This window comes from Mameliella sp. MMSF_3455 (assembly GCF_030733205.1).
In the GTDB taxonomy this organism is placed as follows: domain Bacteria; phylum Pseudomonadota; class Alphaproteobacteria; order Rhodobacterales; family Rhodobacteraceae; genus Antarctobacter.
The window spans coordinates 1-52,431 of record NZ_JASHJL010000035.1 but is presented as its reverse complement, the minus strand read 5'-3'; the positions used below and the strand labels follow the sequence as shown (position 1 = coordinate 52,431).

The following is a 52,431-nucleotide window of genomic DNA, read 5'->3' as shown; positions in this document are numbered from 1 at the left end:
GATCTTGGGCGCCGCCGGAACCGATGGCTCTGCTCCGGTCACTTTGGGTGCCGGAGCCTTACGGGGCTGATCACCGGGGGCCGGAGCAGGCGTTGGGGCCGGGTTTCTCGGCGCCGGGCTCTTCGAGGCTGGCGCTTCGGCGGCCGTGTCTGTGGCGGCCGCCTCGGGGGGCGCCGGTTGCGCGCTCTCGACCGGTGTCGGGGCCGCGGACTGCGGAGCGGCGGGCTTCGCATCCGGCTTGTGCGCTTCGGGTTGCGCAGGTTCGGATTGCGCGGGTTCGGGGTGTGCAGGTTTGGCCGGGGGCGTCTCCGGCTTTTCTGCCTGCGGTTTCGGCGCGGCAGCGGCAAAGAGGTCGGGCTTGGGCAAGGGCTGCAACGCGGCCTCGTCGGCCTCGACGATGCGGATGGCCCGCGCCGGGCGCGAGGCGGCTTTGCTCCACCCCTTGGCCTTGCCGAAGAAAACCGCCGAGTCGAAGGCCCCCTCGGGCGCCTGTGCCATGAAGCTGACCGGGTCGAACCCGTGTTCGACCGCGAAGCTCTGCGCTTCGTCCAGTGTTTCGATCGCGACCGCGGCGATCTGCAGGCGCCCGTCGGTCACGACGTAGTCGTATTTCAGCTCGTTCACGGCATAGGGCGTCGCGCCGTCCAGCGAGGCGCGGATCGCGAGGTCGCGCGCCGTCTCGTCACCGCCCAGGTCTGGCTGGTCGAGGTAGCGGATCTGCTCGTTCGGGATGATCAGGGCCACCTGTGCGCCGCTCGGATCCAGGCTTTCGGCCCGGTCGCGCAAGGCAATCACGCGGGAATCGAAATCCGGATGATCGAGCGGAACATCGTCGATCCGGGCCCATCGGGGGCCCATGCGCCTGAGCAGGGCGATGCCTTCGAAAGAGAGCGAGAGCGCGAAATTTGGTATCATGAAGCGTGTCTTATCAGGCCATCCCTGCCTGCGGGAGTCCTAAGGCAGTGCCTAAAATATATAGGGCAACTCTTTGCCGAAGAAAAGAAAGCGGCTGTTGCCCTCTTGCCGATTTCCCCCTCTCGCGAGACAGTCAGCGCAGATTCCGGCTGATTGTGAGGTATTTTATGCGAATTTCAGCATTCTTGACGATACTGGCCCTCGCGCTGCCCTTGGGCGTGCCGCATGCGGCATCGGCGGAAGGCCGCCTGTCCGTGTCGGGAGAGGCCCGCATCGCCGCGGTGCCCGACATGGCGACGATATCGCTGGGCGCCACGGGGCGCGGCAAGACAGCTGTCGAGGCAATGAACGCAACCTCGACGGCGGTGGATGCAATCCTGTCCCGCCTCAAGGGGCTCGGGATCGAGGCGCGCGACATCCAGACCACCCAGCTGCGCGTCAACGAGCAGACCCGATGGGACCGCGATCGCAACGAGGACGTCTTTGTCGGCTACTACGCCACCAACACCGTCCGCGTGCGTATCCGTGACATGGACGGGATCGGCGCGCTGTTGTCGGCGGTCCTGGATGACGGTGCAAACCAGTTGCAAAGCCTGACCTTCGGTGTTCAGGAACCGCGCGAAGTCGAGGACGAGGCGCGCCGCCGCGCGGTCGCCGATGCCATCGCCAAGGCCGAGCTTTATGCCGATGCCGCTGGCGTGACCCTGGGCCCGGTGCTGGAACTGCGCGACACTGCCGAACCGCTGGTTCGTTCCACCGCCGGACCGGAACCGATGGTCGTGGAAGAGGCACCGGCTGCCCGCGACGTGCCGGTGGCCGCCGGAGAGATCGAGGTGCGGGCCGAGGTCACGATGGTCTTTTCCGTCAGCGAGTGAGGCGGTTTCCCGTCCCTGAAAATCAAGAGGTCGCCGCAGTTGCCCTGCGGCGGCCGTTTTTGTTCATGCCGATCCGGTTCAGGCAGAGGCCTTGTTCAGCGCCTGGTCGAGGTCGGCGATCAGGTCGTCCGCATCCTCGATCCCGATCGAGATCCGCACCACGTTCGGTGCCGCGCCCGCGGCAATCTGCTGTTCCTCGGTCAGCTGGCGATGGGTGGTCGAGGCCGAGTGGATCACCAGGCTGCGGGTATCGCCCAGGTTCGCGACGTGCGAGAAGATTTCCAGCGAGTCCACGAACTTGACGCAGGCGTCATAGCCGCCTTTCAGCGCAACGGTGAACAGGCCACCCGCGCCTTTGGGGCAGATCCGGCTGGCGCGCTCCTTGTAGGGAGAGGACTCCAGCCCGGCATAGGTCACGCCCTCGACGGCGGCGTGCCCTTCCAGCCAGGAAGCGATCTTTTCGGCGTTCTCGACATGACGCGCCATGCGCAGGCTCAGCGTCTCGATCCCCATCAGCGTGTAATGTGCCGCTTGCGGGTTCAGCGTCATGCCAAGGTCGCGCAGGCCCACGGCGATCCCGTGAAAGGTGAAGGCCAGCGGGCCGAAGGTCTCGTGGAATTTCAGCCCGTGGTAGGCCGGTTCCGGGGCGGAGAGCGAGGGGAACTTGTCGCTGGCGGACCAGTCGAAGTTGCCGGAATCCACCACGACGCCGCCGGTGACGGTGCCGTTGCCGGTCAGGAACTTGGTCATCGAATGCACCACCAGTGTCGCGCCATGTTCGATGGGGCGGCAGAGGTAGGGCGTCGCCGAGGTGTTGTCGACGATCAGCGGCAGGCCCGCCTTGTCGGCGATCTTGGCCAGCGCGTCGATGTCGGTGATGTAGCCGCCCGGGTTGGCGATCGACTCGCAGAATACCGCGCGGGTGTCGTCGTCGATGGCGGCCTCGACGGCGGCAAGGTCATCGGTATCGACGAATTTCGCTGACCAGCCAAAGCGCTTGATGGTCTGGCTGAACTGGGTGATCGAGCCGCCGTAAAGGCGCGTCGAAACCACCACGTTGCACCCCGGCGCCATCAGCGGGAACAGCGCCATGATCTGCGCCGCGTGCCCCGAGGAACAGCAGACCGCCCCGGCGCCGCCTTCCAGAACCGCGACGCGTTCCTGCAGCGCGGCAACCGTCGGGTTGGTCAGTCGCGAGTAGATGTAGCCCACTTCCTGCAGGTTGAAGAGCGCGGCGGCATGTTCGGCATCGCGGAACACATAGGCCGTGGTCTGGTAGATCGGCACCTGCCGCGCGCCGGTGGCCGGGTCGGGCCGGGCGCCGGCGTGAATCTGCAACGTGTCAAAGCCGAAGCTGGGCGCGTCTTGGGTCATTCAATGGTCTCCCTTCCATGTGTCGGGCACAGGAGTAAGCGATTGCCGGGCCGGGGGCCAGTTTCTTCGCGGCCCCGGATGCGTTCTGCGGATCTTTGATGCCATGACTGCCGCGCATGCGGGATTCGCGCATGGTTACCTTTCCTGAAGTGGATCGGGTGCAAAATCCGTAACTGTGACGCCGGATTCGCGTGAAACCCGCATCTTCTCTCCGGTATCCAGTCCGGGACAGACACAGGAGAGCCGCGCGATGACCGAACAGATGCATGTCCACCAGTCCATTGCCCGCGCCGTGGGCGATCACGGCATTACCACGATGTTCGGCCTGATGGGGGACGCCAATCTCTTCATGGTCGACAGTTTCGTGCGCGACTGCGGCGGGCGCTTTGTGCCCGCGGCGCATGAGGGCAGTTCGGTCCTGATGGCCCTGTCCTATGCCCATGTCTCGGGACAGGTGGGCGTGGCCTCTGTCACCCATGGTCCCGCGCTGACCAATTGCACCACCGCGCTGACAGAGGGGGTGCGGGGCCATATCCCGATGGTGCTGCTGGCGGGCGATACGCCGGTGTCCAACCCGCGCCACCTGCAGGGCATCGACCAGCGCGAGCTGGTCAAATCCACCGGCGCCGGTTTCGTGCAATTGCGCGCACCGGAAACCGCTGGCGCCGACGTGGCCCGCGCCTTTTACCGCGCGCAGGTGGAACGCCGTCCCATCGTACTCAACATGCCCGCCGATTTCATGTGGCAGGAGGTGGCGCATGACTGCCGCCCGCTCAGCGTCTTTACCAACCCGGGCGGCGTGGCCGAAGGTGACACGCTGGATCAGGCCATCGGCATGATCGCCTCGGCCCGCCGTCCGATCATCCTGGCCGGGGGCGGGGCCGTGGGGGCGCGCGATACCCTGATCCGGCTGGCCGACCGGCTGGAGGCACCGCTGGCCACCACGCTCAAGGCGAAGGGCCTGTTCAACGATCACCCCTACAACATGGACATTTTCGGCACACTCTCGACCCCCGCCGCCTATGACCTGATCGCGAAATCCGATTGCATCGTCTGTTTCGGCACCGGCCTGCATGAGTTTACCTCCGATCGCGGCAAGCTGATGAAGGACAAGCGCATCGTGCAGGTGGACATCGAGGCCACCGCCATCGGCGGCAGCATCCACCCCGACGCGGCGCTGGTGGCTGACGCGGGTTTGACCGCCGAAACCATACTGTATTGGCTGGACGAGGCCGAAATCCCCGGCAGCGGTTTCACCAGGGAACTGGACGGTGAGGCGCTGACCGCGCATCCGCTGGGCACCGACAGGACGGCGCCGGGATGCGTCAACTACGTCCACGCGCTCGACAGGCTGGAACAGGCTCTGCCCAAGGACCGGGTGCTGGTCACCGATGGTGGCCGCTTCATGACAGAGGTCTGGTGCCGGATTTCCGCGCCCGATCCGCGCAGCTTCGTGGTGACGGCGAATTTCGGCTCCATCGGGCTGGGCCTGCAAGAGGCCATCGGCGCGGGGCTGGCCGTGCCGGACCGGCCCGTCGTCATGTTCACCGGCGATGGCGGATTCATGATGGGCGGTATCAATGAATTCAACACCGCCGTGCGGCTGGGGCTGGATCTGATCGTGATCCTCGCCAATGACTCTGCCTATGGCGCCGAGCACATCCAGTTCCTCGACCGCAAGATGGACCCCAGCCTGACCGAGTTCGACTGGCCCTCTTTCGCAGAGGTCGCCACCGCCTTGGGCGGGCAGGGAATCGAGGTGCGCTCTGCGGATGATCTGGAACTGGCGCTTTCGACGCTCGATACCCGGACCAAGCCGGTGCTGATCGATCTGCGGCTGGACCCGAACGACGTGCCGCGCATGCGTATCTGAGGGCGATGGCCCCGGCGTTGACGGCGTTGACAGGGCAGGCCCCGGCGGGGTCTGCTTTTGATATTCCGGGGGAGAACCGACATGCCGACGCCTGATGCCATCCGCACGCCAGAGGACCGATTTGCCGATCTGCCCGATTTTCCGTGGCAGCCAAGGTATCGCGACGATCTGAAGGGGTATGAGGGGCTGCGCATGGCGCGCATCGACGAAGGTCCCGAGGATGCGTCTGTCTTTCTCTGCCTGCATGGTCAACCGGCGTGGAGCTTTCTCTACCGTCACATGATCCCCGTCTTCCTCGACACCGGCGCGCGGGTTGTCGCCCCGGACCTCTTCGGCTTTGGCCGATCCGACAAGCCGGTCGAGGATGCGGTCTACACGTTCAACTTTCATCGCCATAGCCTGATTGCCCTGATCGAGGCGCTGGACCTGCGGCGGATCACGCTAGTCGTGCAGGACTGGGGCGGCATTCTGGGCCTTACGATTCCGCCGGACATGGCCGACCGGTTCGACAGGCTGCTGGTCATGGACACGGTTCTGGGACTCGGCGGTGGCAGCACCGAGGGCTTCGACGCCTGGCGCCGCATGCATGGCGAAGATCCGGATTACGACATGGCCACGCTGTTCCAGCAGTATGTCCCCGGCATGAGCGAGCGCGTCGCCGCCGCCTATGCCGCGCCGTTTCCGGATGCCCGCTACCGCGCCGGTGCCCGCCGCTTTCCCTTCCTCGTCATGACAGAACCGCACATGGAAGGGGTCGAGATCTCGAAACGCGCCGCGCGCTGGTGGTCGTCAGAGTTCAGGGGTGACAGCTTCATGGCCGTTGGCGAACAGGACAAGCTGATCCCGCCCTGGCTGATGCAGCGGATGCACGAGATCCTCGGGATCTCGCGCCCTCCGCTGATGCTGCCTGACGCCGGGCATTTCGTGCAGGAAACCCACGGCACGCAGGTCGCGCGCGCGGCGCTTGCGGCCTGGGCCGAAGACCGCGACGGCTGACCGGTCAGGCCGCCGTCACGGTTTCCACGCAAAGCACCGTGGGCAGGTGGCGGGCGATCTCGGACCAGCTGTCCCCTTCATCGAAGGAGGCAAAGACAGAGCCCGAGTTGGTGCCGAAATAGACCCCCGGTGCCTCCGCCCGGTCGGTGGCCATCGCCTGACGCAGCACGGTGAAAAAGCAGTTTTCCGCGGGCAGCCCCTCGCGGCATGCCTCCCAGGTGTCGCCGCCGTCGCGGGAGCGCCAGACAGCCGCCTTGCCCTCGGGCGGGAACCGCCCGGCGCTGTCGCCGTTCAGGGGCAGGGTCCAGAGCGTCCGCGGCTGACCGGGATGCACCGCGATGGGAAATCCGAATGTCGACGGCAGGCCCGCCGTGATGTCGTCCCAGCTGCGTCCGCCATCCGACGACCGCCAGACCCCGTGGTGGTTCTGCTGGTACAAAAGGTCGGGGTCGCCCGGTGCGCGGACCATGTTGTGCACGCAATGCCCGGTCTCACCGTCCTTGGGGCCTGCCGGGTGATGCACATGCCCGCAGGCCTCGGCGTTGGACAGGCGATTGCGCCGTTCCCAGCTGCCGCCCGCGTCCTCTGTCGCAAAGACCCCGGCGGCGGAGATCCCCAGCCACATCTTGTCCGCGTCCTGCGGGCTGCCCACGATCGTGTGCAGCGTCAGCCCAGCACCGCCCGGCTGCCAGCTGTCGGCAGAGGGGTGATCGGTCAGGCTCTCGACTGCTACCCAGGTGTCGCCCGCGTCCTCGCTGACGAACAGCGTGGCGGGCTTGGCTCCGGCATAGAGCTTGCCGCCCACCTGGCCCAGCGACCAGATCGCCTCGACCCGGCCGGTGAACTCTGCCGGGGGCTTTGGCTCGGAGCCGAAAAAGGCGGCGGTTTCGGGGTCGTTGCGGATCCATTCGTCGACGGTTCCATCGGCCAGTTTGACCAAGTCCCAGCTTGCGCCGCCATCGACAGAGCGCCAGACCCCGGCGCCAGACCATTCGCCGCCGCCCCCGGCCCAGAGCGTGCCGGTCTCGGCGTTGCCGATGGCATGGTTGATGGCCCAGCCATCGCAAAGCGGTCCCCTGACCGACCAATCCGCTCGTGCCGCATCCGATTGCAGCAGGAACAAGCCTTTGCTGGTGCCCACCAGCACCGTGATTGCCTGTGACATGACAGCCCCTCCTGAACGCAGGGGCAGGGTAACATGGACGGCGCCATGGGAGAGCGGAATTCTGCGCTCAGCGCATCCAGAAGCCTTCGCGCTTGATGCGGTTGCGGATGGCCTGTTCCTTGCGGGGCAGGTTGCCGCGGTCGAAAAGCGTGCGCACCTTCTGGCCGCGGCCCTGGTAGATCATCCGCTTGAAGGGCTCATGCCCCTTGAGCACCTTCTTGATGCGATTCGGCGCGGCCACCTCTTCCAGCACTTCGACCACCTTGTCGCTTTCGCGGGCATAGAGCAGGGGCAATAGCCGGTAGTGACAGGTCACGTCCCCGTCCAGAAGCCCCGGCGGCAGCGTGTCGCGCCCGCCACCCAGCCCGTGGATCACCAGCGGCAGCACAACCTGGTCCAACCAGGGGTCGAGGCTCTGGCAGGCGAGTTCCGGCGGCGGATCATCCCGCACCGACAGCGCGTAGTCGCGAAACCTGTGCCCGAAGACACGGGGGCAGCGGTAAAAGAAGAAGCCGGCGTTGAAATAGAGATATCGCCGCCAGTATTCGTCCGGTTGCGTGAGGTCGAGGCTGCTGGCGAAGTCCAGCCCGAACCGGTCATAGAGCGATTTCCAGATCTGCGTGTAGCCGGGTCCGTACAGTTCGATCTGCGGCCAGGTGCCCTCGCGCCGCAGCGACGCCGTGGGGCGGTCGAAATCGAAAGGCACATGATCCAGCCGGTCGAGGATCAGCGTGTCGGTGTCGAAAAAGACGAAGGGCGTGCCCTCGGGCAGGACCTCCAGCGCCTCGATCTTGTTGCCATGGGGGTAGGTGGCGCCGAAATGCCGGCTGTCAAAGCGGCGGATCTCGGCGCCCAGATCCTCCAGCAGGGCGCGGATCTCTGGTTGGTGGATGCCGGGATCGCCGGGCCAGAGCGGGCCGGGGGCGGGTTCCGCGACGATCAGGCGAAAGCCCGGGCCGCCCCGTGCCGTGAGCGATGCGGCAAAGAGCGCGGCCTCGTAGGAGAGCCGCCCGGCCTGGGCCACGATGAGTACATTTACGGTTTGAGGCGCCGCGCCCTCGCGTGTCATGATGATCCTGCCCAATGCCTGTCGCGCGCAACTATAGGCGTGCCGGACGGGCGCCGGAAGTCGCAAGGCCCCGGGGAGTTTTTTGAAGGAAATACCTGATGTTCGATCTTGTTCTTCTTGTCATTGCCGTTGCCAGCGGGGCGCCGGGCGACACGGCCCGCCTGGAAACCGCCGAGGCCCCGCCCGCCGCCGCAATCACCGAGGCGCCGTTGGCCCCCAGGGCCGAAACCGACGAGGCGCGGCCCTTCTCCTCGGAGGCGCCGCCGCCCAGTGCCGAGGCCGACCCGGCGCCGCCGCCCGAGCTGCCCTATGCCGCCGAACAGCAGGTGCCCTCGGGCAAGTTCACCACCGCTGTCGAGGTCAAGCCGATCCTGAACGCCACCCGGTCGAACTGGATCGCGGTGCGCGAGTTCAATGGCCAGGACCTGGTCTATGTCACGCACCTCTGGTCTTGGCGCTGCGGGCTGGTGGCCGTCCACATCGGCATCAACGGCGCCGAACCCGAGCCCTGGCCGCTGCCTGACTGCAACGAGGACAGTCCCGCACCCAATGCCATGCCTGCGGACGCATTGCCCTATCGGGCCTTTCCGCTGAACTCGGTCGAGGAGATGACGGTGGAGCTGATCTACGACGACCTGAGCATCGACCGGGCGACCTTCAACCGGACGGGGGCCTTGATCCCCTGACGGGTCGGGAGCGGGACTCGCGGCCCCTTGCGGGTCCGCATCGCCCGCCCACCGACCCGTCATGGATGCGCTGACGCGCGTGTTTCCGCTCAAGGCTCACCAGGGAACAGGTTCGGGTCAGACGGTGATCGGCTGCATCACCTGCGGTTCGATGACATTCACGCCGGGCAGGCCGTCCGCAAGCACCTTTGCCGATTGCTCCAGCGCCGGGAAGGTGCGGTAATGGCCGGGGATCACCGTCTTGAAGTCGAAGTATTTCCTTGCCGCCCAGGCCGCCTGGTCCATGTCCATCGTGTAGTAGCCGCCGGCGGAGAGGATGCCGATGTCCGGCTGGAAATACTCGGCGATCCAGGCCATGTCGGCCATGATGCAGGTGTCGCCGGAAAAATAGACCGTATGGCCGTCCCCCTTGATCACCAGACCGGTTTCCATGCCGGTGTAGGTGGTCGCGCCCGCGACCTGCATCGAGGAACTGTGCGAGGCGGGCACCATCGTCACCGAGGCTTCGCCGAATTGGACGGTGCCGCCCTTGTTGAAGGCATGACCTTCGTTGGCGCCTTGGCCGGTCAGGAGCGCGGCCAGTTCGAAGATGGCCGAGACCGGCGCACCGGTTTTCCGGCTGATCTCGACGATGTCGCTGGTGTGATCGAAATGGCCGTGGGTCACGAGGATCTGTGTCGCCCCCTTCAGCGCGGCCTCCGCATCCTGGCCTTCCATCATCGGGTTGCCGTTGATCCAGGGGTCGATCAAGAGCACCTCGGTGCCGATCTCGATGCGGAAACTGCCGTGGCCGAGCCAGATGATTTGCATGTCACGCTCCGTAGATAATGCTGTGGGGCCGACCCTAGCAGGATCTGCCGGTGACGCTAGCTTTGGTCTGGCCAGGGGGCGGGGCGGATAGGAAAGGATGACAGATGGCTGGACAACACGATCACGGAGGCTGGACCCGGGCGATCGACGGGTACTGCGAGCGGATCGATCCCGGGTTCTGGGCCGAGCCGGTCAACGCGGTGACCAATGCCGCCTTCGTCATCGCCGCGGTTCTGATGTGGCGCCGGACCTTCGGCCTGGGCCGGGTGCTTTGTGCCCTTCTGGCGGCGATCGGGATCGGCTCTTTTCTGTTTCACACCTACGCGCAGCCCTGGGCCGCACTGGCCGATGTCCTGCCCATCCTGCTCTATACGCTGGTGTTCATCTATGCTGCGAACCGGGATTTCTGGGGGCTGGGCGTCTGGGTGTCGCTTGGAGTGACGGCGCTGTTCTTTCCCTATGCCGCGGCGACGGTGCCCTTGTTCCAGATGCTTCCCTGGCTGGGCGGGACGGCCAGCTATGGCCCGATCCCCTTGCTGATCGCGATCTACGCCATTCTCCTGCGCAACCGGGCGCCCGAAACGGCGCGGGGACTTGGAATCGGGGTGGCGATCCTGCTGGTGTCGATGCTGGCGCGCACGCTCGATGAACCGCTGTGCAACGTGATCCCTCTGGGCACGCATTTCCTGTGGCACCTGCTGAATGCGGTGATGCTGGGATGGATGATCGAGGTCTGGACGCGGCATGTGCTTGCGGCGCGCGGGGCGGGGCGGTAAAGCCTGCGCTGAATTCACAGTCAAAGAGGCCCCCATGTCGATCGACATCGAGACCGCGGCACGCGTGGCGCACCTGGCCCGCATCAAGGTGGAAGAAGAAGAACTGCCGGCGCTGGCCAATGCCTTCAACGACATCCTCGGCTTTATCGAGCAGCTGAACGAGGTCGACGTCGAGGGCGTGGAGCCGATGGTATCGGTCACTCCCATGCGGCTGAAACGCCGTCAGGACGGGGTGACGGATGGCGGCATGGTCGACAAGGTCCTGTCGAACGCGCCCGATGCGCGCGAAGGCTTCTTTGCGGTTCCGAAGGTGGTTGAGTGATGAGCGAACTGACCAAGCTGAAGATCGCCGAGGCCCGCGATGCGCTGCGCAAGGGCGACGTGACGAGCATCGAACTGACCGAGGCCTGCCTGGCGGCGATCGAAGGGGCCGGCGTGCTGAACGCCTTTGTCCACAAGACCCCCGAGATCGCCCACGACCAGGCCACCGCCGCGGATCAGCGGATCAAGGCAGGGGATGCTCCCTCGCTTTGCGGTATTCCGCTGGGCATCAAGGACCTGTTCTGCACCAAGGGCGTGGAAAGCCAGGCCGCCTCGAACATCCTCGGCGGTTTCAAGCCCGAGTACGAAAGCACCGTGACCAGCCAGCTGTTCGATGCGGGCGCGGTCATGCTGGGCAAGCTGAACATGGACGAATTCGCGATGGGCTCGTCGAACGAGACCTCGTGTTATGGCAACGCGGTCAACCCCTGGCGGCGCGGCAATGACGATGCGCAGCTGACCCCGGGCGGGTCCTCGGGCGGCTCGGCCTCTGCCGTGGCGGCCGATCTCTGCCTTGGCGCGACCGGGACCGATACCGGCGGCTCGATCCGCCAGCCCGCGGCCTTTACCGGCATCACGGGCATCAAGCCGACCTACGGGCGCTGCTCGCGCTGGGGGATCGTGGCCTTTGCGTCCTCGCTGGACCAGGCCGGGCCGATGGCCAAGGACGTGCGTGACAGCGCCATCATGCTGCAGGCGATGTGCGGACACGACCCCAAGGATTCGACCTCTGCCGACCTTGCCGTTCCGGATTTCGAGGCCATGCTGACCGGCGATATCAAGGGCAAGACCATCGGCATCCCGCGCGAATACCGCATGGACGGGATGCCCGAGGAGATCGATGCGCTGTGGTCCGAAGGCCGCAAGATGCTGGAGGATGCGGGCGCGAAGATTGTCGATATCAGCCTGCCGCACACGAAATACGCGCTGCCCGCCTATTACGTGATTGCCCCGGCCGAGGCGTCGTCGAACCTCGCGCGTTATGACGGCGTGCGCTACGGCCACCGGGCCAAGCTGAGCCAGGGTGACGGCATCGTCGAGATGTACAAAAAGACCCGCGCCGAAGGCTTTGGTGATGAGGTCAAGCGCCGTGTCATGGTCGGCACCTACGTCCTGTCGGCGGGCTTCTACGACGCCTACTACAACCGCGCGCGGAAAGTGCGGACGCTGATCAAGAAGGACTTCGAGGATGTCTTTGCCCAGGGCGTCGACGCGATCCTGACGCCGGCGACTCCTTCGGCCGCCTTCGGCCTGGGCGAGATGACGGAGGCCGATCCGGTCGCCATGTATCTCAACGACGTCTTCACCGTGACGGTCAACCTTGCCGGTTTGCCGGGCATCAGCGTGCCCGCCGGTCTTAGCAAGGAGGGCCTGCCGCTGGGCCTGCAACTGATCGGCCGACCCTGGGAAGAAGGCGACTTGCTGAATACCGCTTACGCGCTCGAACAGGCCGCGGGATTTGTGGCAAAACCGGCGAAATGGTGGTAAGGCCCGCGTCAAAAGCACAGGCAGGACAGACGATGCGGAACTATCTACTGGTTGTGGCGGCCTTGGCCGTGGCAGCTTGCGAACCCAGTGTTCCCGACAGCGGTGCCGGGGCGGCTGACCCGGGCACCGGGGTCGGCTTTGGCAACTATGACGACTATGCGGCTCGCCGCGAGGCGCAGCTGAACGGCGCCACCGGGCCCATCCCCGTGGCGCCGGATGTCCAGTCCGGCCCCATCGACGCGGACGAGGCCCGCGCGGCGGCAGCCGCGCGTCAGGCCAATTCCGGTGTCGATCCGGTCGAGGCCGACCCGTCGAACCCGCCGCCGCAGATCGTGTCGAACGCGCGCGGCATCTCGGGGGAGAACGACTTTACCGCCGTGTCGCGGACCCGCGACATTGACGCCGACGCCCGCCTGATCGAACGCAACCGCGCGCAATACACCGTGGTTCAACCCGAGGCGCTGCCCAAACGCCCCGGCACGGACGCGCCAAATATCGTCGAATACGCCCTGCGCACGACCAACCCGGTCGGCACGGCGCTGTACAAACGGTCGAGCTTCAACGCGCAGGCGCGGTATCAGCGGGCCTGTTCGACCTATACCTCGGCCGACCTCGCGCAGGAGGATTTCCTGCGGATGGGCGGACCGGAGAAGGACCGCAAGGGCATGGATCCGGATGGCGACGGCTTTGCCTGCACCTGGAATCCTGCACCTTTCCGCGCGGTGCGCGGCGGCTGACCCCCGCGGTGACGCTAAGGCCTGAATGGTATCCGTCGCCGAATTTCGGTGAACGTCGCGTTGTCTCCGTGCCGGACATGGTGGTGTTGCACTACACCGCCATGACATCCGCCGAGGCGGCGCGCGACTGGCTGTGCAATCCCGAAAGCGAGGTCTCCTGTCACTATGTCCTCGCCGAGGACGGGTGTTGCTGGCAGTTGGTCCGAGAGGACGATCGCGCCTGGCACGCCGGACGCGGGTGCTGGGGGGACGTGGCGGATGTGAACTCGCATTCCATCGGGATCGAACTGGCAAACACCGGCTTTCATCCATTCCCCGAGCCGCAGATGGCGGCGCTGGAGGACGTGCTGCGCGGCATCTGTTCCCGCTGGTCTGTGCCACCGGAACGCGTCGTGGGCCATTCCGACACCGCGCTTGGCCGCAAGACCGACCCCGGCGGGCGGTTCGACTGGCGCCGCCTGGCGCTGAATGGATTGGCGATCTGGCCCGAGAAATGCGAAGTGGACCGGGATGAGGCGCAGTTCTGGCGTGACTGCCGGACCTTTGGCTACGAGGTGACGCCGGAGACACGCGACGCCGTGCTGGCTGCGGTGCGGATGCGTTTTCGCCCCTGGGCGGAGGGCGCACTCGACGGTGCGGATTGCGCGATCATGGCGGACCTTGCGCGACGGTTCCCCTGCCGGGACGCCTGACCTGAATGCCGAAATGAGCGCGTCCGCGCGCTTTTTTCCGCGTTTGGCCTGATGACGCGATTGCCGGATCGTTCGCCTGTGGCGCGGCGGTCCGGATCTTCAGAATCCACCAGAACGAAGACCGGCGCGGTCAGTCCAGCCGATAAGGCAGCACGTCGCGGTGGTTGGGCGTGGTGGTCAGGCGCTTTTCCAGCGGTGGAACAGAGCGTTGGTGGCAATGGGTGCGCTCGCAGATCCGGCAGCTGATCCCGATCGGTTCAAAGGCGCTGGGGCGGGTGAAATCCATGTCGTCGGCATAGACGAGGGCCGCCGCGTGGCGCACCTCGCAGCCGATGGAAATGGCGTAGCGGCGGACCGGCGCGCCGAAGTGACCGCCGGTTTTCGAAACATCCACCGCAAGGCTGATGTAGCGCACCCCGTCCGGGGTTTCCGCCAGCTGGCGCAGGAAACGGCCGGGCGTTTCAAAGGCGCGGTGCACGTTCCAGAGCGGGCAGGCGCCGCCGAAACGGGCGAATTGCAGCCGGGTGGCCGAGTGCCGCTTGGTGATCGTGCCTGCCTGGTCCACCCGGACAAAGAAGAAGGGCACGCCCTTGGCGCCGGGCCGTTGCAGCGTCGAGAGCCGGTGCGCGACCTGCTCGATCGAAGCACCGAAGCGCGCCGCCAGCAGTTCCAGGTCGTGCCGGGTTTCCTGTGCCGCCGAGAGGAAGGCCTTGTAGGGCATCATCGCGGCGCCGGCGAAATAGTTTGCCAGTCCCAGCTTGGCGATGGCGCGGGCCTCGTCGCTCTGGAAGCGGGCAAGGTCCAGCGTCGCCTCCAGCAGCTGGTTCTGCCGCAACAGCGCCACCTGGACCAGGAGCTGGAAGGTCTGGGTTTCCACCGGCAGCAGCGAGGACAGGACCAGTTCCTGGCGGTCTTCGTCGAAGGCGCGCATCGGCGCGCCCTGCGACTGCCGCACCGTGATGCCGCGCGATTCCAGCCGCTCGATCGCGGCGGCGCGCATGTCCGTCTCGTTGCCGTGCAGCTTGGCGAAATGTTCCGCCGCGCGGTCCACCGCGTCGATGTAGTTGTCGCAGTAGTGGAAGAAATCGCGTACCTCTTCCCAGGGGCTGGGTTGCAGCTGGGCGCCCTCGCGTCCCAGCGCCTCGTCCAGCGAGGCGAGGCGTTCATGGGTTTGGCGGTAGGCCCGGTGCAGGGCCAGGAAGGCCCGCGCCAGCACTGGCGCGTTGGAGGCGGTCAGGCGCAGATCGGCCAACTGGGGGCTGTGTTCGCCGAAGATCGGATCGGCCAGGGCCTCGCGCATGTCGGTGACCAGCCGTTCGGCGTCGCCCTGGCCCAACTCGGTCACGTCAAAACCGAACTCCTGCGCCAGGGCCAACACCACGGTGGTGCTGACCGGCCGGTTGTTGTTCTCCATCTGGTTCAGGTAGGGCAGGGAGATGCCGAGCTTGGCGGCAAAATCCTTTTGCGTCAGGTTCAGGCGTGTGCGGATGTCGCGCAGCTTGGCGCCCGCATAGAGTTTTTGGGTGGCCATATTTGCATCTTTGCCAATGAGTCGCGCAAAGATGCAAACTTTGTCAGGCCACGTCCAGCCCCCCGACGCTCTTTGCGCGGCGGATCACCAATATGGCGGCCACGACAGAGGCCGCGCCCGACCCGAACATGATCCAGAGAAGCGGCCAGACGCCCGCATCCTCGGTCAGCAGGATCCCGGCAAGCTGCGAGAGGGCCGCGCCGCCGCCCAGCATGATGGCGCCCGACAGGCCCGAGGCGGTGCCTGCCAGATGCGGGCGGACCGACAGCGCGCCGGCGGTGGCGTTGGGGATCGTCAACCCGTTGCCCAGTCCGACCAGCGTCATGAAGCCGAAGAAGGTGAAGGCATTGCCAAGGCCGAAGGCGAAGAGCATCAGCGACAGGCCGACACCGCTGGCGACGGTCAACCCGCCCCAGAGCACCATCGTGTTCACTCCGAACCGGGCGGAGAAACGCCCGGACAAGCCGTTGCCAAGGGCGTAGCCGATCGCCGGGGCGCCAAAGAGCAGGCCCAGGAGGCTGGCCGAGAGGCCAAAGACCTCGATCCCGACGAAGGAGGCGCCGCCGACATAGGAAAAGAAGGCGCCCGAGGAGAAAGCGCAGGCCAGGGCATAACCCCAGAAACGCGGGCTGCGGAAGAGTTCGGGATATTCCCGGAACTGCTGCGCCAGGCTCAGCCCGCTGCTGGCCTTGGTCTCGCCCAGGTCCTTGTGGCAGAGCCAGTAGAGCAGCACGCCCAGAACCAGCATCAGCCAGAAGTTGGAATGCCAGCCGAAGGTTTCCGCCAGCAGGCCGCCCAGCACCGGCGCCAGCATCGGCACCAGCGACATGCCCATCGTGACGTAGCCGATCATCGAGGCGGCCTCGTCCGGCGGGTAGAGGTCGCGCACGACCGCGCGGCTGAGGACCATCGTCACCACGATGGTGGTCTGCAGCATGCGGAAGATCAGGAAGACCGTGATGTTCGTCGCCATCAGACAGCCGATCGTGGCCAGGATGAACAGGGCGATGCCGCCCATGATTACCGGGCGGCGGCCCAGCTTGTCCGAGATCGGCCCGATAAAGAGTTGCAGCACCGCGTTGCCGGCCAGGTAGCCGGTGACCGAGGCCTGCATCAGCGCGTAATCCACCGCGTACCAGTCCGCCATGATCTGCAGGGCCGGCACGAAGATATTCATCGCCAGCGCGGACATGCCGGCCATCAGGACAAGTGTTGCGATATGTGGCGGGGTGCTTCGGTCGAGAAAGCGCGCCGGAGAATTCGGGCTCATGCGGAAAGGGGGTAGGGCGCACCGTGAGAAATGTCCATACATTACATGCCATCAGCATGTAATTTTCATATTTGCATTATGCGATGGTCGATATTTCCCGGCTTTGCAAATTTGCGAGGAAATCCTTGAGGCGCCGGGATTCCCCTGTATTTTCGCGCCAAAGCGAAAGGGGCCGCCAGATGAAAGACATTATCCAGGAACTGCACGACCGCCGTGAGAACGCCCGCCTGGGCGGGGGGCAGAAACGCATCGACGCGCAGCACGCCAAGGGCAAGCTGACCGCGCGCGAACGGATCGAGCTTTTGGTCGATGAGGGCAGCTTCGAGGAATACGATACCTTCGTGGCCCATCGCTGTACCGATTTCGGGATGGAAAAGAACCGCCCCTACGGTGACGGCGTCGTGACCGGCGTGGGCACGATCAACGGCCGCATGGTCTATGTCTTCAGCCAGGATTTCACCGTGTTGGGCGGATCGGTCTCGGCCACCCACGCCCAGAAGATCTGCAAGATCATGGATATGGCGGTACAGAATGGCGCCCCCGTGATCGGCCTGAACGATTCGGGCGGCGCCCGGATCCAGGAAGGTGTCGACAGCCTGGCCGGCTATGCCGAGATCTTTCAGCGCAACATCGAGGCCTCCGGCGTCATTCCGCAGATCAGCGTCATCATGGGCCCCTGTGCCGGTGGCGCCGTCTATTCCCCGGCCATGACCGACTTCATCTTCATGGTGAAGGACACGTCCTACATGTTCGTGACCGGGCCCGACGTGGTCAAGACCGTGACGAACGAGGTTGTCACCGCCGAGGAACTGGGCGGCGCATCGACCCACACCAAGAAATCCTCCGTCGCCGACGGCGCCTTTGAAAACGACGTCGAAGCTCTCGCCGAGGTGCGCCGGCTGGTCGACTTCCTGCCCAAGTCCAACCGCGAAAAGCCCCCGGTCCGTCCCTTCTTCGACGACGTCGACCGGATCGAACCCAGCCTCGACACGCTGATCCCCGACAATCCGAACATGCCCTACGACATGAAGGAACTGATCCTGAAGGTCGCGGACGAAGGCGATTTCTACGAGATCCAGGCTGATCACGCGGGCAACATCATCACCGGCTTCATCCGGCTCGAAGGGCAGACTGTGGGCGTGGTGGCGAACCAGCCGATGGTGCTGGCGGGCGTTCTGGACATCGACAGCTCGAAAAAGGCGGCGCGGTTCGTGCGCTTCTGCGACTGTTTCGAAATCCCGATCCTGACGCTGGTGGACGTGCCCGGCTTCCTGCCCGGCACCAGCCAGGAATACAATGGCGTGATCAAGCACGGTGCCAAGCTGCTCTTTGCCTATGGCGAGGCGACGGTGCCGATGGTCACAGTCATCACCCGCAAGGCCTATGGCGGTGCCTATGACGTGATGGCGTCGAAACACCTGCGCGCTGACATCAACTATGCCTGGCCCACGGCGCAGATCGCCGTCATGGGGGCCAAGGGCGCGGCAGAGATCATCTTTCGCGCGGATCTCGACGATGCCGACAAGATCGCCGGCCACGCGGCGGAATACGAAGACCGTTTCGCCAATCCCTTCATCGCCGCCGAACGTGGTTTCATCGACGAGGTGATCCAGCCTCGGTCGACCCGGCGGCGCGTGGCGCGGGCCTTTGCCATGCTGCGCGACAAGAAACGCGAGATGCCCTGGAAAAAGCACAACAACATCCCGCTTTGACGGCCGGAGACCCGCGCATGATCCCCGCTCCGGAACGGGCGCCGCAGGTCGCGCTAGCCTTCGTCAAGACGGCGCGCGACGTCTACGGGCGTGACATGGATTTCAGCCTCGACAGTCTCGAACTCGTCGAGGAGATCCTGGACGACCTCGCCCAGGGCGAGGGCGGCGGATCGGGGTTCCGGCTGCTGTTGCAGGCGGCCGCCTGCTATGTCGGCGAGGTGATCATCCGTGCCGGGGCCGGGGGCTGGGTCGCGGGTGCGCGGGGAGAGCCGCTGACCCTGCGCGAAGGCGGGCTGAGCGCGGTGCCTTACAACAAGGTGATGAAGCGCCTGGAAGGCGGGTCCGAAGAGGCGCTGCGCCCCTATGCGATGATCTTCATCGAGCGGGCGGAACAGGAACGGGCGCAGGCCGCCGCGCTTGCGGCGCAATCGCGCGGGCTAATGGCCCGGCTGCGGAAATGGGTGAGGGCATGAAACGCGACGCATGGCATATCCGGGACGAACCGGGGCACTACGTCCTGGCGCGGCACTGGCCGCCACGGTTCGATGTCTCGGCGGTCGGCGACTTTCCGCCGGTACGCCCCTCGCGGCTGGCGCGCCATATCCGGCAGGACCTCTGGCGCGCACTTCAGGGGTTGCGCGGTTTTTCTCCGGTGATACAGGTTGACGCAACGGAAGACGGCTTGACCGTACGTGCCGGGGGGCGCCTGCAAGGGCGCGCGCCACAGGGCACGGAAAACCGCATCCGTGACCTGCTCGACAGCCCGGCGCATCGCGCCCGCTGGCTGCGTTGGGCAGCGGAGGGCCGCCGATGATCCGGTCCAGAGTTAGCGCCCCGGGTGTGCCCGGGGCTTTGGCGGCCCCGGTGGGAGGAGCCGCGAGCATCGCTCGCAGGTGCCGGGGCTGCCGTCCGTTTTTCGCACAGATCCTGACGCTGTTGGCCCTTGGCGGGCCGCTGCACGCGCAGGACGAAACGGTTCCAGTCCTTCGGGACATCCTGCCGACCTCGGGGCTGGAATTCACCTATCACGACGTCGTCGCCGAACCGCCGCTCTGGCGCGTCCGCTACGTCGTACCGGCGTTGGACAGCGCCGAACTGTCCTTCGAGGAAGTGGCGGGCGATATCGAGCTCTTGTGCACCCAGGACGCGCTGCGCCGGGTGATAGAGGCAGGTGGCGAACCGGCCACCATCGTGATCACGCTGATGTCCGAGCCGGTCGATTTCGGGGTCATGACCCCCGATGTAACGCAGTTTTTCGAGAGTTTCTTTATCCAAAGCGACCTCTGCATCTGGGAGGCTTTCTGATGGCTCCACAATATCTTGCGATACGACTCTCATGTGGACAACTTTATGAGGCTTCTGAGTCACAACCTGATTCGTTGCCCGGGGGTGCGTATCTTTTTTCCCGGCACTCGGGTAGTGTCCGGGGTGATTGCACCCAAGCAATCAAAACCTCTGAACGGGGACAGGCAGGGCGCTTGCGCGCTGAATGTTTCGTTGCACTAGACAGGAGTAGAAGATGTCCAAGAGCATCAAGCTGCTTGCCATGTTTGCTGTCATCGCCGGCGTTTCCGCCTGCGCGCAGCAAGAAGAAGAAGAGTACATCGTGGTCGATCCCGAGCCCATCTCGGTCGAGCCGGTCTACACGGGCAAGTACAAGTAAGAACCTATCGGGGCGGGCGCGCGCGTCCGTCCCGCCTTTCCGCCGGTTCGGGGCAGCAGGCGGAGAACGGACGAGCAATGCCATCGTTGCGCGCCATCATGGCGCGCGATCAACCGCTGTGCCGTCTTCCTCGTTCGGGGAGGCGGGCACATGCTGAAGCACCGCGGGTTCCCGGGCCGTCTGACCGGCACCGATTTCCAGTTCACGATCCGCCGCGCCAACCCCAAGGGCGTCACGCCGATCACTCGCCGAGAGCGCTACCGCGACCGCCGGCCTGCCGACCGTCGCGCCGATACCGCGTTCATGGCCGCGCTCTGGCGGCATTTCGGGGATGAACCCTTTGAGCGGGGCAACCTCGACGCGGGCCGCCTGTCCTGGCTCTTTGGCCGCGAGGTCCTGCCCTACGACGATCCCTTCGACCCGGAGAGCTACGACGCGCTCCTGGTCATCGACGAGACCGCCGCAAGGGCGGCCTTCCCGGAGGCCTTCGATCCGTCGGAGGACTGGGAATGACCTTGGGCGCTTTCTTGCCAATCCACCGCCGGATTGCGCGGGCGATTGCCGATGGAAATTTTGCACGCAATGCGGGCTTTGCAGATCGTGGCGTTTCTGTAAGCGTGATCACGGGTCGCGGCGAAGGTCTCATTTCGTCCCTACGTCCCCGCGAAACCCAACCCCCCTCGGGGCGGTCAGGTCAGTCCCCGGCCCGACCGCCCCAATTCTGTCGTCCCCACAAGAAAATCGCTCTTGGTCAAGGGGTTGGCGGATATTCGCGCCCTGCGGGTGACGTCGGGACAAGAGGCTGGATTTTCTCTGCGACATGGTGTTCCCTTTCCCACGAGCAGTCGCAGAACGATGAGGAGAACCTCACATGCACGGAAGGGACACCAACACGCTCCGCACATCCTTGGCGCTGGTCGCGCTGGTCGCGCTTGCGGCCTGTGGCGAGAAACTGGGCGAGAAGGGCGAGGACGCCGTGGCGCTTGACGTCAACGTGCTCTCCGGCTCGCAGGTCGGAGTGGCGAACAGTATCAGCTATTGCAGCCGCTACCCCTCACGCTGCTGACCCGGTCTTTCGGCGACTTGTTGCCGGCCTTGCGCCGGTTCTTGCCGCCTGTCGCCATGTGTGCAGGAACCAACTTTCCCACGCCGCGTTGTTGGACAATGATCCCGACGCACTGACATGGGAGAAGGAGTGGTCCTCATGCGTATTCTCACGATTTCCGCGGCACTTGCCGCAACCCTCGGCTTGGCCGCCTGTGAAGGCACGGACATCGAACGCGGCGTCATCGGCGCGGGCATCGGTGCCGCCGGGGCAGCCGCGACGGGCGGCAACGTTGCCGCCGGTGCCGCCGTCGGCGGCGCGGCCGGTGTCGTCTGCGACGACGTCACGCCAGAGGTTTGCCGCAACCGCTGATCCGATCCGCGCGCGCCTGACCGGCGCCGCCACAGATCCATTTCAACGCCGTCCGGGGTCCATGCCCCGGGCGGCGTTTGCATGTTCAGACGCAGCCCCCCTGCGGGCCAAGAAGAAGGGACAGACATGTTCGACAAGATCCTGATCGCGAACCGGGGCGAGATCGCCTGCCGGGTCATCAAGACCGCCCGCAAGATGGGCATCAAGACCGTGGCCGTCTACTCGGATGCCGACAAGAACGCGCTGCACGTCGAAATGGCTGACGAGGCCGTCCACATCGGCCCGCCGCCGGCCAACCAGTCCTATATCGTGATCGACAAGATCATGGGCGCCATCAAGCAGTCGGGCGCTCAGGCGGTCCACCCGGGGTATGGTTTCCTGTCCGAGAACCCGAAATTCGCCGAGGCGCTCGAGGCCGCCGGCGTCGCCTTCATCGGCCCGCCCAAGGGCGCGATCGAGGCGATGGGGGACAAGATCACCTCGAAGAAGATCGCCCAGGAGGCGAAGGTCAACACGGTCCCCGGCTACATGGGGCTGATCGACAACGCCGAGGAAGCGGTGAAGATCTCGAACGAGATCGGCTACCCGGTCATGATCAAGGCCAGCGCCGGCGGCGGTGGCAAGGGCATGCGGATCGCCTGGAACGACGACGAGGCGCGCGAGGGCTTCCAGTCGTCCAAGAACGAGGCGGCCAGCAGCTTTGGCGACGACCGGATCTTCATCGAGAAATTCGTCACGCAGCCGCGCCACATCGAGATCCAGGTGCTGTGTGACGCGCATGGCAACGGCATCTACCTTAACGAACGCGAATGCTCGATCCAGCGCCGCAACCAGAAGGTCGTCGAAGAGGCACCCAGCCCCTTCCTTGACCCCGAAACCCGCAAGGCGATGGGCGAACAGTCGGTCGCGCTGGCCAAGGCCGTGGGCTATGCCAGCGCCGGCACGGTGGAATTCATCGTCGACGGTGACAAGAACTTCTACTTTCTGGAAATGAACACCCGCCTGCAGGTGGAACACCCGGTGACCGAACTGATCACCGGCGTCGACCTGGTGGAACAGATGATCCGCGTGGCCAATGGCGAGCCGTTGTCGATCACCCAGGACGACGTGAAGATCAACGGCTGGGCCATCGAGAACCGCCTGTATGCCGAGGATCCCTATCGCGGCTTCCTGCCCTCCATCGGCCGGCTGACGCGTTACCGCCCGCCCGAGGAAGGCCCGCTGGGCAAGGGCATCGTGCGCAACGATACCGGCGTCTACGAGGGCGGCGAGATCAGCATGTATTACGACCCGATGATCGCCAAGCTCTGCACCTGGGGCGAAACCCGTGACGCGGCCATCGAGACCATGCGCAACGCGCTCGACAGTTTCGAGGTCGAAGGCATCGGCCACAACCTGCCTTTCGTCGCCGCCGTGATGGATCACCCCAAGTTCATCTCGGGGGACATGACCACGGCCTTCATCGCCGAGGAGTACCCCGAAGGCTTCGAAGGCGTGACCCTGGGGGAAGATGAGCTGAAGCGCGTGGCCGCCGCCGCCGCCGCGATGAACCGCGTGGCCGAGATCCGGCGCACCCGCGTCACCGGGCGCCTGGGCAACCACGAACGCCGCGTCGGCAGCGACTGGGTCGTCAGCCTGCAAGGGGTCGATTACGATGTCGTCATCGACGCCGATCCCGATGGCTCGACAGTCAATTTCGCCGATGGGTCAAGCCTGCGGGTCGAGGGGAACTGGACCCCGGGCGACACGCTGGCCCGCATGAAGCTGAACGGCGCGCCGCTGGTGCTGAAGGTCGACAAGGTCACGCATGGCTTCCGCCTGCGCACCCGTGGCGCCGATCTGCGCGTCCACATCCGCTCGCCCCGGCAGGCCGAACTGGCCCGGCTCATGCCCGAGAAACTGCCGCCCGACACCTCCAAGATGCTGCTCTGCCCGATGCCCGGCCTGATCGTGAAGGTCGACGTCGAGGAAGGGCAGGAAGTGCAGGAGGGCCAGGCGCTCTGCACCGTCGAGGCGATGAAGATGGAAAACATCCTGCGGGCCGAGAAAAAGGGCGTGGTGTCCAGGATCAACGCCGGACCGGGCGACAGCCTGGCCGTCGACGACGTCATCATGGAGTTCGAATAAGGCATGTTCCGCCGCGCCCTCCGCATCTGGGTCATGCACAGCCTGGCGTTCGTCGCCGGGCTGGTGGTGTCGGGGGTGGTGGCGGTCGGGCTTTGGTTCGTGGTGCCGACAGAGGGCGGCAACGCGCTGTTTGTCGGCAGTGCGCTTGCGGTCTCCATCGTTTCGGTGGGGACCGGCTATGCCGTCTACCTGGCGCTGGTTGCGGCGCTCCTGGATCTGTTGCCCGGCTGGGGCTTTTACCTGGGCGGACCGCTGGTTGTGCTGGCGATCATGACGCTCGTCTTTTGCGCCGTCTATTTCCGTATACTGGCCGCCGGGGCCGGCAGCCTGCTTGGCTATGGTCTGATGTACGGGATCGGTGGCGTTGCCCTGCAGCTGAGCCAGCGAGGCGACGCGCCGCAGGCGGAAACGGGGGGCGGCGCATGAACCGGCTCTCGGCAACGGATCCTAAACGCCTTGGCGCTAGCCTGCCCGCAACTTATGGGGGCAAAGGGGCAGGGCGGTCCGGTGCGGTTTCTTCGGCAGATGGTGGGACTTGCGGCCCTCGCGGCACTGCTGACGGGCTGTTTTCGCCTCGATACCGAAGAGGCGGTGCGCGCGCAGCTTGGCGGCTGGGTCTTCCTGGCGCAGACGCGGGTCTTTACCTCGCGCGGGACCTGCACGGCGGCGATCTTCGATACGATTTCGGGAGATCTGCGCGCCTCCGGCCCCTTGCGGCGGGTCGGGGACCTGCGCGCCGGTCAGCACCTGCTGTCACAGGGTCGCGCGGTGGCCTTCGAGATCCCCGGCATGACCCCCAACATGGTGTCCGAGGCGCTGATGTCGGTCAATCTCTCCGAGGGGCTCGGCCTGATCTCCAGCTTTGTCGGCCCGGCCCGCGCCTGCATGGACCCGAGTTTTCAGGCCGATGTCTACCTGGCGCTGATGTCGGACGAGACGGTAATGATCTACGATCCCGCCACCAACGCGCTGGTGCTGCTGCACCGTCCGTCGCAGATCGCCTTTTTCCTGCGCGGCAACGTCTGAACCGCGACGCGGCCTACCTGTCGCGCGCCTCCTGCTGGCGCAGGGGCAGCTTGTCGATCGAGCGTGAGATCTCGCGCACCGACCAGGGGCCGGGCTTGCGGGTCACGATGCTGCCGTCCTTGGCCAGGATCGCCAGCATGAAGCCGCGCGGGCGCAGCTTTTGCCGGGTCGAACTGCGCGCTCCGGGATCGGTATCGGTGATCACAACCACGTCGCGCTCTTCCAGCGCGTCCAGACGTTCGGTGATCAGGTTCATCTGCTCGACGTACCGCGGATCGGCAGGGCTGTCGGCAAAGACGACGACGGGCCGCTTGATCCACAGCCAATCCTCCAGCGAGGTTTCGGCGGCGGGGCGGATCATCTCGAAGTCATCCGTGGTCTCGGCCCCCTGGGCGGCCGAGGTACTGGCAAAGGCGCCCATCAGGGCAGCGGCGATCAGTCGGGTCAATCCATGCATGTCCCAAGATATAAGCGCGGACCGGCGGGCTGCACAGCTTTCCTGCGCCAGTGCCCGGAAAAATTTTATCTTTAACGGCTTCCTCACCCGCCCCGATGCAGGTTCGGGCCCGTTCCAGGACCCCGGCGCAGCCCGCGCCGCGGGGTCGCGACCGGGGAGCATTGCCTGATGGACATCATCCTGCACGCCGGTGCCCATCGCACCGCCACCACCAGTTTCCAGGCCTACCTGCGCGCGCATGGGGCCGCGCTCAAACCGCGCGGCATCGGCTTCTGGGGGCCGCGCCGGACCCGCAACGGCCTGCTCTACGACGTGGTCGAACGGCCCGGGTCGCCCGGGGCCGCCCGCCGCGCCGCCGGACGCCTGGGCGTGAACCTGGAAAAATCACGGGGTCTCGGCTTGCGCCACCTGGTCATCACCGATGAGAACATGATCGGCACCGCGCGCAACTGCCTGCGGCAGCAGGCGCTTTACCCTGCGATCGGCGAACGGATGGCGCGTCTTTCCTCGGCGGCCGGGGGCGCGGTCCAGATCACCCTGCAGATCCGCTCGCTGGATCACTGGTGGGCCTCGGTGGTGGCCTATCTGGTGCCGCGCGGGCAGTCGCGCCCGGCGCCGGATGCGATTGCCGCGCTGGCGCAGGGCCCGCGCAGTTGGCGCGCGGTCATCACCGATCTGGCCTGCGCCTGTCCCGATGCCCGGATCCAGGTCACGCCCTTCGAATGTTTCGCAGACCGTCCCGACCTGCTGTTGCAGGTCATGACCGGCGAAGCGGACCCGCCGCCGGCGGAAACCGGGCGGTTCCTGGAAAACCGCCGTCCCGACACCACCGCCCTGCAGGCGGCGCTCGAGGCGCGCGGCGAGGATACGGGCGGCCTGCAGGAGGCCCCTGTGCCGACACGCTGGTCGCCCTTCGACGAGGTTCAATCGGCGCGCCTGCGCCAAGCCTACGAACAGGACCTGGCCTGGCTGCGCGCGGGCGCCGACGGGCTGGCCACACTGACAGAGACCCCGCAGCCGTCAACCGGGACAGAGATCCGGACCCGGCTGCCATACGATTTGAAGAGAGGACAAGAGGATGACGGATCTGCCCGAAAGCTGGCGCGAGACGGCTGAAAAGGAACTGCGGGGCCGCCCGCTGGACGACCTGACCTGGAACACGCTCGAAGGCATCGCGGTCAAGCCGCTCTATACCGCCGAGGACATCGAGGGGCTGCCCCACATGGGCACCCTGCCGGGGGCAGAGCCCTTTACCCGCGGCGTCAAGGCGACCATGTACGCCGGCCGCCCCTGGACGATCCGGCAATATGCCGGCTTTTCGACCGCAGAGGAATCCAACGCCTTCTACCGCCGCGGCCTGGCCGCCGGTCAGCAGGGGGTTTCGGTCGCCTTCGACCTGGCCACGCACCGCGGCTATGACAGCGACCACCCGCGCGTTGTCGGTGACGTGGGCAAGGCCGGGGTCGCCATCGACAGCGTCGAGGACATGAAGATCCTCTTCGACGGCATCCCGCTGGACAAGGTTTCCGTCTCGATGACCATGAACGGCGCGGTGATCCCGGTGCTGGCCAGCTTCATCGTGACGGGCGAGGAACAGGGCCACGACAAGTCGGTGCTGTCCGGGACCATCCAGAACGACATCCTCAAGGAGTTCATGGTCCGCAATACCTACATCTACCCGCCCGCGCCCTCGATGCGGATCATCTCGGACATCATCGAATACACGTCGAACGAGATGCCGCGCTTCAACTCGATCTCGATCTCCGGCTACCACATGCAGGAGGCGGGCGCGAACCTGGTGCAGGAGCTGGCCTTCACCCTGGCCGACGGCAAGGAATACGTGAAGACCGCCATGGAGGCGGGTATGGACATCGACAAGTTCGCCGGGCGGCTGTCGTTCTTCTTTGCCATCGGCAAGAACTTTTTCATGGAGGTGGCCAAGCTGCGCGCGGCGCGGATGTTGTGGCACCGGATCATGACGGAACTGGGCGCGCAGAACCCCCGGTCGAAGATGCTGCGCACCCATTGCCAGACCTCGGGCGTCAGCCTGGCCGAACAGGACCCTTACAACAACGTCATCCGCACGGCCTACGAGGCGATGTCGGCGGTCCTTGGCGGCACCCAGTCGCTGCACACGAACGCGCTGGACGAGGCCATCGCCCTGCCCACGGATTTCAGCGCGCGCATCGCCCGCAACACCCAGCTTGTGTTGCAGGAGGAAACCGGGGTCACCAAGGTGGTCGACCCGCTGGCCGGTTCCTACTACGTCGAGAAGCTGACCCATGACCTTGCCGAGGAAGCCTGGAACCTGATCAAGGAAGTCGACGAGATGGGCGGCATGACCCGCGCCGTCGAGAGCGGCATGCCCAAGCTGCGGATCGAGGAGACCGCCGCCCGCCGCCAGGCCGACATCGACCGTGGCGACGACGTGATCGTCGGGGTGAACAAGTACCGGCTGAAGAAGGAAGAGGACCTCGATATCCTCGACATCGACAACCAGAAGGTGCGCGAAAGCCAGGTGGCGCGCCTGGAAAAGATCCGGGCCAGCCGCGACGAGGCGGCCTGCCAGGCGGCGCTGGACGAGTTGACGCGCCGGGCGAAAGAAGGGGGGAACCTACTGGACGCGGCGGTCGAAGCGGCCCGCGCGCGCGCCTCTGTCGGAGAGATCAGCATGGCAATGGAAAAGGAATTCGGCCGTCACCGCGCCGAGGTCAAGACACTGGCGGGCGTCTACGGTGCCGCCTACGAGGGCGACGAGGGCTTTGCCGCCATTCAGAAATCGGTCGAGGATTTCGCCGAGGCCGAGGGACGCCGTCCGCGCATGCTGGTGGTCAAGATGGGCCAGGACGGCCATGACAGGGGCGCCAAGGTGATCGCCACCGCCTTTGCCGACATCGGCTTCGACGTGGACGTGGGCCCGCTGTTCCAGACGCCAGAAGAGGCCGCGCAGGACGCGATCGACAACGACGTGCACGTGATCGGCATTTCCAGCCAGGCGGCGGGTCACAAGACCCTGGCGCCGCAACTGGTCAAGGAACTGCAGGCACAGGGCGCCGGGGATATCATCGTGATCTGCGGCGGGGTCATCCCGCAGCAGGATTACGAGTTCCTGTACAACGCCGGCGTGAAGGCGATCTTTGGTCCGGGGACCAATATCCCCGAGGCGGCGCAGGACATCCTGCGGCTGATCCGCGACGCCCGCGCCGACGCGGCCTGAGACGGGTTTCGGCCCGCTGACGCGGGCCGATCCCCCCCCGCGGCGGGGCCTGCGGCCCCGTTTTGGAGTATTTTCAGAGAGAAGAAGCAGGGCGGGCGCTCGGGCATGGCAACGCGGGGAGAGAGCAAACCGCGGCCCTGTTCATCCCGGCGATGCGGGGCTATCGTCGCCGCCGCATCTGAATGAAAGGGTCTCTGCGATGATGGAACTCGATCATGTGGCCGTTGCGGGCACGGACCTGGCGGCGGCGGTGGCCTGTTGCGAGGCGGCCCTGGGCGTTCCGATGGGGCCGGGCGGGCGGCACGCGCGTTATGGCACTCACAACCGGCTGATCGGCCTTGCGCCGCACCTGTACCTCGAGGCGATCGCCATCGACCCCGATGCCCCGCCGCCGCCGGATGCGCGCTGGTTCGGGCTGGATGATTTCAGCGGGCCGGCGCGGCTGGACAAGTGGATCTGCCGGGTGCCGGACATCGACGCCGCCATCACCGCCCTGCCGATGGCCGGGCGCCGGGTGGACCTGGAGCGCGACGGGTTGCGCTGGTCGATGGCAGTGCCGGAAGACGGCAGGCTGCCCTTCGACGGGCTGTTCCCGGCGCTGATCCAATGGCATGTGCCGACCCCGCCCGGGCAGAGCCTGCCGCCATCGGGGCTGGTGCTGGACCGCCTGATCGTGGCCCATCCGGCAGCCGCCGATTTGCAGGCGCTGCTGGCACCGCATTTGCGGGCGTCGCTTGTGCGTTTTGAACCTGCCGACAGGCCACGGCTTGCGGCGGAGTTGACCGGCCCGCAGGGCGCTTTGCGTCTCTGACCCGCGACGGGTTTTCGCAGGTGCAGAATTTTCGCTGATCCGCCCCTGACAGCGCCCGCATGACCGCGTAGACTTGCCCCCATGTCGATCTGGACACGCATATCCCGGGCCTTGCAGGCCCTGACCTCGGGCGAGGGGCTGGCCGCGGTGTTTGACCGGCTGCGCACGCCCCCCGAGCGCAGCGTGGCCTTTACCATCGCCGTGATCGCGCTTTCGGCCAAGATGGCCAAGGCAGACGGGCTGGTGACCCGCGACGAGGTGACGGCCTTTCGCGAGGTGTTCCACATCGCGCGCGAGGACGAACCCGGGGCGGCGCGGGTCTTCAACCTCGCCCGGCAGGACGTGGCGGGATACGAGGATTACGCCCGCCGCATCGCCGCCATGTTCGGGCAGGGCACCGGCACGCTTTGCGACCTGATGGAGGGGCTGTTCCACATCGCGCTGGCCGATGGCACCTATCACCCGGCGGAGGATGCCTTTCTGGCCGAAGTCGCGGCGATCTTCGGCATGGACGAAGACCAGTTCCGCACCCTGCGCAGCCGTTTCGTGCCCGATGCGGCGCCCGATCCCTACACGGTGCTGGGGGTCAGCCCGGAGATGCCGCTGGACCAGATCCGCAAGACCTGGCGAAAGCTGGTCCGCGAAAGCCACCCGGACGCGATGATCGCGCGCGGCGTGCCCGAGGAGGCGGTCAAGATCGCCGAGAAACGGCTGATCGACATCAACCGCGCCTGGGAAGAGATTTCCGCGCGCGAAACCGCCTGACGGGCCATGCGCCTGGCCAGCTACAACGTCGAATGGTTCGACTCGTTGTTCGACGACAAGGGCCGCCCGCTGATCGACAATGAGTTGGGCGGGCGTCATCGCATCGCCCGGGGCGACCAGCTGGAGGCGCTGGGATATGTCTTTCGGCGGATGGAGGCGGATGCGATCATGGTGATCGAGGCGCCCGACACCAATCGCCGCCGGTCCACCACCCGCGCGCTGGCCAATTTCGCCGAGGCCGCAGGGCTGCGCACGCGCGAGGTGGCCACCGGATTCGTCAACAACACCCAGCAGGAAATCGCGCTGCTCTATGATGCGGACAAGATGCGCGTGCGTCATGATCCGCAGAGCAGCAAGGCGGCGCCGCGCTTTGATACCGAGTTCGAGATCGACCTCGACATCGACGCCCGTGCAGACCGCGTCGCCTTTTCCAAGCCGCCGCTGGAACTGGCGGTCGAAACCGTCTCGGGGCACCGTCTGCGCCTGATCGGTGCGCATCTGAAATCCAAGGCGCCGCACGGGGCGAAAGGCCACGAAGAGGTCATGAGACTGGCGATTGCCAACCGGCGCAAGCAACTGGCCCAGGCGGTGTGGCTGCGCCGGCGGGTGGCGGCGCACCTCGAGGCGGGCGAGGACCTGGTGCTGATGGGGGATCTGAACGACGGCCCCGGCCTCGACAGCTACGAGGGGCTGTTCGGGCGCAGCTCTGTCGAGATCATCCTGGGGGATGGCGACGGCGAAGAGCTGCATCTTTATGACCCGCATGCGGCCGAGGCGCTGCAGCGGCGGCTGGGCGCGCAGCCCACCACCGCCCGTTTTTTCCTCTATGACGAAAAACGCTATTTGCAGGCGCTGCTGGACTACGTCATGATCTCGCCCGGGCTTCAGGCACGCAACCCGCGCTGGCGCATCTGGCATCCCTTCGACGATGCGGAATGCTGGCAGGACGAGGCCCTGCGCGCCTCGCTTCTGGTCGCCTCGGACCATTTTCCCGTCACGCTGGACATCGATCTCTGAACTCTTCCCAGCGCCTTTTGCGGTGCCTATATCTGTGGGCATGAAACAGTTTGCCATGCCCGCCCTCGTCCTGACCCTTGTCGCCGCGCCCTTGGCCGCCGAGGAGGAGCCCGACGGTCTGAACCTGATGGAAGAGGGGGCCAAGCTCTTTCTGCGCGGCTTGATGACAGAGATGGAACCGGCGCTGGAGGAGATGGACAAGACCCTGCGCGAGATGCAGCCCATGATGCGGGATTTCGCCGCCGAGATGGGCCCCGCCCTGGGCGAGATCCTCGACAAGGTCGAGGACTGGACGCTTTATCACCCGCCCGAGATGCTGGAGAACGGCGATATCATCATCCGCCGCCGCGTCCCGCTCGAGCCTGAGGCGCCCGACCTGCCGGATCCCGGGGGCGCGCCGGACGCGGAAATCGACCTGTAGTTTCGCCGGAGCGGGACCGTCTCAGCCGACGATGATTTCCCGGCTGTTCGCCCCCAGGGCATCGGCAAGCGATTTCAGCCGCGCCTCGCCGACTTCACCGTAGAGCGGGGCAATGGTGCCATCGAGGTGCAGTTCCAGGGCCTTGGTGTCCGGGTCCCATGCCAGCCGCGGGCCGGTACCATCCGACTTCAGCGTCCAGAGCATCGCGCCGAACCGCAGCGCCTTGCCCAGCACCTCGGCTTCGCGCTGGTGTTTTTCGTCCAGCAGGGCAAAGAGATCCTCGAACCGCGTGCCCTCGCGCTTGTTGCGATAACGGTGCATCAGCGCCATCCCCAAATAGACCCGTTCCCAGTGCTTCAGCCCGCCCAGGTTGGCACGGGTGGCATTGTCGAAACAGACCTCGGCGCGGTAGTCGGGATGCGCGCGCCAGCTGACGTCATGCAACAGGCAGGCGGCATGGATCAGCCGCCGCCGCGAGGTGCTGGCCTCGGGGAAGAGCGACAGCACGAATTCATATAGCGCGGCGCCGAACCCGGGCATGCGCGCATCCTTGGCCTCGGCAAAGCGGCAGGCTTCGATCAGCGGATCGCGGTCGCGCAAGTCCTGCGGCATCTGTTCGTACAGCATGCCTTCGCGGATACCGTAGCTGGAAATCGCGATGTCCTTGGGCTCGAAACACTCCATCAGGCGCAAGAGGACCTCGCTGGCGAAAGGCACCAGCGCCATCCGCGTGGCCGAGACGCCGCAGGCCTTGCGCAAGCTGTCGTGATCCTCGTTGGCCTCGATGTAGGCCACGGTTTCGCGGACCGAATCCGCGTCCATCCGGTATTCGTGCAGCACCTGCAGCGGATAACCCTGCCGGTGCATGTCGATCCGCGCGATCGCCCGCCAGCTGCCGCCGACAAGGAACAGCCGGTCACGCTGGGTGCCCATGTGTTCGGCAAGGGCCTTGAGCTCGCGCTTGATCTGCTTGTCGCGCGCCTTGCGCCCGCCTTCGATGTCGCGCAGTTTCAGCGGACCCAGCGGCGAGGTCACCCGGCGGCCGACCTCGCCGTCGTGGATTTCCGCCAGTTCCATCGACGAGCCGCCGATATCGCAGACAAGCCCATAGCTGCCGGGCCAGCCCAGCAGCACGCCCTGTGCCGAAAGCCGCGCCTCTTCGGCGCCGTCGATCACCCAGACCCGCAGGCCGGTGGCGGATTCCAGAACCCGGCGGAATTCCTCGCCGTCTTCGGCATCGCGCATGGCGGCGGTGGCGACCACGGTCAGGTCCGGCAGGTCCATGCCATTGGCCAGGGCGCGGAAACGCAGCATGGCGCGCAGCGCGCGTTCGCGTCCCTCGGGGTTCAGGCGGCCGGTTTCGGCCATCCCGGCGCCCAGGCCGCACATGATCTTTTCGTTGTAGAAATAGGCCGGGCTGCGTGCGGCCCCGTCAAAGACCACCAGCCGGACCGAGTTCGAGCCGATGTCGACGACACCCACACGGGACAGGGCCCGTGCCTTCGGATCGTTGAAGAGCGGCCTGCCAAACGGGTCCCAGTGCCCGTGCGTTTCCTCTTGCCCGTCCATCCGAACCCCGCTGTTTCCTGGCGGGGTTATGACCCTATCGAACCCGGGGGGTCAATAAGAAGCACCAGACCGTGGGCAGGGTTGACGCGTGGTTCCCAAGGTCTGGTGCAGGCTGTTTAGCGGAACAGCGACAGCAGGGACTGCGGTGCCCGGTTGGCGATCGACAGGGCCTGCATGGCCAGTTGTTGCTGGACCTGCTGCGCCTGCAACTTGGCGGAAACCTCTTCCAGATCGGCATCCACCAGCGTGCCGATGCCCGATTTCAGCGCATCCGCGAGGCCCGAGACAAAGTCCTTTTGCGTGTCCAGGCGCATCTCGGCGGAACCAAAGGCGGCGGCCGCGTCGATGGAGGTCTGGATCAGGCCTTCGATCTCGGTCAGGGCGCTGTCGACCCCGGCCTGGCTGGTGACGTCGATATTGCCCAGTTCGGCCAGCTTGCCGCCGATGGTGGTGGTGGCATCAGGGTCGTACTGCTGCACCGTGATCGAGAAGTTGTCACCGCCCTGGTCGGCGCCGGTAAAGGTGATCTGGTTGCCGCTGGCGGTCGCGTCGATCGTGCCCTCGTTGCCGGCGCCCAGGTCGTCGCTGACGTATTTGTTGAAAGCGGCGGCCAGACCGGCGGCCACGTCCTCCATCGTGTCGCCGTCACGGGCGACATAGGCGATATCGTTGCGCCCCGACGTGTTGGACGGCCCGTTGCCCGCGGTGGCCGAGATCTCGACCGAGAAGCCGGTGCCGGCGGCAACCGTGGTGGTGGCGGCGGCGCCAAAGGTGGTGGTCCCGGTGGGGGCGGTGGCGTTGCCGGTCATGGTGGCGGCGGTGGCATCGCCGGTGCCGGTGACGTCATTGGCGCCGGCGGCCAGCGCGGTCAGCCCGCTGCCGATGCTGGCCTGCCCCTGGCCCAGGTCCTGCTTGGACACCCGGATGTCGCTGGAGGTCACGCCATCCTGAGACCGGTTGATCGAGGACAGGACGTTGATCCCGCCGGACCCTGCGGTCTGGTCGGTGTTGGTCAGCATCGCCTGGCCGTTGAACTGTGCCGAACTCACGATCGAACTGATCTGGTCGCGCAGGGCGTCGATATCGGTCTGGATCTTGGCCCGGTCGACGTTTTCCTCCTGTGCGGCGACGATCTTGCCTTTCACCTCGGTCAGCAGTTCCGTGACCGTCTCGGCGCCCTGGCGCGCGACGGAAATCGTGGCCTGGCCCAGGCTCAGGCTGTCCGACACCCGCTGAAAGCCCTGGACGTCGGCCTCCATGACCTTGGAAATCGCCCAGACCGCCGCGTTGTCCTGCGAGGACGCGACCTTCTTGCCGGTCGCGATCTGCATCTGCGTATCCGCCATCGAGGCGTTGATCGATTTCAGCGTCTGAAGGGCCGCCGTGGCCCCGGGATTGGAATTGATACTCGACATGAGCTTTCGCCTTTCTCGTCAGAGGGCGCGTTTCGCACCCGGCATTATGACCGCCGTTCTGACGCTGCGGAGGACAAGAGGTCGACCGCGCCACGAAAAGCTCGTGCAGGGAGACTATTGCCCCGACGGTTTTAACCCGCCTTTAACGATTTGCGGCGCTGAAGCGGTCATAGTGGGGCAAGACTATGACGCGGATTGCCTTGGGTTTTTCGAGGTTCAGGGGGTGCCGATTTCGAAACGGCGAAGTTTCCCGCCAACCTCCTTTTCGGCCGGCCGGGGGCTGTCATGGCGCTGCGGCGTTTCACGAGAGAGAGCCATTGAATACCTGTGCGACGCAGGTGTCGGTGGTGTCGGCTATGCGGGACCTTTCGGAATTTCGCTATCGAAGTCCGTTTCCGTGAATTTGTGCCTCACAAGTATCCGTGAAACTCGGGTTCGTGGTCCTGTCGGTCAGACAGCCCATCGACGTAGGTTCGCGGGACGGCTTCCAGTGCTTTCGGTTCAAGGTCCAGGCATTGGACCGAGACCGCGACGAGTTCATCCTTACCGCTCTCGCCCCTGATCCGACCGTGAGTTTTTACGCCACATTTTCGACAGAAGCAGTGGGTGATGATCTCCGCGCCGAAGCGGTATTCCGCTATGTTTTCTGATCCTTCGACAAGCGCGAAGTCCGCGGCTGGAATAGGCGCAATCCATGCGCGGGATTTGGTGCATATCGAACAATTGCAGCGGATCGTGGGCTGATTGAGGTCCAGTTTCGCCGTGAGACGAATGGCACCGCAATGGCATCCGCCAGTTTGAAGAGTGCCGCTCATGGTTCAACCTCCGTCGTTTGCGTGTGGAGCTTGGAGAGCCGATCAAGACATTCCCGCCATCCCTCAACATGTCCATCGCGGGTCGCTTCGTCGGCAAAGCCGAGCTGTTCGAAGATCACGCGTGTGCCTTGGCCGTCTGGCGCGAAGCTCACGCGAATTTCCGTCTCAGGACCGCGCTTGTTTTTTTCGACCCATGCGAAGGTAAATCGAAGCAGCCTCGGCCTCTCGACTTCAAGCATCGTGCCACTCTGGGAAAACACGGTTCCGTCCGGAGCTGTCATAGTAATTGTCCACGCATCACCGGGCTTCAGAGACCATGCCTCAACTGTTGCTTTGAACGGACGGCCCGCATCGTCTTTCGGTCCCCACCATTGTGCTACCTCGTCGGGATGCGTCCAAAGATCGAAACACGTCTCAAGTGACTGGTTGATATGGCGTTCGAGTCTAAGGTCAGCGGTCATCTGTTGTACCTTTCTGTTCAGGAAAGTGGCGTTCCGCATGTTCGGCAAAATGATCCAGCGTGCCTTGCCAGAACTGTTCATAGTCCTTCAGCCAATCCGCGATGGTTTTCAGCCCATCCGGGTTCAGGCGACAGGGACGAGTCTGGGCAACGCGCGTGCGGAGAACCAGCCCCGCGCTTTCCAGCACCTTGAGGTGAGAAGAGATCGTTGGTTGCGTGAGGTCGAACTTTTCAACCAGTTGCGAAACTGTGGCCTCGCCTCGTGCCAAGTGGGCGATGATTTCACGCCTTGTCGGATCAGCCAAGGCAGAAAGTGATGCGGTGAGATCAGTCATGTGAATCGATTATCATCTATATAGATGGATGTCAATTTGCTAGACGTGGGCCCGCTTTTGTTTCCCAACAAAGGCGGGCTTTTTGTATCGGGTAGCATCTCGCACTACGGCCTCATATCGGCCAACGGACGTGATGCCGGGTCTCGCCGGCACCACCTTCACACTGCCTGTTCAGACGCTCGTCCCGCACGTCTGATTAAAACGCAAAAGCGCCCCCGTGGGGGCGCTTTCCGTCTTGGAACCAAGGGCAGGTTCAGTCGCTGGTATGGGTCAGCTTGGGCACGTCCGAGGCCCCCGCGGACCCGCGCCCCGAGAGGGAGGGGTTTTCCATGAAGAAACGGTGACAGTTGAAGGCGAATTCGCCCTCGGGCACCGGGTGGCGGGTGAACTTGCCCGACGGCTCCATGATCCAGCTTTGCGCCGTGTCGGCGAGGTTCGCGGCCATGACCTGGCTGACGATCTGTGCCTTGACGGTGGCATTGTGGATCTCGACTCCGGTTTCGACCCTGCGGTTCAGGTTGCGGCCCATCCAGTCGGCGGACGAGATGAAGACCCGCGCCTTCTTGCTGGGCAGGCCCTGGCCGTTGCCGAAACAGGCGATGCGCGAATGCTCCAGGAACCGGCCGACGATGCTCTTGACGCGGATGTTGTCGGACAGGCCCTTGATCCCCGGCCTCAATCCGCAGATCCCCCGGATCACACAGTCGACCTGCACGCCACCCTGGCTGGCGCGGTAGAGCGCGTCGATCATGTCCGGCTCGATCAGAGAGTTCATCTTGATCCAGATCTGCGCCGGTTTGCCCGCCTTGGCGTGCTCGATCTCCTTGTCGATCATCTCGATCATGCCGGATTTCAGCGAATGCGGAGAGATATAGAGGTTCTCCAGCCCGGCGGGCATGGCGTAGCCGCTGAGGTAGTTGAAGATCTTGGCCGCATCGCGCCCCAGCGCCCCGTCGCAGGTAAAGAACGACAGGTCGGTGTAGATCTTGGCGGTGATGGGATGGTAGTTGCCGGTCCCCCAGTGGGTATAGGTCACCAGACGGTCGCCCTCGCGCCGCACGACCTGGGAAATCTTGGCGTGGGTCTTCCAGTCGAGGAAGCCATAGACCACATGCGCGCCGGACCGTTCCAGCCGTCGCGACTGGCGGATGTTGGCCGCCTCGTCGAACCGGGCCTTCAGTTCCACCAGCGCGGTCACCGACTTGCCGTCTTCCGCCGCCTCGCAGAGTGCCTCGACGATGGGAGAGTTCTTGGACGTCCGGTAGAGCGTCTGCTTGATCGCCACCACGTCCGGATCCAGCGCCGCCTGCTTGAGGAACCGCACCACCATGTCGAAGGTCTCGTAGGGGTGATGCAGCAGCATGTCCTTCTGCTTGATCGCCTCGAACATGTTGCCGTCATGATCCTGCACCCGTTCGGGCACGCGCGGGGTGAAGGAGGGCCAGAGCAGGTCGGGGCGGGCGTCGATCACCAGTTCCTTGGTGTCGGCCACGCCGACCATGCCTTCCAGCTCGATCACTTCATCGGGGCGGACGTGCAGTTCGTCCATGACGATCTTGCGCAGTGCCTCTGGGGCGCCCTGGGTGATGGTCAGGCGCACGACTTCGCCGCGGCGACGGCGCTTGAGCGCCACCTCGAATTCGCGCACCAGGTCCTCTGCCTCTTCCTCGACTTCCAGGTCGCTGTCGCGCAGCACGCGAAAGCCGAAGTGATCCTTGACCCGGTAACCCGGGAACAGGCTGTCGATGTGCAGCAGAAGCACCTCTTCGAGCTGGATGAACCGGTGCTCGCGGTCGCCGCCGGGCAGTTCCATGAACCGGTCGATCTGCTGCGGGATCGGCAGCAGCGCCTGCAGGGGGCGCTTGTCGCGGATGCGTTCCAGCTGCAGCGCCAGGCAAAAGCCCATGTTGGCGATGAAGGGGAAGGGGTGCGCTGGGTCGATGGCCAGCGGCGACAGCACCGGAAAGACCTGCGCGAGGAAGGCTTCGGAGAGGTATTTCACGTCCGCTTCGTTCAGATCGGAACGCGAGACGATCGAGATGCCTTCCTCGGCCATCAGTCCGCGCAACAGCGTCAGCACGCGCTGCTGTTCGGCCATCAGGCGGCGGGCGTCCTGGTCGATCAGCACCAGTTGTTCGGCCGGGGTCAGCCCGTCGGCGGCGGGGGTGGTGTTGCCGCTGTGGGCCAGTTCGCGCAGGCCGGCGACACGGACCGTGTAGAATTCGTCGAGGTTGGCCGCTGAAATCGACAGGAAGCGCATCCGCTCCAACAGCGGGACGCGGGTGTTTTCGGCCTCTTCCAGCACGCGCCAGTTAAAGCCGAGCCAGCTCAGCTCGCGGTTGTGGAAGCGTCCGGGGCCGGTCGGATCCAGGTCCGGCAGGTCGGTGGCGGGCGGCAGCGGGGCTTTGAGAAAATCGGCTTGGGTCATGGGGCGCTTATGCCTCTGCAACTGAAACAGGTTTATGACGGCACGCAGGTGACGTGCCGGTAGATCGTGGCCGCTGTGGCCCGGCTGGCGCCAGGGCCCGCGGATCAGCCCTGTGCGCCACCGGGATCGTGCCGCGAGGTGCCGCGATCCTCGGCCCCCGGGGGCACCAGCCGTGACAGAACCCGCGCCGCCATCGGTCGGGTGATGTCACGCTGATGGGCCAGGGCCTCGGCATCCAGCGCCGCCACCAGCCGCGCCGCCGTGGCATAGCTGCGCGGCATGTGGCGCACAAGATAGGACAGCACCTCCGGCCCGGGAAGCAGTTGTCGATCGGCGAAGAGCTTGGCCAGGAGGGCCGCCAGCAGGGAATCGTCCGGTTCGCTGATCTGGGCCAGCTGGGCGTGCATCATGCGGCTGGCCAAGTCCGGCAGTACCAGCGGCCAGAGCGCGGGCGCGCGGGTGGCGGTGACCATCAGCGTGCCGCCGTTCGCCAGCACAAGGTTGTGCAGGTGAAACAGCATTTCCTCGGCGGGGCGGTCGCCGGCGATCTCTTCGATGTCCTCGACGCAGACCGGGCCGCCCGCCAGGGCGGGGATGGTTTCGGCACTCAGATCCCGGGCCTTGACGATCCGCGCGCCAGATTGCGCCGCCCAGACATGCGCCAGGTGGGTCTTGCCCGATCCCGGCGGGCCGACCAGCACCAGCTTGTGCGAGGGCCAGGCGCGCCAGCCCTCGATCTGCGCGACCGCCAGCATGTTGGCCGGACTGACAAAGAAATCCTCCCAACCCAGCGCCGTCCGCGACGGCAGGGGCAGGGGCAACTGGTTGCCGGTGCTCATTTCTCGTCGCTTTCGAAAAAGCTGCTGCGCGCAGAAATCCCCAGGAACAGGCGCGAGCCCTTGTATTGCTGGATCGCGAAGCGGATCAGGACACCCAGTGCCGCCGCCAGCGGCACCGCCACCAGCAGACCGACAAAGCCGAAGAGCGTGCCGAAGACCGACAAGGCCAGCAAGAGCCAGACCGGGTGCAGACCGACGGAATTGCCCACCAGGTTGGGAGTCAGGATATTGCCCTCGACGAACTGGCCGAACTGGAAGATCGCGTAGACCGCCACGATCCACCACCATTCGCCCCAGAACTGGAAGATCGCCAGCCCCACGGCCAGCACGCCGCCGACGATGGCGCCGACATAGGGAATGAAGGTCAGCGCCCCGGCGATCACGCCCACCACCGGCCCGAATTGCAGCCCCACGGCCCAGAGCGCCAGCGCGTAATAGCCGCCCAGGATCACGCAGACCGACCCCATGCCGCGGATGAAACCCGCCAGAACGCGGTCGACCTCACCCGCAAGGCGGCGGATCACCGGCTTGTGGTCGAGGGGCAGCATGTCGTCGACGCGCTCGACCATGCGGTCCCAGTCCATCAGCAGATAGACCGCCACGACCGGCGTGATCAGCAGCAGCATGACCAGGTTCAGAAGCGAGCCGACAGAGGCCAGCGCGGCCTGGATCAGCTGGCCGCCGCGCTGCTTGATCGTGTCGCCCAGATCGGTCAGCGTGGACCGGACGACGCTGCCCTCGTCCATGATGTTGGGGAAGCGTTCGGTCAGAAAGGCCTGCAGGTCGCGGAACAGTTGCGGCGCGAATTCGAACAGCGCGATGGCCTGCTGGATCAACAGCGGGATCACCGCCAGCGTCATGATGACAAAGAGGATCAGCGCCGCCACGGTGATGACCGCCGTCGCCGCCCCGCGCTTAAGCCCGGCGCGCTCCAGCGCGTCGGCCACCGGGTCCAGGCAATAGGCGATGGCGCCGCCCAGGATGAAGGGCAAGAGCACGTCACCCAGGAACCAGAGCACGACGGAAAAGACCGCCGCGGCGATCCCCCAGTACTTCATCTGATCCCTTACGGGCAGGGCCATTGGCTATCCTTTCGCACTCCCCTTCATCGCCCGTATATGGCCGGGATTCAAGGATTTGCGCGTCACGGTGCTGCGAAAACTGGGGAGTGTTCGGTGGATGGATGGCCTATTGGATCACCTTGCTGCGTTCCGCGGCGATCTCTGCGTTCAGCCGGCGCATCAGGCGGCGGCGCTTCAACGGATTGCGGGTCAGGCCGCGCAGCGCTTCTTGACCCCGGGTCCGTGCCATCTGGGCCAGGTCATCCGCCCGCGCCACCGACCCGTCGACGGTGGTTTCGAAACAGGAGAGCGCCCTGCGCGCGACGGTCTCGTAGAGATCCTCTTCCGTCGGGGGCAGGGCCGCCGGTTCCGGCGCCGCTTGGGGTGCGGGCGGGGCAGGGGTGACATAACGGGTCAGGCAACGGTCGAACTCGCGCCGGAGCGCGGGCATCTCCCGCTCTGGCACGTGCCGAGTGCCGTCCAGGAAGTCCTGCACCAGCACCATCTCGGCCCGCGCGCTGGCCCGCGTGCTCTCGGGCATCATCTCCCAGACCTCCGCCATCCGCGGCGCGATGTCCTGTTTCCGCATGTTCCGCCTTTCGGTTCCTGTCCCCGTCCCGGGCCGGCCCCGGGACCCTATTTGCCGCCACCCGGAGGATCGGGCGGGACATAGCCCTCGGGATCGGCCTGCCACTTGCGCCATTCGTCGTCGAAATTGTGCTTGCCGTGGTTGGGCAATTCCCATCTCGGCCAGTGTGCTGGCCTCTCACGCCCCTTGGGCAAGACGACGCTGGCGTCCCCGAACAGAGCATTGATTTGCTCCTGCGACAGCGGCACATTGGAATAATCAACCGATCTGACCGGTGCGGATGAAACAACCGCACCGGTCAGATCGGTTGTCGCATCCATCCGCGCCTGCCAGAGGTCCGCCCCCTCCATCCGCGCCTGCCTGAGGTTCGCCCCCTCCATCCGCGCCTCCCAGAGGTCCACCCCCTCCATCCGCGCCCCGTCAAGGCGCGCGCCGGAGAGGGTCAGCTTGCTCAGGTCCGCCTTTTGGAGATTGGTCTTGCGCAGGTCGGGGCGATAGCCGCGATAGCCGGAAATCGTCATTTTCCAGTCGTCCAGCTGGTCGATGTATTCATCGACCGCCCCCGCCGGATGTGGTTCGCCGTCAGGCGCGTTCGGCAACTTCGGGGAGGGCGTATCAAAGACCCAGTCCGCCGAATCCAGCGCCTCATCCCCCCAGCGCGCCTCGACCTGCAACTGCTCTCTGGTCCTCCGTCCGATGATCCGCAGCGCCAGCGCAATATCTGCGCGCGGATCGTCCAGCGATTGCGCCCAGTCCCGGGCCTTTGGCCCATCCTCACCGTGGAATCGTTCGTCTCGCTTCTTGACGTGCTCTACGAGCTCTTCCTCGCTCGCATCGTCCGCCAGTGGTTCCCACTCCGGCAACGGGAAATCCTTGGCCTCCGATGCCGGAGCATTCTCTCGCACATAGGCGCAGAGAATCTCCATCACCCGCACATGGTCGCGCCCCTTGTCATAGCGTGTCGAATCCTGCGCGATCCGCTCCAGCGACAACAGTCCCCCGATCCGCACTTCGATATTAGGGACGGTGCGTTCGTTGGTCGCCATGTTACCGTTCTTGTCTCGCCCGGGCATTCCGTCCGGTGCGAGGGCAGGCACAATGACCGTCTTCTCCGCCCCAAGCTGTTCCACCGCCTTGCTGATGCGCTCGGTGATATGGCCTTCCTTCTGGAACTCCACGGTTCGGTGTTTCAGCACGGCACCCCAGATCACGAACGGCCCGCCCAGAAAGGCCGCGACGACGGCCCCCATGCCGAAGCCCACGTTGTCCAGAAACGACTCCATCCCCGAGAACAGCAGCCACAGGTGCCAGAGCGTTCCCGCAAGCAGCAGGAACCAGAATGGCAGCAACGCCCAGCCAAGGGCTGTCAGGGCGTCAGTCAGCACATCACGCCGCCGCTCTTGCCGGTCCGGGGCGTTCATCATCAGCCAGACCAGACCGCTGGCCAGCATCAGCCCAAGCGTCGCCAGCAAGACCTTTGCCCCCGTCACCGTAATCGGGAGTGTCACGGTCAGCCATTCGATGGTCACGGGGTCACCGAACAGCCATTCCAATATCCACATGCCCAAAATCCCCCGTCGCCAATCGGCGTCAGTCTGGCCCATCGCGGCGCATCGCGAAAGGGGGCGGGCGCGGGGCACCCGCGCGGCCATTTCCGCACGCCCTTGCCTGCTTTCATCCAACCCGCTACGAGGGGCAAAACCGCTGTTCCAGAGGACCCAAATGCGCCTGTCCCGCTACTTCCTGCCCGTTCTCAAGGAAACGCCCTCCGAGGCGCAGATCGTCAGCCACCGCTACATGCTGCGCGCCGGCATGATCAAGCAGGCCTCCGCCGGGATCTATTCCTGGCTGCCGCTGGGCTTCAAGGTGCTCAAGAACATCGAGAATATCGTACACGAGGAGCAGATCCGCGCGGGCCATATCCCGATGCTGATGCCGACGCTGCAATCGGCCGATCTGTGGCGTGAATCCGGCCGCTACGACGACTACGGCGCCGAGATGCTGCGCATGAAGGACCGGCACGATCGCGACATGCTTTACGGTCCGACCAACGAGGAGCTGATCACCGACATCTTCCGCAGCCATGTCGGCAGCTACAAGGACCTGCCGCTGACCCTGTATCATGTCCAGTGGAAGTTCCGCGACGAGATCCGCCCGCGCTTCGGCGTGATGCGGGGCCGCGAGTTCTACATGAAGGACGGCTACAACTTCGACCTGACCAAGGAAGACGCGCTGCACGCCTACAACCGTCACCTCGTCAGCTACCTGCGCACCTACGAACGCATGGGCCTGCAAGCGATCCCGATGCGCGCCGACGGCGGGCCGATCGGCGGCGATTACACCCATGAATTCCTTGTGCTGGCCGAGACCGGCGAGTCCGAGGTGTTCTACGACTCCGAGATCACCGATCTGAAGTTCGGCGACCGCGCGATTGACTACGACAGCCATGCGGAATGCCAGGCGGTGCTGGAGGAATTCACCTCGCGCTATGCCCGCACCGATGAAACCCACGACGAAGAGGTCTTTGCCAAGGTCCCCGAGGCGCGCCGCCGGCAGGCGCGCGGCATCGAGGTTGGCCAGATCTTCTACTTCGGCACCAAGTACTCCGAGCCGATGGGGGCGACCGTGCAGGACGCCGAGGGCAACAAGGTGCCGGTGCACATGGGCAGCCACGGGATCGGCGTCAGCCGCCTGCTGGGCGCGATCATCGAGGCCAGCCACGACGACAGGGGCATCATCTGGCCCGAAGGCGTGACGCCGTTCCACTGCGGGATCGTCAACCTCAAGTCCGGCGATGCCGAGGCCGATGGCGCCTGCGAAGCGATCTACGCCTCGCTCACCGCGCTGGGGCTGGAGCCGCTCTACGACGACACCAACGAGCGGGCTGGCGGCAAGTTCGCGACGATGGACCTGATCGGTCTGCCCTGGCGGATAACCGTCGGGCCGCGCGGTCTGAAGAACGGCGTTGTCGAACTGACCTCGCGCCGCACCGGCGAAAGCGAGGAGATGCCGCCCGAAGAGGCGGTGGCGCGGATCGCTGCGATTTACAACAAGGTGCTGCCGGGGGCATGATCCGCGGGCGTCAGCCCCCGGATACGTCATGCGCCTGTTCCGCCTAGTCCTGATCCTGATCGCCTGCGCCGTGCCCGCGTTCGGGCAATCCGACCGTGTGGCCCTGGAATGGTCCCGCTGGCTGGAGGCGCAGGGCAAGCCGCCCGGCGCGCTGGTCTTCCTGATCGGGGACAGCCAGTTGCTGGGGCGGGACAACGGTTATGACCCCGACCGGGCCGTGCCCCTGGCCAGCCTGTCCAAGGGCATCACCGGGCTTTGCGCCCGGGTGCTGGTGGATGAGGGGCTGATGGCCTGGGACGATCCGCTGAACCGCTGGATCGAGGGCGGCGGCACCATCACGCTTGCCCAGCTTGTGACCCATACCTCGGGCCTCTGGCCGGATGAAACGCAGGGCGCGATGTCCGGATGGCGCGGCGACACCACTCGCCGCTGGCAAGAGGTGACGGCCACTGCGCTCGACCGGGACCGGCAGGAGGGCAAGCGCGGCAGCTATCGCTACAACAACGAGAATTACGCCATCCTCGGTCTTGTGATCGAGGCGGTCACGGGGAACCGCTACGACAAGGCCTGCGCCCTGCGCGTGCTGGAGCCGCTGGGGATCACCACGGCGCGGCTCTCGCCAGAGTATGGGGGCTATGGCCCCTGGGGCGGCTGGCAGATGTCGGTGCGCGACTACGCGCGGCTGATGCGGGAGGGGTTCGCGGCGATGGACCCGCGGGACACGCCCTCGGCAGACCTGGGCGGCGGTGCCTTCTACGGGCTGGGGATGCTGTTCCGCACCGGGCGCGACATGGCAAACCACTGGCATTTCGGTGCGCTCTGTTTCCGGGATGCGGGGCTGGGCGCCTTTGCGGTGAACTGGGCCGGGAAATACACGATCGTCGCGGCCTATGGCGCCTGCGTCGACGGAGAGGCGATGGCGGCGCTGGACGCGGCATTGGTGCGGGCGGTTTTCGCCGACTGACCCCCGGCGCGCGCTTTCCTCTCGTGCGGGGAGACGGTTTCTGGCATTCTGCGACCAAGATCGCCAAGAGACGCGACGGGAGGCACAGGCAGATGTTCTTGCGGGTAGTGGCCCTTGCGGCCGGGCTGACGGGCGCCGTAAGCCTGTCGCAGTTCCCCGAATATTCCCAGCAATACATGCAGCGCCTCGGCGGCGCGGTGGATGAACTGGCACGCCAGGTCACGCGATACGAGGCGGATGCGGCGCGGGTGGGACTGGAGGTGGACGCCTACCTTGCGGCCCTGGCCGAGGAGGGCGAGCTTTCGCGGACCCAGGCCGGCAACATGGCCAGCGACATCGCCCGGCACGCGCGCCTGTCGGAGGCGCTGGCACGGCTGGAAGGGGCGGGGCCCTTTGCGCGGGCCAAACTGGCCTTCGAGATGCGACCCGACAGCGAGGTTGCACACCGGGCCTGGCAGAGCTTCAAACCCGCGGTGCCTGCCACCTTCGAAGGGACGGTCTTTGCCGGGGCGGGGTTCCTGGCGGGCTGGGCGGCGCTGGCGCTGGTCTTCGCGATCCTGCGGCGCAGCTTGCGGTTGGTGACGGCCCCGCTGCGCGGGCGGGGCGAGGTCTGAGCGCGGCCACGGCGCCACAAGGTCCCGGCGGCACGGCACAGGAAAGGGGCAGGCGGTCAGGCGACCGCCTCGACCTCGGCTACGATGCCGTTGACGACCTGGCTCAGCAGGTCTTCATCCTCGCATTCCGCCATGACGCGGATCAGCGGCTCGGTGCCGGATTTGCGGATCAGCAGGCGGCCCTTGCCGGTCAACATGCCCTCTGCATCCGCGATCGCCTTCTTGACGCTGTCCGCGTCCAGCGGCAGCACACCGGCGCCGTAGCGCACGTTCTTGAGCAGTTGCGGCACGCGGGTGAAGCTGTGGGTCAGGTCCGAGGCGCGCTTGCCGGTGCGCACCATTTCCGACAAAAATTGCATCCCGGCCATCAGCCCGTCGCCGGTGGTGGCGTAATCGGTCATCACGATGTGGCCCGACTGTTCGCCGCCCAGGTTCCACCCGCCTGCGCGCATCGCCTCGACAACGTAGCGGTCGCCGACCTGCGTCCGTTCCAGCCGCAGGCCGCGGTCGTCCAGGAACCGTTCCAGCCCGAGATTGGACATGACCGTTGCCACCAGGGTGCCGCCCTTCAGCCGGTCTTCTTCGGCCCAGCGGGCCGCCAGCAGCGCCATGAACTGATCGCCGTCGGCCACCTGGCCGTTCTCGTCGATCAGGATGATCCGGTCGGCATCGCCATCCAGGCAGAGCCCCACGTCGGCGCCGTGCCGGCGCACCGCCTCGGCGGCGGCGGCGGGTTTGGTCGAGCCGCAGTTGTCGTTGATGTTCAGACCGTTGGGCGCGTTCCCGATCTGGACCACATCGGCGCCCAGCTCCCACAGGACCTCGGGGGCGGTCTTGTAGGCGGCGCCATTGGCGCAATCGACCACCACCTTGATCCCGTCCAGCCGCAGCCCGTGGGGCAGGGTGCTCTTGACCCGCTCCTGGTAGCGGAAGCGGCCATCGTCGATCCGGCGGGCACGGCCGATGTTGTCTGGCTGGGCGGGGCGCACGCCGGACTCGACCAGCGCCTCGATCTCGGCCTCGACGCCATCGGACAGCTTGAAACCGTCGGGGCCAAAGAACTTGATCCCGTTGTCGGCGGCGGGGTTGTGGCTGGCCGAGATCATGATCCCGAGGTCGGCCCGCATCGAGGTGGTCAGAAGGCCCACGGCGGGTGTTGGCACCGGCCCCAGCAGCAGCACGTTCATGCCGGTAGAGGTCAGCCCGGCGGTCAGCGCGTTCTCGAACATGTAGCCCGACAGCCGCGTGTCCTTGCCGATCACGACACGGTGGACGCCCGAGTGTTCATTGCGGAAATACCGCCCCACGGCCGCGCCCAGCATCAAGGCCATCTCGGCTGTCATCGGGTAGGTGTTGGCGGTCCCGCGCACACCGTCGGTGCCAAACAGCTTGCGGCTCATGGAAAGCTTCCTCTCGAAATGGCCCGCCACATGGCCAGCGCCTGGGCGGTTGCTGAAACATCGTGGACACGGACGATCTGCACCCCCTGAGCGGCCGCCGCCTGGGCCACGGCGACAGAGCCGGAGACCCTCTCGGCCGAGGTCTGGACACCGGAAATCTTGCCGATGAACCCCTTGCGCGAGGCGCCCACCAGGACCGGGCAGCCCAGACCGTGGAACAGCGCCACGTCGCGCAAGAGCGTCAGGTTGTGGTCGATCGTCTTGCCGAAGCCGATGCCGGGGTCGACGATGATCCGGGCACGCGGGATGCCCAACTCCTCGAGCATGGCGACCTGCGCGGCCAGGAAATCGTAGACGTCCAGCAGCACGTCGTCATAGCGCGGATCCTGCTGCATGGTTTCCGGGTCGCCGCGCGCATGCATCACGCAGACGGGCAGCCCCCGGTCGCGGCAGTAATGCGCCAGCATCGGATCGTAGGTAAAGCCAGAGACATCGTTGACCAGCGCCGCGCCCGCTGTGACCGCCGCCTCCGCCACCGCAGACTTGCGCGTGTCGATCGAGACCGGCGTGGTCAGTTCCCGTGACAGGGCGGTGATGACCGGCTCTATCCGCGCGATCTCTGCCTCGTTCGGGACGGGCAGGGCGCCGGGACGGGTGCTTTCGCCGCCGACGTCGATGATATGCGCCCCCGAACTGACCATGCGGCGCGCCCGTTGCACCGCCTTGGCGGCGGTCTGGTGGTTGCCGCCGTCCGAGAAACTGTCCGGCGTGACGTTGAGAATGCCCATGATGCGCGGGCTGTCCAGGACCATGCCGGCGATGGCGGCCCGGGGCGCGGAGAGGCGCGTGCGCCAGTCCTCGGGGATCTCGGACAGGGAAACGTTGCGCGGCGGCGCGTCGCGGCTGTAGCGGACGGCCTGCGTGAACCAGCCCGGCCCGCCCGCCAGGTCGAGCGCTTCATCGGAGCGGGGGCTGTCAAAACGGACGACGGGACGGAAATAGACGCTCATGCGGGGTGACTGACCGATCAGGTAAGACTTGGCAAGCGGTTAGAACAGCGAGGTGCTCGGGGGCAGGGCGCGGGCGGGAACAGAGATCTCGTCCGGCAGGTCTTCGCCGATCACCAGCAGTTCGCAGGCGTCCAGTTCGTCCGCGAACCAGGCCGCCAGCGCAACGGAGTCGCGCGGCTGCGCTTGCGGGCCCTGGGTCGCGTCCAAAACGATCTTGGAAGGGGCCCAGACGCAGATCTGTCCGTTCTTCATCGCCCAGTCCAGCTCTGTCCGGGTGGCGACCACCTTGGCCCGGTCGTCGCGCGCGGCCAGGCACCAGGCGTTCTGTTCGATCGACAGCAGGTCGACCCGGCGCTGGGTCATCTTGTGCCCGGTTTGCGGGATCTCGGTATCGGGGCGTCCGACGCAGAGGATCAGCGGCGCGGGCCGGGCCTCGAGCTGGTCCAGCCAGGAGGTCAGCCGGGAATCGCCCATCGCCTCGTTCGACAGGTAGACGACGCGGGCGTGCGGGCGCTCCTGCGCCACTTCCTCGGCGATCTCGCCCAGGTGGTCGGCCACGTCGCGGCGCGAGCGCACGATTTCCACCCCCAGCGCGCCGGGGCCGCGATCCAGCTTTTCCACCCTTACGAAGGCGCGCAGGGCCTGGGGTTCCAGCAGGATGCGTTCCGCGATGCGTTCGGCCAGCGTTTCCAGCAGGTTGAGCCGCTCTGCCTCGAGCTCGTGGCTGATCGCCTCTGTCACCCGGTCGTAGGACAGGATGCGGTCCACGTCGTCATCCAGCGGGCCGGTAAAGGGGATGACCTCGACCACCACGTTGAAACGGACGCGCTGTTTCTGGCCGCGTTCGGCCTGAAACGCGCCGATATCGACCTCGACCACATGGTCGCGCACCGAGATGCGGTCATGCGGCGTGTCTCCGGCTGTGGCGACGCTGCGTTCGGAAGGATGGGCAAAGGCTAGGCGGATGTCGCTGGGCATGTCGGCCCCTGTCTGTTGTGTGATGGCCCGTGGTAACGAAAAGGGCGCCCGACGGCCAGCCGCAGGCGCCCTTTTGCGAACCTTTGGCGACGGATTATTCGCCGCGCCAAGTGTGGCGGTAGAAGATGTGGACCCCGTGGGCAAAGGTCTTGGTGTATTTCCGCGACCAGTCGGGCGAAACCCAGGTGGCGTGGTAATGCGTGGCGCCCTTGGTCAGGCCGGTTGCCTTGCCGTCCAGCACCGCGCGGGCGACCTTGCCGACCCGGCTCCACGAGCGTTTGTCGTCGATGTGTTCCGGGCGGCCGTCGCAGGTATAGGTGAACTGGCAGGCGAACTTGCGCCCCGTGCCCTGGTTCACCACGCCGCAGACCGAATTCGGAAAGCGTTTCGACGCGACCCGGTTCATGATGACCTCGGAGACCGCGAAAAGCCCTTCGATGGTCTCGCCCCGGGCCTCGAAGTACAGGGCCTCGGCCAGGCAGCGCCATTGCGGTCCGCCCTCGGGTGCGGGCTGTCGGGACAGCCAGGTCTTGTCATAGAGAAAGCCGCCGCCGCCGGTCACCGTGCCTGCCGCGACAGGGATCGGTTTCACGGGCGTGACGAGCCCCTTCAGATGGGTGTTGCCCACGCGCGCCAGCGCGCGGCTTTCAAGTGACAGGAGAGTCTGCGCGCTTCGGGCCGGGTCGGCAGAAACCGGGCCGGAAGTCAGGGCCAGTTGTGCGGCGATGAACGAAAAGGCCGCAAGGACAAGGCCACGGCGCAGGGCAGTGGTCAGAAGTTTCATGTCGAAAATATCCCCCAATCGAACATGCATCGCGTGGTGCCTCACGTCACGCGACGGACGCACCCATACAGAATATTGGCAATTGGGTAAAGAATGCCCGGGGACTCGTCGGCGGATTGTCCCCCCGACTGTGGCCCGAGACCGGCGCCCGCGGCGATTTCGGCCTTGCAGGCTTAGCGTTTGCGCGGCCCGTCCAGGCCGCGGTCGCGCAGCGCAAGCTGTGCCGCCGCCAGCCGCGCAACCGGCACGCGGAAGGGGGAACAGCTGACGTAATCCATCCCTGCCGAGCGGCAAAAGGCAATCGATTCGGGGTTGCCGCCGTGTTCGCCGCAGATCGACAGGGTCACAGACGGGTTGGTTGCCCGCCCGCGCTGCACGCCCGTGGCCACCAGTTCTCCGACGCCGTCGATGTCGAGGACGTGGAACGGGTCCTCGCGAAAGACCCCCTGGCTGACGTAGTCGGACATGAACCGGCCCGCATCGTCGCGCGACAGCCCGTAGGTCATCTGGGTGAGGTCGTTGGTGCCGAAAGACAGGAAATGCGAATAGGGCGCGATCTCGTCCGCGCGCAGGCAGGAGCGCGGCGTCTCGACCATGACGCCCAGGCGATAGGTGATGTCGCGCCCGCGTTCGGTGCGCACCGCCGCCGCGACCGCCTCGATCCGGGTCCGGATCAGTTCGACCTCGCGCTTGGCCGAAACCAGCGGCAGCATGATCTCCGGCACCACCGCAGGGGCGCCTTCGCGGCTGGCGTCCAGCGTCGCCTCGAAGATGGCGCGCGCCTGCATGTCGTAGATTTCGGGCACCGTGATGCCCAGCCGCACGCCGCGCAGGCCCAGCATGGGGTTGTATTCGCCCATCGCCTGCACCCGCCGGGTGACGTCCGAAACCGGAAGATCCAGCGCCTCGGCCAGGTCGCGCAGGCCCGCGCGGTCGGTGGGCAGGAATTCGTGCAGGGGCGGATCGAACAGGCGGATGCAGACCGGAAGCCCCTCCATGATGCGGAAAAGTTCCGTGAAATCATTGCGTTGCATCGGCAGGAGTAGGGCCAACGCGGCCTGCCGGTCCTCTGCCGTGTCGGCAAAGATCATCTCGCGCATGGGGGTGATGCGGTCGGTTTCAAAGAACATGTGCTCGGTCCGGCACAGGCCGATCCCCTGGGCGGCGAAATTGCGCGCGGTGGCGGCATCGGCGGGTGTGTCGGCATTGGCGCGGATGTCGATGTCGCGCACCTCGTCGGCCCAGCCCATCAGCGTGTTGAAGGCATCGTCGAGCGCCGCCTCGATCATCTCGGGCGCGCCGCGCAGGATCTGACCCGAGGTCCCGTCGAGCGTGACCGTGTCGCCCTCGCGGTAGGTGCGCCCGTCCTCGCCCTGGATGGACCGCCGCTGCAGGTTGAAATTCATCCGCGCCGCGCCCACCACGCAGGGCAGGCCGAGGCCGCGGCCGATCACCGCGGCGTGGCTGGTCATGCCGCCGCGTTCGGTCAGCACGCCCACCGCCGCGTGCATGCCCCGCACATCCTCGGGAGAGGTCTCGCGGCGGACCAGGATGCAGGGTTCGTTGCGCGCGGCGCTGGCCTGCGCCTCGGCGGCGGAAAAGACGATCTTGCCGGTCGCCGCGCCGGGGCTGGCGGCGATGCCGCGCCCGATGACCTCGCGCCGGGCCTCGGGGGCGACCTGCCGGTGCAGAAGCTCGCTGATGGCGCGGGGTTCGATCCGCAGCACCGCGTCCTCGGGCGTGATGATCCCGTCCTGCGCCAGGCGGACGGCGATCTGCAGTGCCGCGCGCGAACTGGCCTTGACGCGCACCCCGTCGAGGATATGGACCTCGCCGTTCTGGATGGTGAACTCGATCTGCATCTCGGCGCGCAGGCGGGCGCGCATCAGGTCGGCATGGGCCTTGAGATCGGCAAAGGCCTTGGGCGCCAGTTCCTCCAGCGAGGGGCCGCGCGGGTCGCGTTCGAGATAGAGGCTGGCGGCGCCGCCCTGCAGGGCCTCGCGGCCCTGGCTCTGGCTGAGGTAACGGCCGGTCAACTGGCGCTTGCCGGTGTCCGAATTGACCAGCTGCAACACGCCCGACCCGCATTCGCCGTGACCCAGCCCCAAGGCCATTTCCTGCACGACAAGGCCCAGGCCCGCGTCCACCGGCGCGCCCTTGGCCTGCCGCAGCAGCCGGGCCGAGGTGCCTTCCCAGGCGCGGGCCATGCTGCGCAGTACCTCGCGCAGCTGCAGCGCGGGATCCTGCGGGAACTGTTCCTCTGCCTCTTCCTCATAGGCGCGCAGTGCGGCGGAGAGGCCGGCGGTGCCGTTGTCCTCGATCTCGTCGAACAGGTCCGGGTCGAGCCGGGCGACATGGATCGCGTAGGCCTGCACGAAGCGCAGGTAGAGCCCCGCCGCGGCCTCCTGGCCGATCCTGTCCGACATGTCGACGAAACGGGCGTCGTTCATGCCGATGTTCAGGATGGCACCCGGGCCGCCCCAGTCCGGATCCTCGGAAGAGGGGCGCACGCAGAGCAGGGCGCCCGGGTCGAAGGCGGCAATCAACGCCCCCATGTCGGGGAACTTGCCCGCGGCGATGCGATGCACCGCGTCAAAGGAGAGCGCCACGGTGCGCGGCACCGGCAGGTCGAGCCGCACCAGCCTTTGCAGGCACTTGGCCCGCCCGCCGTGCGTGGGCGTGGACATGGGCGCATCCTGGGTGATCAGGGTCACATGCGGGTTCTGGATATCGGGTTTCTGCACTGCAGCACCTTTGCGTTGGCGGGCAGAATACGCGCTGAGCGACGCTTGGCAAGGCGGGAAACCGGATCGGGCGCGACTGGGGCTTGGTCGCGGCTCCGGCACAGGGGTTTGGTCGCGCCTCCGGCGCGGGCGCGCGGCGTCGC

Annotated in this window: 51 protein-coding genes and 1 pseudogene; 29 read left to right on the top strand and 23 right to left on the bottom strand. The window is 66.0% G+C overall.

Going from position 1 to position 52,431, the window contains the following annotated elements; genetic code table 11:
* Positions 1–915 (bottom strand): annotated as a pseudogene (locus tag RBB42_RS20925) (hypothetical protein); the annotation flags it as partial.
* 185 nt (positions 916–1,100) lie between these two features.
* On the opposite strand from RBB42_RS20925, the gene RBB42_RS20920 reads away from it, so the two are divergent.
* Positions 1,101–1,790 carry an SIMPL domain-containing protein gene (locus RBB42_RS20920; RefSeq protein WP_305971511.1) on the top strand — a complete coding sequence of 230 codons (690 nt, stop codon included), beginning with the start codon at positions 1,101–1,103 and terminating at the stop codon, positions 1,788–1,790.
* Positions 1,791–1,868: 78 nt separating this feature from the next.
* Here RBB42_RS20920 and RBB42_RS20915 read toward each other — a convergent pair whose 3' ends face one another.
* On the bottom strand, positions 1,869–3,164 hold the full coding sequence (locus RBB42_RS20915; RefSeq protein ID WP_305971510.1) for an O-acetylhomoserine aminocarboxypropyltransferase/cysteine synthase family protein: 1,296 nt from the start codon (positions 3,162–3,164) through the stop codon (positions 1,869–1,871).
* A gap of 250 nt (positions 3,165–3,414) precedes the next feature.
* On the opposite strand from RBB42_RS20915, the gene RBB42_RS20910 reads away from it, so the two are divergent.
* Together RBB42_RS20910 and RBB42_RS20905 are read left to right on the top strand one after the other, a co-directional pair.
* Positions 3,415–5,037 (top strand): thiamine pyrophosphate-binding protein, encoded by a 1,623-nt coding sequence (locus RBB42_RS20910; RefSeq protein ID WP_305971509.1) that lies wholly within the window; start codon positions 3,415–3,417, stop codon positions 5,035–5,037.
* Positions 5,038–5,118: 81 nt separating this feature from the next.
* Positions 5,119–6,033: a haloalkane dehalogenase gene (locus RBB42_RS20905; protein WP_305971508.1), complete on the top strand. Its 915-nt coding sequence runs from the start codon at positions 5,119–5,121 to the stop codon at positions 6,031–6,033.
* A gap of 4 nt (positions 6,034–6,037) precedes the next feature.
* Here RBB42_RS20905 and RBB42_RS20900 read toward each other — a convergent pair whose 3' ends face one another.
* Together RBB42_RS20900 and RBB42_RS20895 are read right to left on the bottom strand one after the other, a co-directional pair.
* Positions 6,038–7,198, bottom strand: a complete 1,161-nt coding sequence (locus RBB42_RS20900; RefSeq protein WP_305971507.1) for a WD40/YVTN/BNR-like repeat-containing protein — start codon at positions 7,196–7,198, stop codon at positions 6,038–6,040.
* 67 nt (positions 7,199–7,265) lie between these two features.
* Positions 7,266–8,267 carry a GT-B fold glycosyltransferase domain-containing protein gene (locus RBB42_RS20895; RefSeq protein ID WP_305971506.1) on the bottom strand — a complete coding sequence of 334 codons (1,002 nt, stop codon included), beginning with the start codon at positions 8,265–8,267 and terminating at the stop codon, positions 7,266–7,268.
* 98 nt (positions 8,268–8,365) lie between these two features.
* On the opposite strand from RBB42_RS20895, the gene RBB42_RS20890 reads away from it, so the two are divergent.
* The gene (locus tag RBB42_RS20890; protein ID WP_305971505.1) at positions 8,366–8,953 is read left to right on the top strand and encodes a hypothetical protein; all 588 of its coding nucleotides are present in this window, start codon (positions 8,366–8,368) and stop codon (positions 8,951–8,953) included.
* Positions 8,954–9,070: 117 nt separating this feature from the next.
* Here RBB42_RS20890 and RBB42_RS20885 read toward each other — a convergent pair whose 3' ends face one another.
* A complete protein-coding gene (locus RBB42_RS20885) occupies positions 9,071–9,763 on the bottom strand; it encodes a metal-dependent hydrolase (RefSeq protein ID WP_305971504.1) in 693 nt (230 codons plus the stop codon).
* A gap of 104 nt (positions 9,764–9,867) precedes the next feature.
* On the opposite strand from RBB42_RS20885, the gene RBB42_RS20880 reads away from it, so the two are divergent.
* Genes RBB42_RS20880 through RBB42_RS20860 form a run of 5 tightly spaced genes read left to right on the top strand, consistent with a single transcriptional unit; the run spans position 9,868 to position 13,777 of the window.
* Positions 9,868–10,539: a ceramidase domain-containing protein gene (locus RBB42_RS20880; RefSeq protein WP_305971503.1), complete on the top strand. Its 672-nt coding sequence runs from the start codon at positions 9,868–9,870 to the stop codon at positions 10,537–10,539.
* 34 nt (positions 10,540–10,573) lie between these two features.
* The gene (gene gatC / locus RBB42_RS20875; RefSeq protein WP_305971502.1) at positions 10,574–10,861 is read left to right on the top strand and encodes an Asp-tRNA(Asn)/Glu-tRNA(Gln) amidotransferase subunit GatC; all 288 of its coding nucleotides are present in this window, start codon (positions 10,574–10,576) and stop codon (positions 10,859–10,861) included.
* Positions 10,861–12,348, top strand: coding sequence for an Asp-tRNA(Asn)/Glu-tRNA(Gln) amidotransferase subunit GatA (gene gatA / locus RBB42_RS20870; protein WP_305971501.1), 1,488 nt, complete (start codon positions 10,861–10,863; stop codon positions 12,346–12,348). The genes gatC and gatA overlap by 1 nt, the downstream gene beginning before the upstream one ends.
* A gap of 32 nt (positions 12,349–12,380) precedes the next feature.
* Positions 12,381–13,085, top strand: a complete 705-nt coding sequence (locus RBB42_RS20865) for a hypothetical protein (protein WP_305971500.1) — start codon at positions 12,381–12,383, stop codon at positions 13,083–13,085.
* A gap of 8 nt (positions 13,086–13,093) precedes the next feature.
* On the top strand, positions 13,094–13,777 hold the full coding sequence (locus tag RBB42_RS20860; RefSeq protein WP_500862279.1) for an N-acetylmuramoyl-L-alanine amidase: 684 nt from the start codon (positions 13,094–13,096) through the stop codon (positions 13,775–13,777).
* A 130-nt stretch (positions 13,778–13,907) separates the two neighbouring features.
* On the opposite strand, the gene RBB42_RS20855 is transcribed toward RBB42_RS20860, so the two are convergent.
* Together RBB42_RS20855 and RBB42_RS20850 are read right to left on the bottom strand one after the other, a co-directional pair.
* Complete coding sequence (locus tag RBB42_RS20855) at positions 13,908–15,308, bottom strand: helix-turn-helix domain-containing protein (RefSeq protein ID WP_305971499.1); 1,401 nt, start codon at positions 15,306–15,308, stop codon at positions 13,908–13,910.
* Positions 15,309–15,351: 43 nt separating this feature from the next.
* Positions 15,352–16,578, bottom strand: a complete 1,227-nt coding sequence (locus RBB42_RS20850; protein WP_305971498.1) for a multidrug effflux MFS transporter — start codon at positions 16,576–16,578, stop codon at positions 15,352–15,354.
* A 179-nt stretch (positions 16,579–16,757) separates the two neighbouring features.
* Between RBB42_RS20850 and RBB42_RS20845 the strand changes: the two genes are divergently transcribed.
* The 11 genes from RBB42_RS20845 to RBB42_RS20795 all read left to right on the top strand — a co-directional run bounded on the left by RBB42_RS20845 (position 16,758) and on the right by RBB42_RS20795 (position 24,523).
* A complete protein-coding gene (locus tag RBB42_RS20845) occupies positions 16,758–18,290 on the top strand; it encodes an acyl-CoA carboxylase subunit beta (RefSeq protein WP_305971497.1) in 1,533 nt (510 codons plus the stop codon).
* Positions 18,291–18,307: 17 nt separating this feature from the next.
* Positions 18,308–18,763 (top strand): hypothetical protein, encoded by a 456-nt coding sequence (locus RBB42_RS20840; protein ID WP_305971496.1) that lies wholly within the window; start codon positions 18,308–18,310, stop codon positions 18,761–18,763.
* Positions 18,760–19,104: a hypothetical protein gene (locus RBB42_RS20835; protein WP_305971495.1), complete on the top strand. Its 345-nt coding sequence runs from the start codon at positions 18,760–18,762 to the stop codon at positions 19,102–19,104. Before RBB42_RS20840 ends, RBB42_RS20835 begins: the two co-directional genes overlap by 4 nt.
* Positions 19,101–19,595: a DUF6497 family protein gene (locus RBB42_RS20830; protein ID WP_305971494.1), complete on the top strand. Its 495-nt coding sequence runs from the start codon at positions 19,101–19,103 to the stop codon at positions 19,593–19,595. Before RBB42_RS20835 ends, RBB42_RS20830 begins: the two co-directional genes overlap by 4 nt.
* 214 nt (positions 19,596–19,809) lie before the next feature.
* Positions 19,810–19,953 carry a hypothetical protein gene (locus RBB42_RS20825; protein ID WP_162846276.1) on the top strand — a complete coding sequence of 48 codons (144 nt, stop codon included), beginning with the start codon at positions 19,810–19,812 and terminating at the stop codon, positions 19,951–19,953.
* 150 nt (positions 19,954–20,103) lie between these two features.
* Complete coding sequence (locus RBB42_RS20820; protein ID WP_305971493.1) at positions 20,104–20,466, top strand: hypothetical protein; 363 nt, start codon at positions 20,104–20,106, stop codon at positions 20,464–20,466.
* 358 nt (positions 20,467–20,824) lie between these two features.
* On the top strand, positions 20,825–21,019 hold the full coding sequence (locus RBB42_RS20815) for a hypothetical protein (RefSeq protein ID WP_305971492.1): 195 nt from the start codon (positions 20,825–20,827) through the stop codon (positions 21,017–21,019).
* 138 nt (positions 21,020–21,157) lie between these two features.
* Complete coding sequence (locus RBB42_RS20810; RefSeq protein WP_219514082.1) at positions 21,158–21,370, top strand: hypothetical protein; 213 nt, start codon at positions 21,158–21,160, stop codon at positions 21,368–21,370.
* A 126-nt stretch (positions 21,371–21,496) separates the two neighbouring features.
* On the top strand, positions 21,497–23,497 hold the full coding sequence (locus tag RBB42_RS20805; protein WP_305971491.1) for an acetyl-CoA carboxylase biotin carboxylase subunit: 2,001 nt from the start codon (positions 21,497–21,499) through the stop codon (positions 23,495–23,497).
* 3 nt (positions 23,498–23,500) lie between these two features.
* Positions 23,501–23,923 carry a hypothetical protein gene (locus RBB42_RS20800; RefSeq protein ID WP_305971490.1) on the top strand — a complete coding sequence of 141 codons (423 nt, stop codon included), beginning with the start codon at positions 23,501–23,503 and terminating at the stop codon, positions 23,921–23,923.
* 30 nt (positions 23,924–23,953) lie between these two features.
* Positions 23,954–24,523: a protein kinase family protein gene (locus RBB42_RS20795; RefSeq protein ID WP_305971489.1), complete on the top strand. Its 570-nt coding sequence runs from the start codon at positions 23,954–23,956 to the stop codon at positions 24,521–24,523.
* A 13-nt stretch (positions 24,524–24,536) separates the two neighbouring features.
* Here the strand turns inward: RBB42_RS20795 and RBB42_RS20790 are convergent, their stop codons facing one another.
* Entirely contained in the window at positions 24,537–24,980 is a 444-nt protein-coding gene (locus tag RBB42_RS20790; RefSeq protein ID WP_305971488.1) for a DUF4174 domain-containing protein, read from the bottom strand.
* Between the two features lie 168 nt (positions 24,981–25,148).
* Between RBB42_RS20790 and RBB42_RS20785 the strand changes: the two genes are divergently transcribed.
* The 6 genes from RBB42_RS20785 to RBB42_RS20760 all read left to right on the top strand — a co-directional run bounded on the left by RBB42_RS20785 (position 25,149) and on the right by RBB42_RS20760 (position 31,211).
* Positions 25,149–26,096, top strand: a complete 948-nt coding sequence (locus RBB42_RS20785) for a hypothetical protein (RefSeq protein WP_305971487.1) — start codon at positions 25,149–25,151, stop codon at positions 26,094–26,096.
* Entirely contained in the window at positions 26,059–28,197 is a 2,139-nt protein-coding gene (scpA, locus tag RBB42_RS20780) for a methylmalonyl-CoA mutase (protein ID WP_305971486.1), read from the top strand. Before RBB42_RS20785 ends, scpA begins: the two co-directional genes overlap by 38 nt.
* A gap of 199 nt (positions 28,198–28,396) precedes the next feature.
* The gene (locus RBB42_RS20775) at positions 28,397–29,008 is read left to right on the top strand and encodes a VOC family protein (RefSeq protein WP_305971485.1); all 612 of its coding nucleotides are present in this window, start codon (positions 28,397–28,399) and stop codon (positions 29,006–29,008) included.
* An 81-nt stretch (positions 29,009–29,089) separates the two neighbouring features.
* Positions 29,090–29,773: a molecular chaperone DjiA gene (locus RBB42_RS20770; protein ID WP_305971484.1), complete on the top strand. Its 684-nt coding sequence runs from the start codon at positions 29,090–29,092 to the stop codon at positions 29,771–29,773.
* 6 nt (positions 29,774–29,779) lie between these two features.
* A complete protein-coding gene (locus tag RBB42_RS20765; RefSeq protein ID WP_305971483.1) occupies positions 29,780–30,790 on the top strand; it encodes an endonuclease/exonuclease/phosphatase family protein in 1,011 nt (336 codons plus the stop codon).
* 40 nt (positions 30,791–30,830) lie between these two features.
* The gene (locus RBB42_RS20760; protein ID WP_305971482.1) at positions 30,831–31,211 is read left to right on the top strand and encodes a hypothetical protein; all 381 of its coding nucleotides are present in this window, start codon (positions 30,831–30,833) and stop codon (positions 31,209–31,211) included.
* 21 nt (positions 31,212–31,232) lie between these two features.
* Here RBB42_RS20760 and RBB42_RS20755 read toward each other — a convergent pair whose 3' ends face one another.
* The 10 genes from RBB42_RS20755 to RBB42_RS20710 all read right to left on the bottom strand — a co-directional run bounded on the left by RBB42_RS20755 (position 31,233) and on the right by RBB42_RS20710 (position 42,284).
* On the bottom strand, positions 31,233–32,780 hold the full coding sequence (locus RBB42_RS20755; protein ID WP_305971481.1) for a Ppx/GppA family phosphatase: 1,548 nt from the start codon (positions 32,778–32,780) through the stop codon (positions 31,233–31,235).
* A 116-nt stretch (positions 32,781–32,896) separates the two neighbouring features.
* Positions 32,897–34,195, bottom strand: a complete 1,299-nt coding sequence (locus RBB42_RS20750) for a flagellin family protein (protein ID WP_305971480.1) — start codon at positions 34,193–34,195, stop codon at positions 32,897–32,899.
* Positions 34,196–34,605: 410 nt separating this feature from the next.
* Positions 34,606–35,010, bottom strand: coding sequence for a GFA family protein (locus tag RBB42_RS20745; protein ID WP_305971479.1), 405 nt, complete (start codon positions 35,008–35,010; stop codon positions 34,606–34,608).
* Positions 35,007–35,471 carry an SRPBCC family protein gene (locus tag RBB42_RS20740; RefSeq protein WP_305971478.1) on the bottom strand — a complete coding sequence of 155 codons (465 nt, stop codon included), beginning with the start codon at positions 35,469–35,471 and terminating at the stop codon, positions 35,007–35,009. Before RBB42_RS20740 ends, RBB42_RS20745 begins: the two co-directional genes overlap by 4 nt.
* Positions 35,461–35,805: an ArsR/SmtB family transcription factor gene (locus RBB42_RS20735; RefSeq protein WP_305971477.1), complete on the bottom strand. Its 345-nt coding sequence runs from the start codon at positions 35,803–35,805 to the stop codon at positions 35,461–35,463. The genes RBB42_RS20740 and RBB42_RS20735 overlap by 11 nt, the downstream gene beginning before the upstream one ends.
* Positions 35,806–36,058: 253 nt before the next feature.
* Entirely contained in the window at positions 36,059–38,233 is a 2,175-nt protein-coding gene (locus RBB42_RS20730; RefSeq protein ID WP_305971476.1) for an RNA degradosome polyphosphate kinase, read from the bottom strand.
* 104 nt (positions 38,234–38,337) lie between these two features.
* Positions 38,338–39,072, bottom strand: coding sequence for an HdaA/DnaA family protein (locus RBB42_RS20725; RefSeq protein ID WP_305971475.1), 735 nt, complete (start codon positions 39,070–39,072; stop codon positions 38,338–38,340).
* Positions 39,069–40,154, bottom strand: a complete 1,086-nt coding sequence (locus tag RBB42_RS20720; RefSeq protein WP_305971474.1) for an AI-2E family transporter — start codon at positions 40,152–40,154, stop codon at positions 39,069–39,071. The genes RBB42_RS20725 and RBB42_RS20720 overlap by 4 nt, the downstream gene beginning before the upstream one ends.
* A gap of 106 nt (positions 40,155–40,260) precedes the next feature.
* Positions 40,261–40,722: a hypothetical protein gene (locus RBB42_RS20715; protein WP_305971473.1), complete on the bottom strand. Its 462-nt coding sequence runs from the start codon at positions 40,720–40,722 to the stop codon at positions 40,261–40,263.
* Positions 40,723–40,769: 47 nt separating this feature from the next.
* Complete coding sequence (locus RBB42_RS20710) at positions 40,770–42,284, bottom strand: pentapeptide repeat-containing protein (protein ID WP_305971472.1); 1,515 nt, start codon at positions 42,282–42,284, stop codon at positions 40,770–40,772.
* A 160-nt stretch (positions 42,285–42,444) separates the two neighbouring features.
* On the opposite strand from RBB42_RS20710, the gene proS reads away from it, so the two are divergent.
* The 3 genes from proS (at position 42,445) to RBB42_RS20695 (ending at position 45,372) form a co-directional block, all read left to right on the top strand.
* Positions 42,445–43,794, top strand: coding sequence for a proline--tRNA ligase (proS, locus tag RBB42_RS20705; RefSeq protein WP_305971471.1), 1,350 nt, complete (start codon positions 42,445–42,447; stop codon positions 43,792–43,794).
* 28 nt (positions 43,795–43,822) lie between these two features.
* Entirely contained in the window at positions 43,823–44,758 is a 936-nt protein-coding gene (locus tag RBB42_RS20700) for a serine hydrolase domain-containing protein (protein ID WP_305971470.1), read from the top strand.
* Between the two features lie 92 nt (positions 44,759–44,850).
* On the top strand, positions 44,851–45,372 hold the full coding sequence (locus RBB42_RS20695) for a DUF2937 family protein (RefSeq protein WP_305971469.1): 522 nt from the start codon (positions 44,851–44,853) through the stop codon (positions 45,370–45,372).
* A gap of 56 nt (positions 45,373–45,428) precedes the next feature.
* Here RBB42_RS20695 and glmM read toward each other — a convergent pair whose 3' ends face one another.
* The 5 genes from glmM to RBB42_RS20670 form a co-directional block, all read right to left on the bottom strand.
* On the bottom strand, positions 45,429–46,772 hold the full coding sequence (gene glmM, locus RBB42_RS20690; protein ID WP_305971468.1) for a phosphoglucosamine mutase: 1,344 nt from the start codon (positions 46,770–46,772) through the stop codon (positions 45,429–45,431).
* Positions 46,769–47,782 (bottom strand): dihydropteroate synthase, encoded by a 1,014-nt coding sequence (gene folP, locus RBB42_RS20685; RefSeq protein WP_305971467.1) that lies wholly within the window; start codon positions 47,780–47,782, stop codon positions 46,769–46,771. The genes glmM and folP overlap by 4 nt, the downstream gene beginning before the upstream one ends.
* A gap of 39 nt (positions 47,783–47,821) precedes the next feature.
* Positions 47,822–48,760, bottom strand: coding sequence for a dihydroneopterin aldolase (locus tag RBB42_RS20680; RefSeq protein ID WP_305971466.1), 939 nt, complete (start codon positions 48,758–48,760; stop codon positions 47,822–47,824).
* Between the two features lie 94 nt (positions 48,761–48,854).
* A complete protein-coding gene (locus RBB42_RS20675; RefSeq protein WP_305971465.1) occupies positions 48,855–49,544 on the bottom strand; it encodes a cell wall hydrolase in 690 nt (229 codons plus the stop codon).
* A gap of 173 nt (positions 49,545–49,717) precedes the next feature.
* Positions 49,718–52,231, bottom strand: coding sequence for a putative PEP-binding protein (locus tag RBB42_RS20670; protein ID WP_305971512.1), 2,514 nt, complete (start codon positions 52,229–52,231; stop codon positions 49,718–49,720).
* Positions 52,232–52,431 lie beyond the last annotated feature (200 nt).

Bases quoted from the DNA above. Each gene is read 5' to 3' on its own strand.
- RBB42_RS20915 (WP_305971510.1), bottom strand. From the start codon at position 3,164: ATGACCCAAGACGCGCCCAGCTTCGGCTTTGACACGTTGCAGATTCAC.
- RBB42_RS20910 (WP_305971509.1), top strand. From the start codon at position 3,415: ATGACCGAACAGATGCATGTCCACCAGTCCATTGCCCGCGCCGTGGGC.
- RBB42_RS20905 (WP_305971508.1), top strand. From the start codon at position 5,119: ATGCCGACGCCTGATGCCATCCGCACGCCAGAGGACCGATTTGCCGAT.
- RBB42_RS20900 (WP_305971507.1), bottom strand. From the start codon at position 7,198: ATGTCACAGGCAATCACGGTGCTGGTGGGCACCAGCAAAGGCTTGTTC.
- RBB42_RS20895 (WP_305971506.1), bottom strand. From the start codon at position 8,267: ATGACACGCGAGGGCGCGGCGCCTCAAACCGTAAATGTACTCATCGTG.
- RBB42_RS20890 (WP_305971505.1), top strand. From the start codon at position 8,366: ATGTTCGATCTTGTTCTTCTTGTCATTGCCGTTGCCAGCGGGGCGCCG.
- RBB42_RS20885 (WP_305971504.1), bottom strand. From the start codon at position 9,763: ATGCAAATCATCTGGCTCGGCCACGGCAGTTTCCGCATCGAGATCGGC.
- RBB42_RS20880 (WP_305971503.1), top strand. From the start codon at position 9,868: ATGGCTGGACAACACGATCACGGAGGCTGGACCCGGGCGATCGACGGG.
- gatC (WP_305971502.1), top strand. From the start codon at position 10,574: ATGTCGATCGACATCGAGACCGCGGCACGCGTGGCGCACCTGGCCCGC.
- gatA (WP_305971501.1), top strand. From the start codon at position 10,861: ATGAGCGAACTGACCAAGCTGAAGATCGCCGAGGCCCGCGATGCGCTG.
- RBB42_RS20865 (WP_305971500.1), top strand. From the start codon at position 12,381: ATGCGGAACTATCTACTGGTTGTGGCGGCCTTGGCCGTGGCAGCTTGC.
- RBB42_RS20855 (WP_305971499.1), bottom strand. From the start codon at position 15,308: ATGGCCACCCAAAAACTCTATGCGGGCGCCAAGCTGCGCGACATCCGC.
- RBB42_RS20850 (WP_305971498.1), bottom strand. From the start codon at position 16,578: ATGAGCCCGAATTCTCCGGCGCGCTTTCTCGACCGAAGCACCCCGCCA.
- RBB42_RS20845 (WP_305971497.1), top strand. From the start codon at position 16,758: ATGAAAGACATTATCCAGGAACTGCACGACCGCCGTGAGAACGCCCGC.
- RBB42_RS20840 (WP_305971496.1), top strand. From the start codon at position 18,308: ATGATCCCCGCTCCGGAACGGGCGCCGCAGGTCGCGCTAGCCTTCGTC.
- RBB42_RS20835 (WP_305971495.1), top strand. From the start codon at position 18,760: ATGAAACGCGACGCATGGCATATCCGGGACGAACCGGGGCACTACGTC.
- RBB42_RS20830 (WP_305971494.1), top strand. From the start codon at position 19,101: ATGATCCGGTCCAGAGTTAGCGCCCCGGGTGTGCCCGGGGCTTTGGCG.
- RBB42_RS20825 (WP_162846276.1), top strand. From the start codon at position 19,810: ATGTCCAAGAGCATCAAGCTGCTTGCCATGTTTGCTGTCATCGCCGGC.
- RBB42_RS20820 (WP_305971493.1), top strand. From the start codon at position 20,104: ATGCTGAAGCACCGCGGGTTCCCGGGCCGTCTGACCGGCACCGATTTC.
- RBB42_RS20815 (WP_305971492.1), top strand. From the start codon at position 20,825: ATGCACGGAAGGGACACCAACACGCTCCGCACATCCTTGGCGCTGGTC.
- RBB42_RS20810 (WP_219514082.1), top strand. From the start codon at position 21,158: ATGCGTATTCTCACGATTTCCGCGGCACTTGCCGCAACCCTCGGCTTG.
- RBB42_RS20805 (WP_305971491.1), top strand. From the start codon at position 21,497: ATGTTCGACAAGATCCTGATCGCGAACCGGGGCGAGATCGCCTGCCGG.
- RBB42_RS20800 (WP_305971490.1), top strand. From the start codon at position 23,501: ATGTTCCGCCGCGCCCTCCGCATCTGGGTCATGCACAGCCTGGCGTTC.
- RBB42_RS20790 (WP_305971488.1), bottom strand. From the start codon at position 24,980: ATGCATGGATTGACCCGACTGATCGCCGCTGCCCTGATGGGCGCCTTT.
- RBB42_RS20785 (WP_305971487.1), top strand. From the start codon at position 25,149: ATGGACATCATCCTGCACGCCGGTGCCCATCGCACCGCCACCACCAGT.
- scpA (WP_305971486.1), top strand. From the start codon at position 26,059: ATGACGGATCTGCCCGAAAGCTGGCGCGAGACGGCTGAAAAGGAACTG.
- RBB42_RS20775 (WP_305971485.1), top strand. From the start codon at position 28,397: ATGATGGAACTCGATCATGTGGCCGTTGCGGGCACGGACCTGGCGGCG.
- RBB42_RS20770 (WP_305971484.1), top strand. From the start codon at position 29,090: ATGTCGATCTGGACACGCATATCCCGGGCCTTGCAGGCCCTGACCTCG.
- RBB42_RS20765 (WP_305971483.1), top strand. From the start codon at position 29,780: ATGCGCCTGGCCAGCTACAACGTCGAATGGTTCGACTCGTTGTTCGAC.
- RBB42_RS20760 (WP_305971482.1), top strand. From the start codon at position 30,831: ATGAAACAGTTTGCCATGCCCGCCCTCGTCCTGACCCTTGTCGCCGCG.
- RBB42_RS20755 (WP_305971481.1), bottom strand. From the start codon at position 32,780: ATGGACGGGCAAGAGGAAACGCACGGGCACTGGGACCCGTTTGGCAGG.
- RBB42_RS20750 (WP_305971480.1), bottom strand. From the start codon at position 34,195: ATGTCGAGTATCAATTCCAATCCCGGGGCCACGGCGGCCCTTCAGACG.
- RBB42_RS20745 (WP_305971479.1), bottom strand. From the start codon at position 35,010: ATGAGCGGCACTCTTCAAACTGGCGGATGCCATTGCGGTGCCATTCGT.
- RBB42_RS20740 (WP_305971478.1), bottom strand. From the start codon at position 35,471: ATGACCGCTGACCTTAGACTCGAACGCCATATCAACCAGTCACTTGAG.
- RBB42_RS20735 (WP_305971477.1), bottom strand. From the start codon at position 35,805: ATGACTGATCTCACCGCATCACTTTCTGCCTTGGCTGATCCGACAAGG.
- RBB42_RS20730 (WP_305971476.1), bottom strand. From the start codon at position 38,233: ATGACCCAAGCCGATTTTCTCAAAGCCCCGCTGCCGCCCGCCACCGAC.
- RBB42_RS20725 (WP_305971475.1), bottom strand. From the start codon at position 39,072: ATGAGCACCGGCAACCAGTTGCCCCTGCCCCTGCCGTCGCGGACGGCG.
- RBB42_RS20720 (WP_305971474.1), bottom strand. From the start codon at position 40,154: ATGGCCCTGCCCGTAAGGGATCAGATGAAGTACTGGGGGATCGCCGCG.
- RBB42_RS20715 (WP_305971473.1), bottom strand. From the start codon at position 40,722: ATGCGGAAACAGGACATCGCGCCGCGGATGGCGGAGGTCTGGGAGATG.
- RBB42_RS20710 (WP_305971472.1), bottom strand. From the start codon at position 42,284: ATGTGGATATTGGAATGGCTGTTCGGTGACCCCGTGACCATCGAATGG.
- proS (WP_305971471.1), top strand. From the start codon at position 42,445: ATGCGCCTGTCCCGCTACTTCCTGCCCGTTCTCAAGGAAACGCCCTCC.
- RBB42_RS20700 (WP_305971470.1), top strand. From the start codon at position 43,823: ATGCGCCTGTTCCGCCTAGTCCTGATCCTGATCGCCTGCGCCGTGCCC.
- RBB42_RS20695 (WP_305971469.1), top strand. From the start codon at position 44,851: ATGTTCTTGCGGGTAGTGGCCCTTGCGGCCGGGCTGACGGGCGCCGTA.
- glmM (WP_305971468.1), bottom strand. From the start codon at position 46,772: ATGAGCCGCAAGCTGTTTGGCACCGACGGTGTGCGCGGGACCGCCAAC.
- folP (WP_305971467.1), bottom strand. From the start codon at position 47,782: ATGAGCGTCTATTTCCGTCCCGTCGTCCGTTTTGACAGCCCCCGCTCC.
- RBB42_RS20680 (WP_305971466.1), bottom strand. From the start codon at position 48,760: ATGCCCAGCGACATCCGCCTAGCCTTTGCCCATCCTTCCGAACGCAGC.
- RBB42_RS20675 (WP_305971465.1), bottom strand. From the start codon at position 49,544: ATGAAACTTCTGACCACTGCCCTGCGCCGTGGCCTTGTCCTTGCGGCC.
- RBB42_RS20670 (WP_305971512.1), bottom strand. From the start codon at position 52,231: ATGTCCACGCCCACGCACGGCGGGCGGGCCAAGTGCCTGCAAAGGCTG.